Origin of the sequence: Rahnella sp. GSA61A (genome assembly GCF_019969905.1) — a bacterium.
In the GTDB taxonomy this organism is placed as follows: domain Bacteria; phylum Pseudomonadota; class Gammaproteobacteria; order Enterobacterales; family Enterobacteriaceae; genus Rahnella; species Rahnella aceris.
This window is the reverse complement of record NZ_JAHXYO010000003.1, coordinates 1-56,766: the sequence shown is the minus strand read 5'-3', so window position 1 is coordinate 56,766 and position 56,766 is coordinate 1. Positions and strand designations below refer to the sequence as shown.

Annotated in this window: 56 protein-coding genes and 2 pseudogenes (1 of these 58 only partly in view); 27 read left to right on the top strand and 31 right to left on the bottom strand. The window is 51.1% G+C overall.

Annotation, left to right across the window (positions count from 1 at the left end; genetic code table 11):
• On the top strand, positions 1-474 hold the 3' portion of the coding sequence (locus LC431_RS04590) for a LysR family transcriptional regulator (protein ID WP_194286517.1). The gene continues 444 nt to the left of window position 1, outside the view; the window shows 474 of its 918 coding nt (coding positions 445-918); the start codon falls outside the window, past its left edge; it ends in the stop codon at positions 472-474.
• On the opposite strand, the gene LC431_RS04585 is transcribed toward LC431_RS04590, so the two are convergent.
• Positions 471-824, bottom strand: coding sequence for a helix-turn-helix transcriptional regulator (locus tag LC431_RS04585; protein ID WP_013575288.1), 354 nt, complete (start codon positions 822-824; stop codon positions 471-473). The two genes, LC431_RS04590 and LC431_RS04585, sit on opposite strands and share 4 nt — an antisense overlap.
• 237 nt (positions 825-1,061) lie before the next feature.
• Here LC431_RS04585 and fusA point away from each other — a divergent pair, with 237 nt between their 5' ends.
• Positions 1,062-3,167 (top strand): elongation factor G, encoded by a 2,106-nt coding sequence (fusA, locus tag LC431_RS04580; protein WP_013575289.1) that lies wholly within the window; start codon positions 1,062-1,064, stop codon positions 3,165-3,167.
• A 98-nt stretch (positions 3,168-3,265) separates the two neighbouring features.
• Complete coding sequence (locus tag LC431_RS04575; protein ID WP_013575291.1) at positions 3,266-3,454, top strand: plasmid maintenance protein CcdB; 189 nt, start codon at positions 3,266-3,268, stop codon at positions 3,452-3,454.
• 55 nt (positions 3,455-3,509) lie between these two features.
• Here the strand turns inward: LC431_RS04575 and wrbA are convergent, their stop codons facing one another.
• The 3 genes and pseudogenes from wrbA to LC431_RS04560 form a co-directional block, all read right to left on the bottom strand.
• Entirely contained in the window at positions 3,510-4,109 is a 600-nt protein-coding gene (gene wrbA / locus LC431_RS04570; protein ID WP_015689874.1) for an NAD(P)H:quinone oxidoreductase, read from the bottom strand.
• A 216-nt stretch (positions 4,110-4,325) separates the two neighbouring features.
• A pseudogene (locus tag LC431_RS04565) lies at positions 4,326-4,754 on the bottom strand (integrase); the annotation flags it as partial.
• A 19-nt stretch (positions 4,755-4,773) separates the two neighbouring features.
• Positions 4,774-4,833: pseudogene (locus LC431_RS04560) on the bottom strand (hypothetical protein); the annotation flags it as partial.
• 23 nt (positions 4,834-4,856) lie between these two features.
• Here LC431_RS04560 and LC431_RS26280 point away from each other — a divergent pair.
• The 3 genes from LC431_RS26280 (at position 4,857) to LC431_RS04550 (ending at position 5,931) form a co-directional block, all read left to right on the top strand.
• A complete protein-coding gene (locus LC431_RS26280) occupies positions 4,857-4,982 on the top strand; it encodes a hypothetical protein (protein ID WP_255425860.1) in 126 nt (41 codons plus the stop codon).
• Positions 4,983-5,167: 185 nt separating this feature from the next.
• Positions 5,168-5,617 (top strand): STM2901 family protein, encoded by a 450-nt coding sequence (locus tag LC431_RS04555; protein WP_013575294.1) that lies wholly within the window; start codon positions 5,168-5,170, stop codon positions 5,615-5,617.
• Positions 5,617-5,931 carry a DUF1493 family protein gene (locus LC431_RS04550; protein WP_013575295.1) on the top strand — a complete coding sequence of 105 codons (315 nt, stop codon included), beginning with the start codon at positions 5,617-5,619 and terminating at the stop codon, positions 5,929-5,931. Before LC431_RS04555 ends, LC431_RS04550 begins: the two co-directional genes overlap by 1 nt.
• Before the next feature lie 25 nt (positions 5,932-5,956).
• Here LC431_RS04550 and LC431_RS04545 read toward each other — a convergent pair whose 3' ends face one another.
• The 5 genes from LC431_RS04545 to LC431_RS04525 form a co-directional block, all read right to left on the bottom strand.
• Positions 5,957-6,439 (bottom strand): Hcp family type VI secretion system effector, encoded by a 483-nt coding sequence (locus tag LC431_RS04545; protein ID WP_013575296.1) that lies wholly within the window; start codon positions 6,437-6,439, stop codon positions 5,957-5,959.
• 301 nt (positions 6,440-6,740) lie between these two features.
• Positions 6,741-6,893 (bottom strand): hypothetical protein, encoded by a 153-nt coding sequence (locus LC431_RS04540; RefSeq protein WP_223509326.1) that lies wholly within the window; start codon positions 6,891-6,893, stop codon positions 6,741-6,743.
• 207 nt (positions 6,894-7,100) lie between these two features.
• Positions 7,101-7,325 carry a hypothetical protein gene (locus LC431_RS04535; RefSeq protein WP_013575298.1) on the bottom strand — a complete coding sequence of 75 codons (225 nt, stop codon included), beginning with the start codon at positions 7,323-7,325 and terminating at the stop codon, positions 7,101-7,103.
• Positions 7,322-7,738 carry a hypothetical protein gene (locus LC431_RS04530; protein ID WP_013575299.1) on the bottom strand — a complete coding sequence of 139 codons (417 nt, stop codon included), beginning with the start codon at positions 7,736-7,738 and terminating at the stop codon, positions 7,322-7,324. Before LC431_RS04530 ends, LC431_RS04535 begins: the two co-directional genes overlap by 4 nt.
• A 49-nt stretch (positions 7,739-7,787) precedes the next feature.
• A complete protein-coding gene (locus tag LC431_RS04525; protein WP_223509325.1) occupies positions 7,788-9,050 on the bottom strand; it encodes a YadA C-terminal domain-containing protein in 1,263 nt (420 codons plus the stop codon).
• 330 nt (positions 9,051-9,380) lie between these two features.
• Between LC431_RS04525 and LC431_RS04520 the strand changes: the two genes are divergently transcribed.
• The gene (locus LC431_RS04520; protein ID WP_037034705.1) at positions 9,381-9,707 is read left to right on the top strand and encodes a hypothetical protein; all 327 of its coding nucleotides are present in this window, start codon (positions 9,381-9,383) and stop codon (positions 9,705-9,707) included.
• A gap of 101 nt (positions 9,708-9,808) precedes the next feature.
• On the opposite strand, the gene LC431_RS04515 is transcribed toward LC431_RS04520, so the two are convergent.
• Positions 9,809-10,114: an EthD family reductase gene (locus LC431_RS04515; protein ID WP_013575302.1), complete on the bottom strand. Its 306-nt coding sequence runs from the start codon at positions 10,112-10,114 to the stop codon at positions 9,809-9,811.
• A 153-nt stretch (positions 10,115-10,267) separates the two neighbouring features.
• On the opposite strand from LC431_RS04515, the gene LC431_RS04510 reads away from it, so the two are divergent.
• Positions 10,268-11,647 carry a sodium:proton antiporter gene (locus LC431_RS04510; protein WP_223509324.1) on the top strand — a complete coding sequence of 460 codons (1,380 nt, stop codon included), beginning with the start codon at positions 10,268-10,270 and terminating at the stop codon, positions 11,645-11,647.
• Between the two features lie 44 nt (positions 11,648-11,691).
• Here LC431_RS04510 and znuB read toward each other — a convergent pair whose 3' ends face one another.
• Positions 11,692-12,477, bottom strand: a complete 786-nt coding sequence (gene znuB, locus LC431_RS04505) for a zinc ABC transporter permease subunit ZnuB (protein ID WP_013575304.1) — start codon at positions 12,475-12,477, stop codon at positions 11,692-11,694.
• On the bottom strand, positions 12,474-13,232 hold the full coding sequence (gene znuC / locus LC431_RS04500) for a zinc ABC transporter ATP-binding protein ZnuC (protein WP_013575305.1): 759 nt from the start codon (positions 13,230-13,232) through the stop codon (positions 12,474-12,476). The genes znuB and znuC overlap by 4 nt, the downstream gene beginning before the upstream one ends.
• Positions 13,233-13,327: 95 nt before the next feature.
• On the opposite strand from znuC, the gene znuA reads away from it, so the two are divergent.
• The 3 genes from znuA to lpxM all read left to right on the top strand — a co-directional run bounded on the left by znuA (position 13,328) and on the right by lpxM (position 16,701).
• The gene (gene znuA / locus LC431_RS04495) at positions 13,328-14,260 is read left to right on the top strand and encodes a zinc ABC transporter substrate-binding protein ZnuA (RefSeq protein WP_223509496.1); all 933 of its coding nucleotides are present in this window, start codon (positions 13,328-13,330) and stop codon (positions 14,258-14,260) included.
• A 20-nt stretch (positions 14,261-14,280) separates the two neighbouring features.
• Complete coding sequence (mepM, locus tag LC431_RS04490) at positions 14,281-15,615, top strand: murein DD-endopeptidase MepM (RefSeq protein ID WP_013575307.1); 1,335 nt, start codon at positions 14,281-14,283, stop codon at positions 15,613-15,615.
• 105 nt (positions 15,616-15,720) lie between these two features.
• Entirely contained in the window at positions 15,721-16,701 is a 981-nt protein-coding gene (gene lpxM / locus LC431_RS04485; protein WP_037034697.1) for a lauroyl-Kdo(2)-lipid IV(A) myristoyltransferase, read from the top strand.
• Positions 16,702-16,747: 46 nt separating this feature from the next.
• Here the strand turns inward: lpxM and LC431_RS04480 are convergent, their stop codons facing one another.
• The 6 genes from LC431_RS04480 to LC431_RS04455 all read right to left on the bottom strand — a co-directional run bounded on the left by LC431_RS04480 (position 16,748) and on the right by LC431_RS04455 (position 26,538).
• A complete protein-coding gene (locus tag LC431_RS04480) occupies positions 16,748-17,968 on the bottom strand; it encodes an MFS transporter (protein ID WP_013575309.1) in 1,221 nt (406 codons plus the stop codon).
• 98 nt (positions 17,969-18,066) lie between these two features.
• Entirely contained in the window at positions 18,067-20,451 is a 2,385-nt protein-coding gene (locus tag LC431_RS04475; protein WP_223509323.1) for a GNAT family N-acetyltransferase, read from the bottom strand.
• A gap of 14 nt (positions 20,452-20,465) precedes the next feature.
• Entirely contained in the window at positions 20,466-21,776 is a 1,311-nt protein-coding gene (locus LC431_RS04470) for a lysine N(6)-hydroxylase/L-ornithine N(5)-oxygenase family protein (RefSeq protein ID WP_013575311.1), read from the bottom strand.
• Positions 21,777-21,789: 13 nt separating this feature from the next.
• Positions 21,790-23,358 (bottom strand): aspartate aminotransferase family protein, encoded by a 1,569-nt coding sequence (locus LC431_RS04465; protein ID WP_223509322.1) that lies wholly within the window; start codon positions 23,356-23,358, stop codon positions 21,790-21,792.
• Between the two features lie 633 nt (positions 23,359-23,991).
• Entirely contained in the window at positions 23,992-25,434 is a 1,443-nt protein-coding gene (pyk, locus tag LC431_RS04460; RefSeq protein WP_013575313.1) for a pyruvate kinase, read from the bottom strand.
• Between the two features lie 234 nt (positions 25,435-25,668).
• Positions 25,669-26,538: a MurR/RpiR family transcriptional regulator gene (locus LC431_RS04455; protein WP_013575314.1), complete on the bottom strand. Its 870-nt coding sequence runs from the start codon at positions 26,536-26,538 to the stop codon at positions 25,669-25,671.
• Positions 26,539-26,945: 407 nt separating this feature from the next.
• Between LC431_RS04455 and zwf the strand changes: the two genes are divergently transcribed.
• Together zwf and LC431_RS04445 are read left to right on the top strand one after the other, a co-directional pair.
• On the top strand, positions 26,946-28,421 hold the full coding sequence (zwf, locus tag LC431_RS04450) for a glucose-6-phosphate dehydrogenase (RefSeq protein WP_013575315.1): 1,476 nt from the start codon (positions 26,946-26,948) through the stop codon (positions 28,419-28,421).
• Positions 28,422-28,686: 265 nt separating this feature from the next.
• Complete coding sequence (locus tag LC431_RS04445) at positions 28,687-29,328, top strand: bifunctional 4-hydroxy-2-oxoglutarate aldolase/2-dehydro-3-deoxy-phosphogluconate aldolase (RefSeq protein WP_013575316.1); 642 nt, start codon at positions 28,687-28,689, stop codon at positions 29,326-29,328.
• Between the two features lie 65 nt (positions 29,329-29,393).
• Here LC431_RS04445 and LC431_RS04440 read toward each other — a convergent pair whose 3' ends face one another.
• Entirely contained in the window at positions 29,394-29,738 is a 345-nt protein-coding gene (locus LC431_RS04440; protein ID WP_013575317.1) for a RidA family protein, read from the bottom strand.
• Positions 29,739-29,880: 142 nt separating this feature from the next.
• On the opposite strand from LC431_RS04440, the gene LC431_RS04435 reads away from it, so the two are divergent.
• From LC431_RS04435 to rnd, 5 genes are all read left to right on the top strand, one after another.
• The gene (locus LC431_RS04435) at positions 29,881-31,794 is read left to right on the top strand and encodes an ATP-dependent DNA helicase (RefSeq protein ID WP_121019386.1); all 1,914 of its coding nucleotides are present in this window, start codon (positions 29,881-29,883) and stop codon (positions 31,792-31,794) included.
• 129 nt (positions 31,795-31,923) lie between these two features.
• The gene (tsaB, locus tag LC431_RS04430; RefSeq protein ID WP_223509321.1) at positions 31,924-32,625 is read left to right on the top strand and encodes a tRNA (adenosine(37)-N6)-threonylcarbamoyltransferase complex dimerization subunit type 1 TsaB; all 702 of its coding nucleotides are present in this window, start codon (positions 31,924-31,926) and stop codon (positions 32,623-32,625) included.
• A 62-nt stretch (positions 32,626-32,687) separates the two neighbouring features.
• Positions 32,688-33,320, top strand: coding sequence for a Slp family lipoprotein (locus LC431_RS04425; protein WP_015689883.1), 633 nt, complete (start codon positions 32,688-32,690; stop codon positions 33,318-33,320).
• Positions 33,321-33,637: 317 nt separating this feature from the next.
• Positions 33,638-35,335 (top strand): long-chain-fatty-acid--CoA ligase FadD, encoded by a 1,698-nt coding sequence (fadD, locus tag LC431_RS04420; protein WP_013575321.1) that lies wholly within the window; start codon positions 33,638-33,640, stop codon positions 35,333-35,335.
• A gap of 97 nt (positions 35,336-35,432) precedes the next feature.
• On the top strand, positions 35,433-36,554 hold the full coding sequence (gene rnd / locus LC431_RS04415; RefSeq protein ID WP_013575322.1) for a ribonuclease D: 1,122 nt from the start codon (positions 35,433-35,435) through the stop codon (positions 36,552-36,554).
• A 347-nt stretch (positions 36,555-36,901) separates the two neighbouring features.
• Here the strand turns inward: rnd and minE are convergent, their stop codons facing one another.
• From minE to minC, 3 genes are read right to left on the bottom strand one after another with little or no spacing between them, the layout of a single operon-like run.
• Positions 36,902-37,171, bottom strand: coding sequence for a cell division topological specificity factor MinE (gene minE / locus LC431_RS04410; RefSeq protein WP_013575323.1), 270 nt, complete (start codon positions 37,169-37,171; stop codon positions 36,902-36,904).
• 3 nt (positions 37,172-37,174) lie between these two features.
• Positions 37,175-37,987 (bottom strand): septum site-determining protein MinD, encoded by an 813-nt coding sequence (gene minD / locus LC431_RS04405; protein ID WP_013575324.1) that lies wholly within the window; start codon positions 37,985-37,987, stop codon positions 37,175-37,177.
• A 24-nt stretch (positions 37,988-38,011) separates the two neighbouring features.
• Positions 38,012-38,701 carry a septum site-determining protein MinC gene (gene minC, locus LC431_RS04400; RefSeq protein WP_013575325.1) on the bottom strand — a complete coding sequence of 230 codons (690 nt, stop codon included), beginning with the start codon at positions 38,699-38,701 and terminating at the stop codon, positions 38,012-38,014.
• A gap of 136 nt (positions 38,702-38,837) precedes the next feature.
• On the opposite strand from minC, the gene LC431_RS04395 reads away from it, so the two are divergent.
• The 4 genes from LC431_RS04395 to LC431_RS04380 all read left to right on the top strand — a co-directional run bounded on the left by LC431_RS04395 (position 38,838) and on the right by LC431_RS04380 (position 41,648).
• Positions 38,838-39,110: a YcgL domain-containing protein gene (locus LC431_RS04395; protein WP_013575326.1), complete on the top strand. Its 273-nt coding sequence runs from the start codon at positions 38,838-38,840 to the stop codon at positions 39,108-39,110.
• 122 nt (positions 39,111-39,232) lie between these two features.
• A complete protein-coding gene (locus tag LC431_RS04390) occupies positions 39,233-40,408 on the top strand; it encodes a lytic transglycosylase domain-containing protein (protein WP_119261578.1) in 1,176 nt (391 codons plus the stop codon).
• A 26-nt stretch (positions 40,409-40,434) separates the two neighbouring features.
• Positions 40,435-41,091: a fumarylacetoacetate hydrolase family protein gene (locus LC431_RS04385; protein ID WP_013575328.1), complete on the top strand. Its 657-nt coding sequence runs from the start codon at positions 40,435-40,437 to the stop codon at positions 41,089-41,091.
• Positions 41,092-41,198: 107 nt separating this feature from the next.
• Complete coding sequence (locus LC431_RS04380) at positions 41,199-41,648, top strand: YcgN family cysteine cluster protein (RefSeq protein WP_013575329.1); 450 nt, start codon at positions 41,199-41,201, stop codon at positions 41,646-41,648.
• Positions 41,649-41,722: 74 nt separating this feature from the next.
• On the opposite strand, the gene iraP is transcribed toward LC431_RS04380, so the two are convergent.
• The 5 genes from iraP to nhaB form a co-directional block, all read right to left on the bottom strand.
• Complete coding sequence (gene iraP / locus LC431_RS04375; protein WP_013575330.1) at positions 41,723-42,064, bottom strand: anti-adapter protein IraP; 342 nt, start codon at positions 42,062-42,064, stop codon at positions 41,723-41,725.
• A 114-nt stretch (positions 42,065-42,178) separates the two neighbouring features.
• Entirely contained in the window at positions 42,179-43,288 is a 1,110-nt protein-coding gene (locus LC431_RS04370) for an AI-2E family transporter (protein ID WP_013575331.1), read from the bottom strand.
• Between the two features lie 236 nt (positions 43,289-43,524).
• Positions 43,525-43,722 carry a hypothetical protein gene (locus LC431_RS04365; RefSeq protein WP_013575332.1) on the bottom strand — a complete coding sequence of 66 codons (198 nt, stop codon included), beginning with the start codon at positions 43,720-43,722 and terminating at the stop codon, positions 43,525-43,527.
• 65 nt (positions 43,723-43,787) lie between these two features.
• Complete coding sequence (gene dsbB, locus LC431_RS04360; RefSeq protein ID WP_013575333.1) at positions 43,788-44,318, bottom strand: disulfide bond formation protein DsbB; 531 nt, start codon at positions 44,316-44,318, stop codon at positions 43,788-43,790.
• Positions 44,319-44,499: 181 nt separating this feature from the next.
• Entirely contained in the window at positions 44,500-46,077 is a 1,578-nt protein-coding gene (gene nhaB, locus LC431_RS04355) for a sodium/proton antiporter NhaB (RefSeq protein ID WP_013575334.1), read from the bottom strand.
• A gap of 244 nt (positions 46,078-46,321) precedes the next feature.
• Between nhaB and fadR the strand changes: the two genes are divergently transcribed.
• Positions 46,322-47,044 (top strand): fatty acid metabolism transcriptional regulator FadR, encoded by a 723-nt coding sequence (gene fadR / locus LC431_RS04350; RefSeq protein ID WP_013575335.1) that lies wholly within the window; start codon positions 46,322-46,324, stop codon positions 47,042-47,044.
• 121 nt (positions 47,045-47,165) lie between these two features.
• On the opposite strand, the gene LC431_RS04345 is transcribed toward fadR, so the two are convergent.
• The gene (locus LC431_RS04345; RefSeq protein WP_013575336.1) at positions 47,166-48,701 is read right to left on the bottom strand and encodes a SpoVR family protein; all 1,536 of its coding nucleotides are present in this window, start codon (positions 48,699-48,701) and stop codon (positions 47,166-47,168) included.
• Between the two features lie 254 nt (positions 48,702-48,955).
• A complete protein-coding gene (locus LC431_RS04340) occupies positions 48,956-49,786 on the bottom strand; it encodes an alpha/beta fold hydrolase (protein ID WP_013575337.1) in 831 nt (276 codons plus the stop codon).
• A 240-nt stretch (positions 49,787-50,026) separates the two neighbouring features.
• Between LC431_RS04340 and ydfZ the strand changes: the two genes are divergently transcribed.
• The 3 genes from ydfZ to dadX all read left to right on the top strand — a co-directional run bounded on the left by ydfZ (position 50,027) and on the right by dadX (position 53,173).
• The gene (gene ydfZ / locus LC431_RS04335; RefSeq protein WP_013575338.1) at positions 50,027-50,245 is read left to right on the top strand and encodes a putative selenium delivery protein YdfZ; all 219 of its coding nucleotides are present in this window, start codon (positions 50,027-50,029) and stop codon (positions 50,243-50,245) included.
• A gap of 480 nt (positions 50,246-50,725) precedes the next feature.
• Positions 50,726-52,027 carry a D-amino acid dehydrogenase gene (locus LC431_RS04330; RefSeq protein WP_013575340.1) on the top strand — a complete coding sequence of 434 codons (1,302 nt, stop codon included), beginning with the start codon at positions 50,726-50,728 and terminating at the stop codon, positions 52,025-52,027.
• Positions 52,028-52,099: 72 nt separating this feature from the next.
• On the top strand, positions 52,100-53,173 hold the full coding sequence (gene dadX, locus LC431_RS04325; RefSeq protein WP_013575341.1) for a catabolic alanine racemase DadX: 1,074 nt from the start codon (positions 52,100-52,102) through the stop codon (positions 53,171-53,173).
• Positions 53,174-53,181: 8 nt separating this feature from the next.
• Here dadX and LC431_RS04320 read toward each other — a convergent pair whose 3' ends face one another.
• Both LC431_RS04320 and nadE read right to left on the bottom strand, forming a co-directional pair.
• Positions 53,182-54,378, bottom strand: coding sequence for a multidrug effflux MFS transporter (locus LC431_RS04320; protein ID WP_037034912.1), 1,197 nt, complete (start codon positions 54,376-54,378; stop codon positions 53,182-53,184).
• Positions 54,379-54,528: 150 nt separating this feature from the next.
• Positions 54,529-55,359 (bottom strand): ammonia-dependent NAD(+) synthetase, encoded by an 831-nt coding sequence (gene nadE / locus LC431_RS04315; RefSeq protein WP_013575344.1) that lies wholly within the window; start codon positions 55,357-55,359, stop codon positions 54,529-54,531.
• 467 nt (positions 55,360-55,826) lie between these two features.
• Here nadE and LC431_RS04310 point away from each other — a divergent pair, with 467 nt between their 5' ends.
• Complete coding sequence (locus LC431_RS04310; RefSeq protein ID WP_013575345.1) at positions 55,827-56,591, top strand: YdiY family protein; 765 nt, start codon at positions 55,827-55,829, stop codon at positions 56,589-56,591.
• The last annotated feature ends 175 nt before the right edge of the window (positions 56,592-56,766 follow it).

Sequence of the window (56,766 nt, the reverse complement as noted above, 5' to 3'; positions counted from 1 at the left end):
TTTGTGCGCATGCGGGTCAAAGATATGCCGGAATTAGAGATGGAAAAGGTGCTGGAGGAACCGATGTGGGTGGCGGTTCCGGCCGGACACAAACTGGCGTCGCAACCAGCCAGTCAGCCACTCAGACTCGAAGATCTGAATAACGAGCCTTTTGTATTATACCGCCGTCGCGCCGGTCAGGGATTGTACGATGCCATACTGGCGGCGTATGTGCGTGCCGGTTTCAGTCCGCATATCGTGCAGGAAGCGCCACGTTTAACCTCTTGTCTGAGCCTGGTCGGCGCCGGACTGGGGATTTCTATTGTGCCGGAATCCATGACCCGGCTGGGCGGGGACGGGGTGATATTTTTGCCGCTGGACGCCGCGACACAACTCAGCGCACCGTTATATCTCGCGCGGCGCGAAGACAGCCATTCATCGGCTATAATCAATACGTTTTGCGATCTTGTAAAATCGCAACTGACGGCTCATTAAAGGTGCTGCTCGGAAATGTGTTTCTGGGTGGATTCCAGTGTAATGCCGTCGGATTCGATGGCGCTGAGCAGGGAATCGAGCAGGCCGGGGAAGCGGGCATCCAGATCTTCGCGGCGCAGCGAAAGCAAATTGGCACGACCGTCAGGGCGCTGCCAGATAACGCCGCTGTCACGCAATACGCGCCAGTGGTGCGTCAGCGTCGATTTTGACAGGCCCTGTAATAAGGTTCCGCAAGGATGCTCGCCACCTTTTGCCAGGGTGCGCACCACGGCCAGACGTAACGGATTACCCAGCGCAGTCAGAACATTTTCGAGGCGGATCTGCTCGCGCTCAGGATGGTTGGCTATCATATTGTTCCTTTACTTTAACGACGCTCATCGGCGGCCGCGCAATATAGCCTATCCCTCTGCTGCTGTACAACGCGACGGCCTCTGACCAATTTCATCGATAGAATAAATTTATTGTACGAATATACACGTACAATTGTAGTATACTCTCCGCATTAAGAAGTTTAGTACTCATTACTTTGTGACGGGACGTGAAAACCACTCTCCGCCAACTTAGCCATCAACCAGTAAGGACGTTATATGGCTCGCAAAACGCCAATCGAGCGCTACCGCAATATCGGTATCTCAGCACACATCGACGCAGGTAAAACCACCACCACCGAGCGTATTCTTTTCTATACCGGCATGAATCATAAGCTGGGAGAAGTGCATGACGGCGGTGCGACCACAGACTGGATGGCTCAGGAACAGGAACGCGGCATTACCATTACGTCAGCCGCCGTGACCTGTTTCTGGCGCGGGATGGATCACTCCTTCGATGAGCACCGCATTAACATTATTGACACCCCGGGGCACGTGGATTTCACCATTGAGGTGGAGCGTTCCATGCGCGTTCTCGACGGTGCGGTGATGGTGTACGACGCCGTGGGCGGCGTGCAGCCACAGTCTGAAACCGTCTGGCGTCAGGCCAATAAATACAAAGTGCCGCGTCTGGCGTTCGTCAACAAAATGGACCGTCAGGGCGCAGATTTCTTCCGTGTCCGCCAGATGATGGTGGACCGGCTGAAAGCCAATCCGGTGCCGATTGTCATTCCGATCGGTAAAGAAGAGCATTTCACCGGCGTGGTGGATTTGCGCAAAATGCGCGCCATTTTATGGGATGACGCGACACAAGGTATGACCTTTACCTATGAAGCGATCCCGGCAGAATTGCAGGCTCTGGCAGAAGAATGGCGCGAGAAAATGGTGTCGGCAGCCGCCGAAGCTAATGACGCGCTGATGGATAAATATCTCGAAGAAGGCACGCTGACTGAGGATGAAATTACCGAAGGTTTGCGTCTGCGCACTATCGCCGGTGAAATCCAGCCGATGCTGTGCGGCAGTGCGTTCAAGAATAAAGGCGTGCAGCGTATGCTCGATGCCGTGATCGAACTGATGCCTTCTCCGCTGGATATTCCACCGGTGGCGGGCACAGACGAAGACGGTAACGACGTTTTCCGTCACTCTGATGACAACGAGAAGTTTTCGGCGCTGGCATTCAAACTGATGACTGACCCGTATGTCGGCCAGCTGACGTTTGTCCGTGTTTATTCCGGCGTGCTAAAAAAAGGCGACAGCGTGTATAACCCGGTGCGCGGCAAGAAGGAACGTATTGGCCGTATCGTGCAGATGCATGCCAATGACCGTATCGAGATTGACGAAATTCGTGCTGGTGATATCGCCGCCTGTGTGGGGCTGAAAGATGTGACGACCGGTGAAACACTGTGTGATCCTTCGGACATCATTACGCTGGTGCGCATGGAGTTCCCGGATCCGGTGATTTCGCAGGCCATCGAGCCGAAGACTAAAGCCGATCAGGAGAAAATGGGCATCGCGCTGTCACGGCTGGCGTCAGAAGACCCGTCGTTCCGTATCCGCACCGATGAGGAATCCGGCCAGACGATCATTTCCGGTATGGGCGAATTGCATCTGGAAATCATCGTCGACCGTATGAAACGGGAGTTCGGCGTGGAAGCCAACATCGGTAAACCGCAGGTAACGTACCGTGAAACGGTGCGCAAAACGGTGACTGATGTCGAAGGGAAATTTGTGCGTCAGTCCGGTGGTAAAGGTCAGTACGGCCACGTGGTCTTCACGCTCGAACCATTGCCGGCAGGCACAGGTTTTGAGTTTGTGGATGCGACCAAAGGTGGCGTGGTGCCGCGCGACTATATCCCTGCGGTTGAAAAAGGGGTCACGGAAGCGCTGAACAACGGCATTCTGGCCGGTTATCCGGTGGTCGATGTGAAAGTGACGCTGACCTTTGGTTCCTATCACGAGGTCGATTCCTCGGAAATGGCGTTCAAAATGGCGGCGATCTTTGGTTTCAAAGAAGCGGCGAAACGTGCCGATCCGGTGATTCTGGAACCGATGATGAAAGTGGAAGTGGAAACGCCGGAAGAGTATGCCGGTGGCGTGATGGGCGATTTATCGTCGCGTCGCGGTACGGTGCAGGGCATGGAAGAAATCGCGGGCGGTGGCGGTAAAATTATCAAAGCCGAAGTGCCGCTGTCTGAAATGTTCGGTTATTCCACCGTTTTGCGGTCGATGTCGCAAGGTCGTGCAACCTACAGCATGGAGTTCAATCACTATGCCGAGGCACCGCGCAATGTGGCCGAAAACATTATTGCGTCGCGTGGTAAATAAGCAAAACCGGCGTAATCTCCGTCAGAGACAAAACGGTCCGCAAGGGCCGTTTTTTTTGGTCGTAGAAAAGACAGCTGAAATTACTAAAGGAACTTGTGATGACGTGCTTAGTAAAAGGAATTAAAGAAAACCCGGCGATTTTTGTAAAAGACGCTAACAGTTTAGAAACAAACCAAAGTCTCCAAACTGATTCCTGGGAACAATCAGAAAACGCAGAAGCTATTGATACATGTAATGAATTTACAAGTAGAGCAGGGCTGTTTTCAGAGGGGCGTGGCGTGCTTTAACAGGCCTGTAAGGAATTTAAGGCGCAGAATTCTGCGCCTTATTTTACGCGGTTATTTAGCTGACCAGTTTACTGACGATGGTCGCCACATGTTTGCCCTGATGTACGGCAATCCGTAGTTCTTCTGCGCTCGGCTGGCGCGAGCCGTCGCCACCGGCGATGGTGGTGGCACCATAAGGTGTACCGCCGCGAACCTGAGAAATATCGAACAGTTCAGGTGTGGTGTAACCGATTGGAACGATAATCATGCCGTGGTGGGCGAGGGTGGTCCAGGTTGACGTAATGGTCATTTCCTGACCGCCGCCGGTGCCGGTTGAGCTGAATACACTGGCGACTTTGCCTGCCAGTGCGCCTTTGGCCCACAGGCCGCCGGTCTGATCAAGGAAAGTGCGCATCTGGCCAGTCATGTTACCGAATCGGGTCGGTGTGCCGAAGATGATGGCATCGTAATCGCCGAGTTCTGCGGGGGAAGCGACTTCTGCCGTCTGACCGGTTTTACCACCGGCAGCCTTAAAGGCTTCTTCCGGCATGGTTTCAGGGACGCGTTTTATTGTGACTTCAACACCTGGAACGCTGCGTGCGCCTTCTGCAACACTCTGCGCCATCGTTTCAATATGACCATACATGGAATGATAGAGAACCAGTACTTTTGCCATCTTTAACTCCTGTTGAGGTGATGTTTTTACCGTATCCTGCCCGGTTTTAGAGCCGGTAATACGGGCGAAAAATTCGCTTAAAAATCCCACGTTTACTCCTGCGCCTGTAAGGCGTTAGTCATGAGCAAGAGAGTCCATCGTCCGCGCATAAGGCGTGAGTTACAAACGCAAATTTTTGAACAGACTCATCAATTAATTAGGGCAATTAAGCTTATTTTATACAGCCCCTTTTACTCCATGGGGCATGCATGGGACATAACTGCTTAGCTTCTGGTTTAGCATCGTCACCTGATCAGCGCTGCTTTCCGGCATCCAACTGCCATAAACGTTAAACACCATCTGGGCGCTCGAATGTCCCATCTGTGATGCGATGAATGACGGATTTGCACCCGCAGAAAGCGACCAGCACGCATAGGTGTAACGAGACTGATAGGCCTTGCGATATTTTAAACCTGCGCGTTTCAGTGCCGTTTCCCAGATTGCGCTGAGGGAACCCACTGCATAATGATAGCCGGAGTTTTCATTGTGGCGCATTACTCTTGGGCTGAAAACGAAAGTACAGGCATGGGATACTGAACGGCCATATTCCCGCAATTGAACATCTATTCGATGCTGCTTTGTCCCCCTGGTTAATCGTGCCTGACTTCAACCTGGTTAGCGCGATCAATAAATCTTCTGTTACCCAGTCATTAGGCTCTAACTGAATGATGTTGTGTGTGCTCATTTCAAACAGCTCCAATGATCTTTATGAAGATGACCGGCCAGCAGAATAGGGCTGAAGGTAAAAAAACGGAAGCGGGCGAAGAAATGCTTGCCGCTCCGAAATACATCAAAGAGCAATGGGTTCTATCCGGCATCCCTCGATCAGCCTGAAATAGAAACGCTTATTGTGGGGGGGGATCTTGAAGGAGAGGCGACGATAATTTTCGGCGTCGTTACGCATATCATCAATGATGCGACGACCGATGAGTTTGATGATATTCCGTGTATTTGATTTAATTGCCTGCTGAAGACGCAGGGTTTATTCTAAAACCCTTCAAATCAAAAGGATATTGAGAATGGATACAACTGAAACGCTAAACGGAACATACTTCTATCACGGTCATGCCAACGTAACGAAAGAAGAGCTGTTCTGGCTTATCTTCATCGAATCTTTCGCAGACCATAGTGGAATGGCTGTTGAAACTGCCGCAACCATTATTGCAGGTCAGCCAATTTTACCTAAGCGCAAGGTACTGGGGGCTAAAGGCAACAAAACCAGCATAGCGTCGAAGATGGCAAGACGCATTTTTAATAATGCAAGATTCCCTGACGGAATGCGTATTGAATCATTGGTACTGGGCGAGGTACGCCATACGAACAAAGTCGGTGCTGTCGTCGGCCGCGCAGTTCCTTATCTTGGTTACGCTCAGGCAGTAGTAATGGTTGCTCTTGTGGCAAGGGATACTCGTAAAAAATACAACCTCATTGCGTATCCTCAAGACCGTGTGGCGTGGACGTACTTCTGATGGCAATTGATGAAAGTGAGATTCTTCAATACATCACTGAAAATTACAGTGAACGGAAGAAACCGGTCAGCAAAGACTGGACTTTTAGAGAACATTTTTACTTTGTACCGGAAGAACTGGAAGAAATGCTTTTAGATTTATTCACTCGGTATAACATCAAACACGACAACTTCAACATTGATGATTATTTTCAACCCGAATTACCGTGGTGGTGGTTTAGGCTGCGGCGGGAGTACAAAGAAAAGTCGTACAAGACTCTTACTGTTGAAATGATTATTGAGTCTGCAAAGGCTGGTAAGTGGCTTTACGATTAAGGGGCATAGCGCCCCTTTTTTCACATTAAGCCGTCTGGCGGTCGTTCCAGGAGTCGGCAAAAATAATGTTGCCGTCGTTATGCTTCCACGTAATTTTCTCGTAGCGTAACTCTACTGTTTCAAGATGGTTGTCCTGAGTATTATCACCAGTTGCCATAGCTGGAGAGATGGACACTATCCGAACTTTTTCGAGCAACATGTTGAAATACTCAACTTCCTGGCCTGCGTCGTTAATCCGGTACCATTTAATCTCGGCAGATTCGAGACTCTGGCCTGTTGCCACCGCTTTATAAATATAAGGGCTTGAACAGTCGAAGTCCTTCACGATCAGTAAAGGGGAGTGCATGCGGGTCCCCGTTACTTTACCCGTCGCGTTATCCGTAGGGATCATCAGGTTGTGATGGAATCCCTTAACCTCGATGCTGTATTCCCGACCGTTAACATCCACACCGCCTTTGATCAGCGCGCCGCCGTCATCCTTCAACCATAAATATGCTGGTATAGCCATTATTCAAATATCCATATAAAAAGGGTGGGCAATGTTAAAACAACCTGAACGGTATTTGCACGGTTAATTTGACTTAAGTTCGCCCTGATGTGAGCGCAGTGATATGAAGAAAAAACTGGGAGCTGCTGCTGTGTAGTTTAAAAGGTATTCTGATTCTGTATGAGCAGGGGGCGAGCAATGGGGCACCTGTGGGGCAAAAAAAATAGTCAAATATCGCATAAGTTTGTCGTTGGCGATTTTGGCTGATTCTAACCAACTGTTATTTAATGCGCTTTTGGGCGAACTTTACCGATTTTTATTATCATCCAATCACAGTTTCAATATGACCATACATGGAATGATAGAGAACCAGTACTTTTGCCATCTTTAACTCCTCATGAGGTGATGTTTTTTCCGTATCTTGCGCGGGTTTCTGACCTGCAATACGGGCGAAAAACCCGCTTAAAAATCCCACGTTTACTCCTGCGCCTGTAAGGCGTTAGTCATGAGCAAGAGAGTCCATCGTCCGCGCATAAGGCGTGAGTTACAAACGCAAATTTTTGAACAGACTCATCAATTAATTAGGGCAAAGGTGCAGAGAAGGTGGGTTTCGCACCTCTATATATTAGAACAGAAGTGCGGGACTGGCGGGCAGGAGATATAAAAACGTAGTCAGAGTGCATTATTCTCTTTCTTTTTCCCAACTGACCAGAATTGAGATTTCATCAGGTTGCGCGATGAATTTACTGAGTGTGGCGGTATGACCGTCTTTCATCATGACCGATACAGCGACGCCGGTCACCCCGTCGGTCAGCGGGGTTTCCTCAACGCGCTGTAACATTTTCAGGCAGGTATATTGCTGCCCCGGTGGCAGATGTCTGAACTGATCGGTGTGGTGCTTTTTCATATCGGCGTCCTTCCATAAATTTGCCCGTCACGCATCAGAACCAGCTTGTGCGTGCGCTTGTAATAAATCGCTGTGAAAACGCCTTTGCGATAGACCTGAGCATCTGCGTTATCTTCATCAAGATATGCGGCGGTCCCTTCGATATATCCCTGTTTATCCGCAGGAAAGATTTTGACGTCGATACCTTTAATGCGCGCATGCACGATCTTTTTAGCGGCCTGGGCATATTGCGTGGAGGCATTTTCCATTGCCTGCTTAAGGGCAACACTCTGAATGGCGGTCTGACGATTTTGTTCAGCCATATAACAGGTATCTTTGGAGACGCCCTGTGACTGGCAGTCAGCCATTCTTGAAGCCTGAGTAGAGCAACCGGAAAGCAGGATAATGGCTGCAAAAACGATAAATTTTTTCATTGAGATTTACCTGAAAGGGAAGAACGGGGGACGGAGCCCCCGGAACGATTTACCAGCCAACGCTCACGCCAGCGCCATAACCAAAGTTACTTTGCGTGTCGTCGGAGACTGACATTTTGACAATGGTGGATCTGCTGGCATGGAATGAAGCGCCAACGGACAGAGCGTTTTGCGCATCATAACCGCCGACACCGGCACCCACCGCGAACTGTTGGGATTCCTGCACCTGAGGGATATTGGCCTGCGCCATAGCGGAAGCCGATCCGGCAGCGGCTTCTTTTTTGTTGTCATCAACCTCAGATTTTAACGCGGAGAATTTTGAGTTGGTGTAGTCCTGAGACTTCTGCAACACCTGAGCATCTGCGGCAGCACGGCTGTGAGATTCAGAGAGAATTTCGGCGTGATTTTGTTCAGCTTCGGCATTCAGGGCAGTGATCTGTTGGTCGTAATAGCTTGAACGAACCCTTATATCTTGTGAATAGGGGGAGGAGCCGGGCTGCGATGTAATCCCCTGTTTTTTGGGAATAACAGGATTCTGCTGCTCTGTCGTGTTAACACTAACGGGATTCCCGGTAGGGTCATTTTTGGCCGGAGTGATCAGCACAGGGTTCCCGGTAGGGTCATTTTTAGGCGGAGTGATCAGCACAGGATTCCCGGTAGGGTCATTTTTGGCCGGAGTGATCAGTACAGGATTCCCGGTAGGGTCATTTTTGGCCGGAGTGTTCAGTACAGGGTTCCCGGTAGGGTCATTTTTAAGCGGAGTGATCAGCACAGGATTCCCGGTAGGGTCATTTTTAGGCGGAGTGATCAGTACAGGATTCCCGGTAGGGTCATTTTTGACCGGAGTGATCAGCACAGGGTTCCCGGTAGGGTCATTTATAACAACGCCATCTTTAGCGGGTTCTGCGGGGGTTAAAGTAATTAACGGCACGGTTTCTGTTTTTATTGGCTCAGCCATCGAAATTTGGTCTACCGGAACTGTCGAGGTTCCGTTGTAGTAAGTATTGTTCAACAGGTAGTCGTGTACCTGCTGGAAACTGGTGGCGCTTTCAATTCCCTGTTTTATGTAATTTGGGTAACTCTGATGTGCGGAAAGATACTGATTAACTGCATCCGTTTCTTGCGATGTGAAGGCCGCACTGGCTGATTGTATGAAAGTTACAGAACTAACCATCAGTAACGACCCTGCAAGCATCCTGCAAAACGTAGCAGCAGAGATTCCAAATGGCTTCGTGAGGATCTTATTCTCGCGATTAACTTTGCGATTTGCAGCGGCGCTATGTTGAATTCGTTCTGAAACTTGTGCAGTCATTTGTTTTTTCCGATATTGAAATAAGTATCTGTTAGCGACAAATAAGAAGCATTATCAGAACGCTCTTTCTGTCTCTTTACGAAAATCATACATGCGGTGAATGTGACTTGCTTCACGCATTCAACGAACGTTTGACTTATGTCAAGAAACGTAAAGTTATAGCGCTACATGAATTTCTTTCACTTAGCTTGTTTGTTTGTAGCTAGCAGACACTAATTTTTGTGTCAGTGACACTGAAAACCAGTAATTTTCGTAGCGAATAGCGACGGGATGGAATCTCTATGAGATTCCTGTACAATGAGCAGGGTTATATAAATTGGAGATAAGTTTATGGCAGATAACGCAAATGAGTTCCTGGACTATGTCCGGAGGCTGGATATCGACCAGCCCGCGTTGTGTATCCTGTTGGGACTGCCTCGCAGCACGCTAAATAAGTGGATCAACGGCACTGTGACGCAGATCCCACAAGTGGCAGTAACGGCAGTCAGAATGCTGTGGTTTATGCGTAAGAGTGATGAAGCACTGTTTGAAAAGTGGGCAATGGTGCAGGATTTTGGCGTCACCGCCGATTATGCGGTCAATGATAAGGCGCAGGAGTTTTTGCATACCATCAGGCGCGAGCCGAGTGCGCCAATCAAAAAGTTACTGATGAAATAATGGCGCTGGCAGGGTTTTATACAGCGTCCACACGACAATAAAAAAGGCGGCTAACCTGACGGGTTAATCGCCTTTTTTACCTTCAGGGCAGGGTGAATGGCTCAGACAACGACGTCGAAAATCATCTTCACGGGTTCGATATTGGTGAAGTTTGCCACGTCAGCGACAAAATCTGCCGCATTGTCTTTCATGCCTTTTTCAAAATCTTCCATTGAGTTGCAATAGATATGGCAGGCGGCGATGAATGGCGACTCAGCCGGAGCGCCCTCAGGCATTTTATCAATAGCGTAAGAATGGCAAAACTCGCCCATGCGGCGTTTGATCAGCGGTAAATGCACATCACGATAATAATCATGATCAAAGGTTCCGTTTTCGATATTTGGATACAGCACACTGTATTTAATCATTTTATGACTCGTCTTTTCCCGGATAAAAATCAATTTTAGCCTACCGGCTAAGAATACACCGCGCCATTTGTGCCTGATGTTATTTATCTGAAAAATCATTCATCTGCATACATGTACTATGCTTAATAGATTGATATTTAGTATGGGATAGACATGGGATTTTTAGGTTGGACAGCGGCGGTCGGAGGACTGCTATTGATTATGTCACTCGCATCGGGGTGGATTTCCCGCGGTCCGGTGACGACGTTTGGTTTATATCTGGCCGCAGGGATCGTCTGCGGTCCCTGGGTTTTGGATTTACTGCATATCGATCTGGTGGCATATTCCACCCTCACCGCACATTTCACTGAAATCGCCATGGCGGCGTCATTATTTATTACCGGACTGAAACTCCGGTTGCCCTTTCGCGCACAAAGCTGGCGCGTCGGTGTGTTACTGGCTTTTCCTGCCATGTTACTGACCGTCCTGTGCGTCGCGGCTATTGCCCATTACATTACAGGTATTTCATGGCCACTGGCTCTTGCGTTGGGTGCCATCATTGCGCCGACGGATCCGGTGCTGGCCAGCATGATTGCAGTGAATGATGCCAATGATGATGACGGACTCAGGGTTGCGCTTTCCAGCGAGGCGGGGATGAATGATGGTTCCGCGCTGCCCATCCTGATGCTGGCGCTGATGTTGTTTACCGCGCATGAAGGATTATCTTCACAAGAATTGTGGCACTGGGCATGGCGCGATGTGATCTGGGCATTGCTCGGCGGGCTGGCAATTGGCTTCGCGATGGGGAAACTGGTCGGGCTAAGTGCGACGCGTTTTCACAGCCGTCAGCGTACGGTCGCACCGAGTGATTTTCTGGCGTTGTCACTGATTGCGCTCAGTTACGCGGCCGCACAATCTTTTGATGCTTCCGGTTTCCTTGCGGCCTTTGCCGCCGGTGTCGGGTTGCGCAGCGCGGAAGTGCGCGTGGTCTCTTTGCATCCGCCGGAGGATCTGACGGACGGGTCGCGTCCGCCACCCGCTGAAGGCATGGTCAATCCACACCAGCGTCATTCGATGCAAGCTGAAATGCCGCGCAATTCGATCGGACTGATGGTGGGTGATGCACTGTCATTTGGCGATACCATTGAGCGGATTTTTGCCGCCGGGATTGTCATGGTGCTCGGGATAACGCTGGCGGAACACTGGGAGCCGATGGGGCTGTTGATCGCTGCGCTGCTGTTTATAGTCATCCGTCCTCTGGCTGTTTATATCACGACAATAGGCGTACACGTGCCCAAGGGCAGGCGGCTGATGATTGGCTGGTTTGGTATTCGCGGTATCGGCAGTATGAACTATATCGCTTACGCCTGGACGCACGGATTGCATGGCGCGGACGCCAACTATATGACCAACATCGCGTTCACGGTGATTGTCACCAGCGTGGTGATCCACGGCATAACCGTATCACCGGTGCTGCACTGGCGGCAGGCAAGGCAGGAAGCAGCGCAGGAAGAGCGGGAGGCACGGGAGAAAAGCCAGGAAGAAAAGGCATAAAAAACGGACGCTCAGGGCGTCCGTTTCTGTTTCTGGCGTTGCGGTCAGGCAATCTGTTTTTTACTGAGGCTGAGCATAAACAGCACCGCAGCGCACAGCACGACAGAAGGGCCAGCAGGCGTATCATAGAATGCAGAGAACGTCAGGCCGCCGGTCACCGCAATGATGCCAACCGCTACCGCGACGCAGGCCATTTGCTCAGGCGTTTTAGCGAAGCGTCGCGCTGTCGCGGCGGGGATAATCAGCAACGAGGTGATGATCAGCGCGCCGACGAACTTCATCGCCAGACCGATCGTCAGCGCTGTTACCAGCATCAGGACGATACGTGTGCGTTGCAGTTTTACGCCATCAACATGAGCAAGTTCCGGGCTGATGGTCATGGAAAGCAATGCCCGCCATTGCCAGCACAGCACCGCAATCACCACCGTTACGCCAGCACCAATCATCCAGATGTCGCTGTAGGTCACTGACAGCAAATCACCAAACAAATACGCCATCAGATCCACACGTACGCCGGACATCAGGCTGACCACCACCAGACCGAGTGACAGGGCGCTGTGCGCCATAATTCCGAGCAGGGTATCGACGGCCAGATGCGGTTTACGCTCGAGCACCACCAGTAACACGGCCAGCAATAACGTGACGGCGATAACGGTATAGAAAGGATTTACATTAAGCAGCAAGCCAAACGCTACGCCGAGCAGAGAGGCGTGGGCCAGCGTATCGCCAAAATAGGACATGCGGCGCCAGACGACAAACGAGCCCAGCGGGCCAGCGGCAATCGCCAGCAATACCCCCGCCAGCCAGCCGGGTAATAACAGCGCGATCATGCGTCACGACCTCCGGTGTTGCGCAAAATTATCTTTCCCTTTAAATCATGACGATGGTTGTGGTTGTGACGGTAAATCGCCAGTTGCTCGGCGCCACGGTTACCGAACATCGCAATAAATTCCGGATGCGTAGAGACCACTTCCGGCGAGCCGGAACAGCAGATGTGCTGGTTCAGGCACAGCACTTCGTCCGTTTTCGCCATCACCAGATGCAAGTCATGCGACACCATCAGCACCGCGCACCCCAATTCGCAGCGCAGGCTGTCGATCAGGTTGTACAGCGCCAGTTGTCCGTTGACGTCAACACCTTGCGTCGGTTCATCGAGCACCAGTAACTGCGGGCTGTTCATTAACGCACGCGCCAGTAAAACACGCTGATTTTCGCCGCCGGAGAGTTTTTGCATCGGTTGATCCAGCAGGTGCGCAGCCTGTACGCGTTTGAGCGCGGGCAGAATATCGCTTTTCTTCACACCGGGTTTCAGTCGCATAAAGCGGCTGACGGTCAGAGGCATGGTGGGATCAAGATGAATTTTTTGCGGAACATAGCCGATACGTAAACCGGGTTCGCAAGTCATCGTGCCTTCTGTCGGCGCAATCAGGCCAAGCACAACGCGCACTAATGTGGATTTCCCTGCGCCATTCGGGCCGAGAAGGGTCAGAATTTTCCCCGGTTGCAGGCTTAGCGAGATGTTGGACAACACGCGTCGCGAACCGAAAGTCACTGAAATATTTTGGAGCGTAGCTAATGTGGGCATGTCATAGGGTCTTGCAGAACAAATCGGATGTTATAATATTGCGTTTCGCTAAAAATAACCAGTTTTCCCCCAACCCGAAGATGAGTTCACTCAGCATGATACAGAAAAAAAGCGTTAAACGGATGTTTCTGGCAGCCGCAATATTGAGTTCAGGCGCGGTTTTCAGCACGCAGGCCGTGGTTCTGGCTTCCGTACGCCCGCTGGGTTTTATCGCATCAGCCATTGCCGATGGTGTTATGCCGACGGAAGTGTTGCTGCCGGACGGCACATCTCCACATGATTTCGCCTTACGCCCTTCGGATATTGCACGCATGCGTAGCGCCGATCTGGTGGTGTGGGTGGGGCCGGAAATGGAAGCTTTCATGACCAAATCTGCGGCGCAGTTGTCGCCGAACCGTCAGGTGGCCATCGCGACGTTACCGGCAGTGAAACCGCTGCTGATTAAGGGCAGTGATGATGACGAACATGAGGCTGATCATGACCATGATCACGATGACGCTGATCATCATCATGGCGAATACAATATGCATGTCTGGCTGTCGCCGGAAATTGCCCGCGAGGCTGCTATTGTGATCCATAACAAGCTCGTAGCGCTGGTTCCGCAAAAAAAGCAACAATTAGATGCAAATTTATCTCATTTTGAAGACACCTTGACAAAAGCTGACAAAAACCTTGGTAGTATTCTGCAACCTGTTCAGGGTAAGGGATATTTTGTTTTTCACGATGCCTATGGCTACTTTGAAAAACACTTCGGCCTTTCGCCACTTGGTCGCTTTACGATCAATCCCGAAATTCAACCCGGTGCACAGCGATTACATCTCATTCGAACACAGTTGGTTGAGCAAAAAGCGACCTGCGTTTTTGCTGAGCCACAATTCAGGCCGGCCGTCATAACGGCTGTTGCCCAGGGAACAAAAGTGCGTATGGGCACATTGGATCCTCTGGGGAGCAGCATCGCACTGGGTGCGGACAGCTATGTGAACTTTTTGTCACAGCTGACGAACCAGTACCTGAGCTGCCTGAAGTAAGCTAAAAGGACAGAATTTAAGTGCAGCTGATAGCCCGATCTATCGCTCTGGCGTATAGCAACCTTCCACGGCCCCATCGCATTATGCTGGGGTCTCTTACCGTCGTCACACTGGCTGTGGCCGTATGGAAACCGTTAGCTTACCACCCGGACAATGACCTTTCTGATACCCGACCGCTGGTTAAAAATATCACACTTGATAATCAGCAACTGCGTTCACTGCTTCCCGAAGCCAGCGAACCTATCGACCAGTCTCCCCCCGCTGATGATGACATTCCGCAAGATGATCTTGACGATAAAACTGTCAATGAAGCGGGCGTGCATGAGTATGTGGTTTCTACCGGTGATACCCTCAGCAGCATTCTGAATCAGTACGGCATTGATATGTCGGAAATTGCTGCGCTTTCTGACGCCAACCGTGATTTACGTAACCTGAAAATCGGCCAGCAGATTTCCTGGACACTTAACGATGCCGGGGATTTACAGCGTCTGACGTGGGAAAAATCACGTCGCGAAACCTATACCTTTGACCGTTCCGGCAATACCTTCAAATCGTCTCTGGAAACCCTGAAAGGGGAATGGAAAGACTCCGTATTGAAAGGGACGCTGAACGGCAGTTTTGTCACCAGTGCCAAAGCGGCAGGGCTGAGCAGCGCTGAAGTCAGTGCTGTCATTAAGGCGCTGCAATGGCAACTCGATTTCCGTAAATTGAAGAAAGGCGACGACTTTGCGGTACTGATGTCCAACGAGGTGCTGGACGGTAAGAACGAGCAAAGTGAATTGCAGGCAGTGCGTATGCGCACTGGCGGTAAAGACTACTACGCCGTGCGCGCCGAAGACGGTAAGTTCTATGACCGTACCGGCAGCGGGCTGGCGAAAGGTTTCCTGCGCTTCCCGACGGGCAAACAGTACCGCGTTTCGTCTAACTTCAATCCGCGTCGTCTGAACCCGGTGACCGGGCGTATTGCGCCGCACCGTGGCGTCGATTTCGCCGTACCTGTCGGTACGCCTGTTCTGGCGGTGGGTGATGGCGAAGTGGTTGTTGCCAAGAACGGCGGCGCTGCGGGTAACTATGTGGCCATTCGTCATGGTCGTCAGTACATGACCCGTTATATGCATCTACGTAAACTGTTGGTGAAACCCGGTCAGAAAGTGAAACGGGGGGATCGCATCGCGCTTTCCGGCAATACTGGTCGCTCAACCGGCCCGCATCTGCACTTTGAAATGTGGATTAACCAGCTGGCTGTGAATCCGCTGACGGCTAAACTGCCGCGCACCGAAGGGCTGACAGGTAAAGATCGCAGTACTTACCTGGCCACCGTTCGTCAGGTTGTTCCTCAACTGAAGCTGGACTGACCGTTCAGGATCCCCTTTTGCGCTTAATGTTGTGAGGCAGTGATTTATTGCAAAATAAATCACTGCACTTATCATTAAGGCAGAATTTGTCATAAGAGCCTGAGCATGCAGCCAGAAAAAGAAAAACGATCTACCGTAGAATTTATTCCGCAGTTTCAGAAAGCCTTCTATTATCCGCGTTACTGGGGCGTCTGGCTGGGCGTCGGAGCGATGGCCGCAATGGCGTATCTGCCCGCAAAGGTTCGTGACCCTATATTAGGCAGTCTTGGCCGTCTGGCCGGAAAGTTTGCGAAAGGCGCACGTCGTCGTGCGCAAATTAATCTGCTGTACTGCCTGCCGGAAACCTCTGAAGCGGAGCGTGAACATATCATCGATGAAATGTTTGCCACCGCGCCACAATCCATGGTGATGATGGCTGAGCTGGCGATCCGTGACCCCAAAAAAGTCATGCAGCGCGTTCACTGGCACGGCAAGGAAATTGTCGATCAGATGCATGCCGAAGGTAAAAATGTGATTTTTCTGGTGCCACATGGATGGGCTGTGGATATTCCGGCGATGCTGATGGCCGCTGACGGACATCCGATGGCCGCCATGTTCCATAATCAGAAAAACCCGCTGACCGATTATCTGTGGAATACCGTTCGCCGTCGTTTTGGTGGCCGGATGCATGCGCGTAATGATGGCATCAAGCCGTTTATCAGTTCGGTGCGTCAGGGATACTGGGGCTACTATCTGCCGGATCAGGATCACGGTGCTGAGCACAGCGAGTTCGTCGATTTCTTCGCGACCTACAAGGCGACATTGCCTGCGGTAGGACGCCTGATGAAAGTGTGCCGTGCGTCGATCATACCGTTGTTTCCGGTGTATAACGGCCACGAACAACGTCTCGATATTTATGTGCGCCCGCCAATGGATGATCTGGCAACTGCCGATGATAACCGCATTGCGCGCCGGATGAATGAGGAAGTGGAAGTGCTGGTCGGGCCGAATCCGGAACAGTACACCTGGATCCTCAAGTTGCTTAAAACCCGCAAACCGGGTGAGCCTGAGCCCTATTCACGCAAAGAGCTTTATCCCAAAAAGTAACGGTAAAAAGATTTGAAAAAGCTGAGGCTCGCACCTCAGCTTTTTTTTATGCTTTTTCAGGGATACGTTTGAGAAACACTGCAATCAGCAATGTGCCGGTGACACCGGAAATCATGCCTGCCAGCATAAAAATGCCGTTGCCCAGTGCGAAATATAACTGCTTTGCCACTTCTATACCCGCCGCAAAAACCACAATGGTGAGCAGCCCAAGTGCAGCGGCGACCGTGCCTTTACCGGTCGGGCTGGAAAACAGCGTCAGGCGGTAAAGCCCGGCATTTACCAGTCCCGAGCCCAGCGCATAGAGGCTCAGCCCGCCAATCATCCAGCCCCAGGCATGTACCATAAACAGCGCGGCATAAGCACTGACTGCCAGACCGAGAACTATCGGCGCGAGACCGAGCCAGACAGGCGTGCGGATATTCACTTTGCCACTGAGTTTGCTGAGCGTGATGTTACCGATAATCAATCCGGTAAATACCGGCACTTGCCACCATCCGTACTGTAGCGGCGTCATTCCGCCATCCTGAATCAGTAATACCGGCGACTGCGCCACCCATGCCAGCAACGGCAGGGTGATTAACCCGATAGACAGCGAACCGAGCACCACGCCTTTGTTGGTGAAGACTTCGCGGTAATCGGTCAGTAGCCTGCGCATTGAAAAACGCTCCCCGCGACCGCTGGCGGTTTCCGGCATACTGCGCCACAGACCCCAGAATGAGAATGCAGAGACCAGTGAGAACAACGCAAACATGGCTTTCCATGGTGCGTAATGAATAAACGCCGCGCCAGCCAGCGGCCCGAGCAGGGGAGCGATCAACGTGATGTTCGCCATCAGCGCCATCAGTTTAACGCTCATTGTTTCACTGAACGCTTCCTGAATGGCGGCATAACCTACCGCGCCGATAAAGCACAGGCTCATCCCCTGTAAAAAACGCATCAGAATGAACTGTTCAATGTTTCGGGTGAAAACCGTCAGCAGACAGGTGACGGTGAAAAAGGCCACGCCTGTCAGCAGCACCGGCCTGCGGCCAAGGCGGTCGGAAAGCGGCCCGAGCAACCATTGCAGCAAAATACCGCCGCACAAATAAGCGGTTAGCGAGGTTGAAACCCAGTCGGCACTTGCGCTGAAATCACTGATCACCTGCAGCATACCCGGCTGGATCATATCGTGGGCAATATAGGTGGCGAACTCGAATAGCACCAGTGACAGCGGGAACAGCCACTGGCGGAAATTCAGCCGCGAAGCGGGTTCGGAAACGGACGACATAACCTTAATTCTCCGGGTCTTAAAATCGAAAAAGCGCGGCCTGTGAAAGCCGCGCTACTATTCATGGCATTAAAGCTTCATCAGATTAAACCGGGTTTTCAGTAGCGGTTAGCATAGGCCGCAATCGGGTTTTCCAGCGTGCCGGCGAATTTCAGGTTCTGCGCCGGATCTGACAGGTTGATCATCTGCTGATTATTCGCCAGTTGCAGACGGTTCAGGCATGAGTGCGTAAACTCGGCGCCAAACATGTCATAACGGGCAAATTTCTCCGACAGTTCCGGATACTGAATCTGATAGTCGCGTACCACTTCGGCTACCACCTGCCAGAACTGCCCGGCAGGATAATTGCCATGTTCTTCCAGAATACGGGCGATAAAGCGGAATACCCCGGCAAAGACGTCAGTGAAAATCGACAAAATTTTAAGATTTTCCGGTACGTCCACCGCCAGACGTTTGGCTTTTTCCGGCAGGCTGGCGTCGGGGTTCATCACCGCAATTTCCTCGGCGATATCCTTCATGAAAGCATTCACCGGAATATTGTTTTCGAACCGCAGGATCAGGTTTTCACCATGCGGCATAAACACCAGGTCGTACTGATAAAAGCAGTGCAGCAGCGGGCTGAGATAGGCGTGCATGTAGCGTTTAAGCCAGTCGCCGGTGGCCAGACCGGATGATTTGATCATCTCGACAATCAGCGCATCGCCGTGTTTATCGGTGTGCAGCAGGGCGGCCATGGTCATCAGACGCTGATTTGGCTGCAACAAAGCGACCGGATTTTCGCGCCACAACGCCGCAAACATTTTCTTGTACGCGCTGTCGCCTTTGATGGCTTGCTCGAAATAGTGATTGTGGTAACCGAGTGACGCCACTTCCTGCAAAATGCTGAAACCGGTGGATTGCAGATACGCATCGTTTTCGACCAGATCCGCCAGCCATTCATTAATGCCCGGAGTGGTCGCCATATAGTAAGGTGAAAGCCCGCGCATAAAGCCCATGTTCAGGATCGACAGCGCCGTTTTAACGTAACGTCCTTTCGGACGGCTGGCATTGTAGAAGGTGCGGATTGACTGTTGTGCCAGATAGTTATCATCACCTTCACCGAGATAAATCAGAAACTGACGGGCGATATCCGGTGCGAAGACGGTCAGTAATTTGTTCTGCCACTGCCACGGATGTACCGGCATGAAGTAGTAATTTTTCGGGTCGACACCTTTATCAACCAGCTTTTGCGTGAAAGCACAAATCTGCGCTTCACCCAGTTCTTCCGCGATCAGTTTTTCATACGGTAAACCTTCGACACTGGCGAAATGTGCTTTGTCATGATGAACCGCCACCCAGACCAGTTGCAGTGGATTGGCCGCTTCCGGCGCGTAACGGACATAATCACCGGCATCAAAACCGATACGGCCGTTGTTGGCGATAAAGCTCGGATGGCCTTCGGTCATGCTGGTTTCGACGGTCTGGAAATCGGCCTGCGACAGTTGTTTTGCTGTGGTGTGATTGTTTGCCAATTTGTAGGCACTGCTGTAAAGCGTGCTGCTGATTTCTTCCAGATAGGTCGACAGCATGGCCTGGGAAATACCAATTTGCTCCGCGAATTCAATGATAAATTTAACCGCGTCCAGCGGCTGCGGGATAAAATTATCCAGGCGCTGAATGCTGTCGAGATCAATCATCCAGTCATTCAGAGGCAACTGGCGGGCACGGAAACGATATTCTATTTCCGAGGCCGGTACTGCCAGCTGATAGTCAGTCCAGGTGCCGGTCGTTTTCAACGCCTGCGGCGCGAGCAGACGTTCATGTGTCAGTTCCGCCAGGCATTTACGCAGCAGCAGGGCATTCGCTTTTGCCCAGAGTTCCGGTTGCAGGTGCTCACCGGTTTGCAGAGTTGCAGGAGTCATGGTGTGTTTTTCCTTCTGGCTTGCCTGAAAAAAATCTTCACGCTGGCAAAATGCCAGCCATGCAGTTTTGTGTGTCAGTTGAATTTGTTTCTGATAGCGGAAACCGGCGCGCTTATTCAGCTTGTGAATCTTTTCGTTACGAACATCCGGCTCGACCACTATGCGGCGGACTTCGGGCTGGCTGAACAGGTATTCCATCACGGCCGAGAACACCTGCCAGCTGAAGCCTGACACCGGTTTTTCGGCCGGAGAGAGCAGAATATGCATGCCCATATCGCCGGGCCGGACGTCGTAATGTTCATGCAACGGGTCATCCTGAACCGGATAGCATTCGATGAGAAATTGCGGCTGACCGTCTATTTCGCCCATCAACGCCGCCAGCGGTTTACCGTGAGTCAGGTTGCGATAGAAGCTGTCGACTTCTGCGAGGGTACTGTTCTGCATTCCCCAGAAATGTGCGTAGGGCTGCGTCATCCAGTCATGTAAAACGGCGGCATCTTTCTCCAGCGCCAGCGGGCGTAAAGACAGTTTTCCTGCGTCGCGCTGGCAGGAGAATACGGCGGTTGAAATGGCATCAGACATGGGTAAATTCTCCGTTAGTTTGCGCCAGGGAAGCGGGACCCAAAGGTCTGGAAGGCGATGGATTTCTCCAGCGGATACACTTCAGTGCCGAGCATCTCGCGGATTATGGTGCTGTTGCGGTAGCACGCCATGCCCAGATCCGGAGTGACGAAGCCGTGCGTGTGCAGCTCGGCGTTTTGTACGAAAATCTGGTTATGCGCATCGATGCTGTAATTGCGCCTGACGGCGTAACGGCCCGAGTCATCCCACTGAATACGGTTGTAAATGCCTTCAACAAACTGCGGTGGCTGATAGCCGTAACCCGTTGCGAGGATCACGGATTCCGTGCGGTGTTGGTATTCCTGTTGTTGTTCGTGGTGGAGCAGGGTCATTTCCAGTTCGCCGCTGCGGCTGCGGGTCAGTGCTTTCAGTTCCGAATGTGTATACAAATTGACATTCAGCGGGCCGTCGAGACGTTTGACGTACATCAGATCATAAATGTCGTTGATCAGACTGATGTTAATGCCCTTATACAGGCATTTTTGTTCACGATTGAGCTGATCGCGCTTGCTCATTGGCAGCGCGTGGAAATAATCGATGTATTCCGGTGAGGTCATTTCCAGCGTCAGTTTGCTGTATTCCAGCGGGTAGAAACGCGGAGCGCGGGTCACCCAGGTCAGGTGGTAATCGTGCTTATCGATATCAGAGAGCAGGTCATAGTAAATTTCTGCGGCACTCTGGCCGCTGCCGACCACGGTAATGGATTTCGAATTCTGTACCTGCTCTTTGTTCGGCAAATAGGCCGAGGAATGATGCACGTTCCTGCCGGCATCCCGCGCACAGGCGGGTATCCACGGCGACGGTCCTGTACCGAGAACCAGCCTTTTGGTGCGGTAAATCTGCTTTTCGCCGCTTTTGGTTGAGCGCGTTTCAACCAGATAGCATTCCTGCACGGCATCCCAGGTGACCAGTTCCACGCGCGTGGAGAATTGCAGGCTGGTCAGTTGGCTGCATGCCCACTGGCAATACTGATTGAACTCTTTACGCATCATGAAGAAGTCTTCACGGATGTAGAACGAGTAAAGTTTCCCCTGTAATTTCAGGTAATTCAGGAAGCTGTAAGGGCTGGTCGGATCGGCGAGAGTCACCAGATCTGCCATGAACGGCGTCTGTAAATGCGCGCTTTCCAGCATCATACCGGTGTGCCAGTCGAAGCTGTCATTCTGGTCTAAAAACAGACCGTTCAGCTCTTTCACCGGTTCAGTCAGACAGGCCAGCCCGAGGTTAAACGGGCCGATGCCCACGGCGATGAAATCATACGTTTGGTCGTTTGAATGGATATTCATGGTGCGGCTCCTTTTACCGGTTTTTCGCGGCGCTCAGCGCGCTGGCAGTCAGTTCTTTGCCGTAATGCGTGATCAGGCTGAGCACATCGGCAACGTCTTCCCTGGTGGTGGTGGGGTTCAGTAAGGTGAATTTCAGATACTGACGCTGATGCACTTTGGTACCGGCGATAACGGCGCTGCCGTCGCGGAAAATGGCCTTGCGGATCCCGGCATTGATTTCGTCAATCTGTTCATGACTCATGGAGATACGCGGCACAAAACGGAATACCAGCGTGCTCAGTTCCGGTTTATGCAGCACTTCGATATTCGGATTTTGTTCCATCATCTGATGCGTTTCTGTTGCGCGTGCCAGCAGCACATCGAACGATTCTCCCAGTGCTTGTTGACCCATAATGCGCAACGTCAGCCACATTTTGAGGGCATCAAAACGTTTGGTGGTCTGGATACTTTTGTTCACCAGATTTGGCGTGCCTTCCAGTTTCGCACTCAGCGGATTCAGGTATTCAGCGTGGTGCGTGACGTGCTCCAGATGGCTGTGATCGTTAACCAGGAATGCGCTGCAGCTCACCGGCTGGAAGAAGGATTTGTGATAATCCACGGTAACGGAATCGGCCAGATGGATCCCTTCAATGCGCTGGCGATGCTGAGGTGAAACCAGCAAACCGCAGCCGTACGCGGCATCAGCATGCATCCAGATTTTTTCCTGGCGGCAGATTTCAGCGATCTCATTCAGCGGGTCAATGCTGCCAAAGTCGGTCGTACCGGCGGTTGCCACGACCGCAATTGGAATCAACCCTTCAGTGTGGCAGCGCTCAATTTCCTGACGGAGCGCGGCAATATCCATACGGAAAGCGCTGTCGCAGGCGACTGGCACCACGGCATCATAACCCAGGCCGAGCAGGGCAGCGGATTTCTGAATACTGAAATGGCTGACCTGTGAACTGAAAATACGCCAGCGGTTGGCTTCCGGCGGCAGCCCCTGGTACTTGATGCTGTGCTGCGGGCGGGTGCGTTTGCAATGACTGTCTCGTGCCAGCAGCATTGCCATCAGATTAGACTGCGTACCGCCGCTGGTGAAAATACCATCTGACTGTGCGCCAAAACCGATCCGGGCGAGTGTCCAGTCAATAACTTTTTGCTCGATGAGTGTGCCGCCTGCGCTCTGATCCCAGGTATCCACCGAGGAGTTGATGGCGCTGATAAACAGTTCCGCCAGTTGGGAAGGTACTACGGTCGGACAGTTGAGATGCGCGAGGTATTTCGGATGGTGGAAATAGACCGCGTGCTGAAGATATAAATCATCCAGTTCTTCCAGCGCCAGCCGCGTTCCGTCTAAAGGTTTGGTCAGGTCAATATGGCGAAATTGCTCGGCTAATTCAGCCGGAGAAACGCCGGAAAAAGGTTTCTCAGTATGGTTAATATGGGATTTAATTAATTCGAGGCCTTGCTCAATCAGTGTCTGCCATTCAGAAGTGCTGTTCTGGTTAAAAATATAACCTTTATTTTTGCTTATATTCGCCTGAGTGATTGTCAGGTCTTGAGTGGCGGATTGCATTAATTCCCAGTTATTTATCTGGCTCATTCTGGATCCTTTTGGTTAGTCCTTTTCATCCTCAGCAGGCGTGGGGCGGCCACCCGGATAAAGTCAGGATTTAGCAGTGAACGTAAGCATCAGCAGGCAGGGCTGATGGCCATGCCTGTAAAGTGTATGGTTAAATATTTTATGTTATAAAAAATAAGCAGTGATATGTCTTGTTTGGATTCCTTAGTGCGGACTTATACAAGGTTTTAACGATTGAGAATCATTATAAATGCAAATCATTATCATTCAACAACGACATTGAACATTTGCCCATAACAGAACTTTTTGATTGTTTAATGTGATGTGTGTCACATAAATTTCTGAAGGATAAGTTCGGAGTACACATTCCTATGAGATGAATCTGTATTTGTTATACGTTTGCTGACTTAAAAGAAGGGTTGTCTTGCGATAAAAAGTTATATTTAAGCGCAATGTTTGTAGGTGTAATGAATTTTCATCACGCAATGATTTATGCAGTGAACCTGATTATTTCAAACGAATGGCAAAATAATGATCAAATTAAGACTGTTCACTGACCAGCAGGAGGGAGTAATAGATTCAGGGGCAGGACGAAAATAAAAAAGGCCGATCACGATGATCGGCCATATGTTTATATCTTATTACATTTAACTATTATTCAACACGCAGTATACGGCTGGTATTGGTGGTACCGACGGTGCTCATGACATCACCCTGGGTGATGATCACCAGATCGCCTGACAAAAGGTAACCTTTATCACGCAGTAAGTTCACGGCATCCTGTGCGCCCGCTACGCCGTCATTTGCGCTGTCGAAGAAGACAGGGGTAACGCCGCGGTAAATCGCGGTCAGATTCAGTGTGTGTTCGTGGCGCGACATGGCAAAGATCGGCAGGCCGGAGCTGATACGTGACAACATCAGCGCGGTACGCCCGGACTCGGTCATGGAAATGATCGCCGTGACCCCTTTCAGGTGGTTTGCCGCGTACATAGCGGACATTGCAATGGCTTCTTCGATGTTATCGAATTCCACGTCCAGGCGGTGTTTGGAAACGTTAATGCTTGGGATTTTTTCTGCGCCCAGACATACGCGCGCCATGGCTGCCACAGTTTCAGCAGGATATTGACCGGCAGCCGTTTCCGCTGACAGCATGACCGCATCTGTGCCATCGAGCACGGCGTTCGCTACGTCCATCACTTCTGCACGGGTTGGCATCGGGTTAGTGATCATCGATTCCATCATCTGGGTCGCAGTGATCACCGCGCGGTTCAACTGACGTGCACGACGGATCAGTTTTTTCTGGATACCCACCAGCTCAGGGTCGCCGATTTCAACACCCAGGTCACCGCGGGCCACCATCACGACATCGGATGCCAGAATGATGTCATCCATTGCTTCATCTGACGCCACCGCTTCAGCGCGTTCGACTTTAGACACGATTTGCGCATTACAGCCTGCATCGCGTGCCAGACGGCGCGCGTAGTTAAGATCTTCGCCGGTGCGTGGGAATGAAACTGCCAGATAATCTACGTCCATTTTGGCCGCAGTAATAATGTCTGCTTTATCTTTCTCAGTCAGCGCTTCGGCAGAAAGACCTCCGCCCAGCTTATTGATGCCTTTATTGTTAGACAGCGGGCCGCCCACGGTCACTTCCGTGAACACTTTCATGCCCTGAACTTCGAGTACTTTTAGCTGCACACGGCCGTCATCAAGTAACAGAATATCACCCGGCACCACATCAGCTGGGAGACCTTTATAGTCGATGCCGACTTTTTCTTTATCGCCTTCACCCTTGCTCATGTTGGCATCGAGCAGGAATTTGTCACCGATATTGAGGAAAACTTTACCTTCCTTGAAGGTCGATACACGGATTTTCGGACCTTGCAGATCGCCAAGAATCGCGACGTGGCGGCCGAGACGCGCGGCTATTTCACGCACTTTGTTAGCGCGAAGAATGTGATCTTCAGCGGTTCCGTGGGAGAAATTCATACGCACAACGTTCGCACCAGCAGCAATGATCTTCTCAAGATTATTGTCGCGGTCAGTTGCAGGGCCGAGCGTGGTAACAATCTTCGTTCTTCTGAGCCTTCTGGACATGCCTAACTCCGTTAACTGATGAAACATGGTAATGCAAAAAAACAGCGAGCCCACATTGGGTTTAGGTGTAATTGTAATACAAAAGGGTTTCACCTGTGTGACCCGCTGACCTCATGTCTGACATTTACCCTGCGCACTTTGCGCGTAGATTTCCCGCCAGACTCCCTATTAAATCAATGATGATTTGTTCATATATTCTATGAATGATTTGATGTGCCGACTCGCATGACGAGCTTACTCCGGCAGGTTAGGGACAACCATTCCCTTATCAAAGCGCGATTCTTTCAACGCTTCTTTGACCCGCTTCAGGTTATCTCTGAATTTTGCACCACGACGCAGCGTAAACCCGGTAGCCAGCACATCAATCAACGTCAACTGAGCGATTCGAGAAACCATCGGCATATAAACGTCGGTATCTTCCGGAACATCCAGTAACAGAGCCAGCGTGGCCTCATGCGCCAGTGGCGTATTAAAGGACGTGATGGCAATGACCGTAGCGTCGTTTTCGCGGGCAAGTTGCGCCAGCTCGACCAGGTTTTTGGTACGGCCGGTGTGGGAAATCAACACCACCACATCGCCTTCGCTGGAATTCATGCAACTCATGCGCTGCATGACGATGTCATCGAAATACACCACGGGAATGTTAAAGCGGAAGAATTTGTTCATGGCATCATGCGCCACTGCGGCCGATGCGCCCAGCCCAAAGAAAGAAATCTTTTTCGCCTGGGTGAGTAAATCGACTGCGCGGTTGATGGCAGCGATATCGAGAGTATTTTTCACCTGATCGAGGCTGGCCATAGCGGATTCGAAAATTTTGCTGGTGTAAGCGCTGACGCTGTCGCTTTCATCCACGTTACGGTTCACATAAGGTGTGCCGTTTGCCAGACTTTGTGCCAGATGTAATTTAAAATCTGGAAACCCTTTTGTGTCGAGGCGACGGCAAAAACGGTTTACAGTAGGTTCACTGACGTCCGCCATGCGGGCGAGAGTGGCAATACTGGAGTGGATTGCAATGTGTGGGGATGCCAGGATCACTTCGGCGACTTTGCGTTCTGACTTGCTCAGAATGTCAAGGTGGGTCTGGATTTTTTCCAACGTATTCATAAGCATGACACTCATAGGTTTCAACGATTTCTTTGAAAAGAGGAAATCGTGTTGATTTGATGAAAATATACTACGCGCTTAATGCTGTTGGCAGCGTCAGTCAGGCGAAAAAACGCTTTTTTTGTCAGAGTTTGACCGGGATCTAACTTTCAGTATGGTAAATTCTGTTCAGTTTTGTCATAAAATTACAGAATGTGGTGGGTTTTACTATCCGCTGAGACATTTATGATAAAAACAAGCTTTTCCGCAGAGTTATCCCCCTGTCAGAACATGGTTTACGGCTCACGGGCAATCAGAGTACATTGTTGCTGAAATAAAATTACAATATGTACCCGAGATAATTCGAGTTGCGGCTCACGCACAGCAACCAGAAATATGTTAGGTATTCCTGCATTGAGGAGAAGAACATGGCGGTAACTCAGACAGCCCAGGCGTGTGATCTGGTAATTTTCGGTGCAAAGGGCGATCTTGCGCGCCGTAAGCTGTTGCCTTCCCTGTATCAGTTAGAGAAAGCGGGTCACATTCACCCGGACACCCGCATCATCGGTGTCGGACGTGCGGAATGGGACAAAGCGGCCTATACCGAAGTGGTCAAAGAAGCACTGACCACCTTCATGAAAGAAAAAATTGATCCGGAACTGTGGGATAAGCTCAGCGCCCGTCTTGATTTCTGTAACCTTGATGTCAACGATGTGAAGCATTTCAAAGTGCTGGGCAAAATGCTTGACCAGCAAAATCGCGCCACCATTAACTACTTTGCGATTGCGCCAGGCCACTTCGGTGCGATTTGCCGCGGTCTGGGCGAAGCAGGGCTGAACAAAGAACCTGCGCGCGTCGTGATGGAGAAACCACTGGGACACTCTCTGGAGTCTTCTCAGGTTATCAACGATCAAGTCGCAGAATACTTCGCTGAGTCCCAGGTTTACCGTATCGACCACTATCTGGGTAAAGAAACGGTACTGAATCTCCTGGCACTGCGTTTCGCTAACAATCTGTTTGCCAGCAACTGGGATAACCGCACCATTGATCATGTGCAGATCACGGTCGCTGAAGAAGTCGGTATCGAAGGCCGCTGGGGTTACTTTGATGACGCGGGTCAGATGCGCGACATGATCCAGAACCACTTGCTGCAAATTCTGACCATGATCGCCATGTCACCTCCGGCTGATCTGAGCACCGACCGTATCCGTGACGAAAAAGTGAAAGTGCTGCGCTCACTGCGTCGTATCGACCAGTCAAACGTGCGTGAAAACACCGTGCGCGGCCAGTACACAGCCGGCTTCGTGCAGGGCAAAAAAGTCCCTGGCTATCTGGAAGAAGAAGGTGCGAAAAAAACCAGCAGCACCGAAACTTTCGTGTCTATTCGCGTGGATATCGACAACTGGCAGTGGGCGGGCGTGCCATTCTACCTGCGCACCGGTAAGCGTCTGCCGAGCAAATGTTCTGAGGTCGTGGTGTATTTCAAAAACCCGGCATTGAACCTGTTCCGTGATTCCTACCAGCAGTTGCCGCAGAACAAACTGACTATTCGTCTGCAACCGGACGAAGGTATCGAGATCGAAGTGCTGAACAAAGTGCCGGGTCTTGAGCACAAACACCGTCTGCAAACCACCAAGCTGGATCTGAGCTTTACTGAAACCTTCAATGAACAGCATATTGCTGATGCTTACGAGCGTCTGCTGCTGGAAACCATGCGTGGAATTCAGGCGCTGTTCGTCCGTCGTGACGAAGTGGAAGAAGCCTGGAAATGGGTCGATTCCATCATGAACGCATGGGCTGCGGAAAGCGAAGCACCAAAACCGTATCAGTCCGGGACATGGGGGCCGGTGGCTTCCGTGGCGATGATCACCCGCGACGGCCGTTCCTGGAACGAGTTCGAGTAACGAATAATTTATTGAGTCATTACTCCCCAAAATAATTGGAGTTGCAGCAAGGCGGCAAGTGTGTGAGTCCCGATGAGCTGACATGAGTCAGTGATTCGGGTGAACAAGCGCAATCAACGCCGCTGCGGCTTCAAGTATGACGGGGAGAGTAGTATCGTCCAATCGGGTGTGGTCGGTTACTGGCAGGGTTTAAATTCTGCTGGTCCCTGTGGCAGGGGCGCGCCATCAATCACAACGGTGCCTGCGGGCATGAATGGAGAACAAGATGAAAAACTGGAAAACAAGCGCGGAACAAATTCTGACCTCAGGGCCGGTTGTTCCTGTGATTGTTATCAACAAACTGGAGCATGCGGTTCCGCTGGCTAAAGCGCTGGTTGCGGGTGGCGTCCGTGTGCTGGAAGTGACGTTGCGCACCCCATGCGCGATGGATGCGATCCGTGCCATTGCTCAAGAAGTGCCGGACGCTATCATTGGCGCAGGTACGGTACTCAATCCAGAGCAACTGGCTGAAGTGACCGAGGCGGGTGCCCAGTTTGCGATTAGCCCTGGCCTGACTGATGCTTTGCTGAAAGCAGCCAATGCCGGTTCTATTCCTTTAATCCCGGGGATTTGTACTGTATCCGAACTGATGATGGGTCTGGATGCTGGTCTGCGTGAATTTAAGTTCTTCCCGGCTGAGGCCAATGGCGGCGTGAAAGCGTTGCAGGCGATTGCCGGTCCGTTCCCGCAGGTGCGTTTCTGCCCGACTGGCGGAATTTCGCCAGCGAACTACCGTGATTACCTGGCGCTGAAAAGCGTGCTGTGTATCGGTGGTTCATGGCTGGTGCCAGCCGATGCGCTGGAAAGCGGTGATTACGCACGCATTACTGAGCTGGCGAAAGAAGCGGTCGCCGGTGCAAAGATCTAAAACAGCGACGTGCTGAAAATGAAAAACCTCCCGCGGGAGGTTTTTTTATGTCTGCTGATCAGTGCTTAGCGTGCGGCAATGATCTTGATTTCAATTTTATATTTCGGATTCATCAGGTTAGCCTGAACCGTGCAGCGTACCGGTGCATTGCCCGGTGATACCCAGGCATCCCAGGCTTCATTCATCGCCGGGAAATCTTCTTTATTGACCAGAAACAGTGTGGCATCGAGAATTTTGCTCTTATCCGAGCCCGCTTCCGTCAGCGCAGCATCGATAATGGCCAGCGTTTCTGCGGTCTGGTCTTTTGCATTCGCGTCCAGATTTTCCGGCACTGCCGTGTAATAAATGGTGTTGTTATGGATAACGATGTCGGACATCCGTGGCTCAGGTCGGATACGCTCGATGGTCATATTATGGCTCCAGTTAGTCACTTTTTTATGATGCCGCTAAGGGTATCACAAAGGATGAATACGTTGGATTGGCAGATGGCGGTGGTAGTCGGGGCGAGGGATTGGCATAATCACTGCTGATCCGTACAGGTAGAGAGACAGAGTGACAGACGATTTCGCAACAGACGGCGCACTGGCGCAGAAAATTGAAGGTTTTAAACCCCGTGAACCTCAGCGTCTGATGGCGCAGGCTGTCAGCAAAGCCATCAGCGGTAAGCAAGGGCTGGTGGTGGAAGCCGGTACTGGTACCGGTAAAACCTACGCGTATCTGGCACCGGCATTGCGCTCCGGCAAAAAAGTCATTATCTCCACCGGTTCGAAAAACTTACAGGATCAGCTTTATTCCCGCGATTTGCCCAAAGTTGCCAGCGCGCTGAATTTCAAGGGCCGTCTGGCGCTGCTGAAAGGGCGCTCAAACTATTTATGTCTGGAACGTCTGGAGCAGCAATCGCTCTCCGGCGGCGATCTTGCCAGCCAGGCGCTCAGCGAACTGGCGCATCTGCGTCACTGGTCGAGCAGCACGGAAGAGGGCGATATCAGCACCTGCACCGTGGTACCTGAAGACAGCTTTGTCTGGCCGCTGGTGACCAGTACCAACGACAACTGTCTGGGGAGTGACTGCCCGCTTTACAAAGAATGCTTCGTGGTAAAAGCCCGCCGTAAGGCGATGGACGCCGATGTGGTGGTGGTGAACCATCATCTGTTTATGGCGGACATGGTGGTGAAGGAGAGCGGCTTTGGTGAGCTGATCCCCGAAGCTGACGTGATGATTTTCGACGAAGCCCATCAGATCCCTGACATCGCCAGCCAGTATTTTGGCCAGCAGGTCACCAGCCGCCAGCTGCTTGATATGGCAAAAGACATTACTATTGCTTACCGCACGGAAGTCCGTGACTCTGTGCAGTTGCAGAAAAGCGCTGACCGGCTTAGCCAGAGCACGATGGATTTCCGTCTGGCGCTCGGCGAGCCCGGTTTTCGCGGCAATCTTCGCGATGTTCTCAGTCAACCCGCCATTCAGCGTGCCTTACTGTTGCTCGATGACGCGCTGGAACTTTGCTACGACGTGGTTAAATTGTCCCTCGGCCGTTCTGCGTTGCTGGATGCGGCTTTCGAGCGCGCCACGCTTTACCGCAACCGTCTCAAACGCCTGAAAGATGTGTCGATCCCCGGTTACAGTTACTGGTACGAATGTAATTCACGCCATTTCGTCCTGGCGCTGACTCCCTTGTCGGTGACCGACAAATTCAGCGAGATGATGAAAGAAAAACCGGGGGCGTGGATTTTCACCTCGGCAACGCTTTCGGTGAACGATCAGCTGCATCATTTTACTGAGCGTCTGGGGCTGGATGAGGCAGAAACGTTGCTGCTGCCGAGCCCGTTCGATTACGCCAAACAGGCGCTGTTGTGCGTTCCGCGCTTTCTGCCTGAATCAAATGTGCAGGGCAGTTCGAAACAGCTGGCGCGGATGTTGCGCCCGCTTATCGAAGCTAATAAAGGCCGCTGTTTTTTCCTGTGTACGTCTCACAAAATGATGCGTGAACTGGCGGAAGAATTCAGGGCCAGCCTGACGCTGCCGGTTTTGTTGCAGGGCGAAACCAGCAAGGGCCAGTTGCTGGCGCAGTTTGTCGAAGCCGGTAACGCATTACTGGTCGCCACCAGCAGTTTCTGGGAAGGGGTGGACGTGCGCGGTGACGCGCTGTCGTGCGTAATTATCGACAAACTGCCATTCACGTCGCCTGACGATCCATTGCTCAAAGCCCGTATTGAGGATTGCCGTCTGCGCGGCGGAGATCCGTTCAATGACGTACAATTACCGGATGCTGTCATTACGCTTAAACAGGGTGTCGGACGTTTGATCCGTGATACGGATGATCGCGGGGTGATGGTGATTTGCGATAACAGGCTGGTAATGCGTCCGTATGGTGAAGTTTTCCTCAACAGTTTGCCGCCGACACCGCGCACCCGTGATCTGGCACAAGCGATCCGCTTTTTACAGAACGCTGAAGAGCAGAATTAGCCCTTTGTTTATGCTAAGATGCCGCCCCGAAAAAGGTTCTTATACCCGTCATATTTCACGTTGCAGATGCGTTGACTGCGCGCGAGGTATTGAGGGTATAACTTATTAATTTCCCGCCTGAGGTTTGGCATGTCCACGCGAATTTTAGCAATTGATACGGCGACAGAAGCCTGTTCGGTTGCGCTTTACGATCAGGGCGAAACGCTCGCTCATTTTGAACTTTGCGCCCGCGAACATACGCAGCGCATTCTGCCACTGGTGCAGCAGACCCTCGCCGAAGCGGGGCTTTCCCTGAAACAACTCGACGCACTGGCCTTCGGCCGGGGACCGGGTAGTTTTACCGGTGTGCGCATCGGCATAGGTATCGCGCAAGGCTTATCGCTCGGCGCAGAACTGCCTTTGTTGCCCGTCTCCACCTTACTCACCATGGCGCAGGGTGCTTACCGCCAGACCGGCGCGGAACAGGTGCTGGCAGCCATTGATGCCCGCATGGGCGAAGTGTACTGGGGTGAATTTACCCGCAATACACAAGGTGTCTGGAGCGGTGAAAATACCGAGACGGTCATCAAACCTGAACAACTGCTGGCGCGTACCGTTGAGCGAAACGGGCGCTTTGCCACCGTGGGTACGGGCTGGGAAGCCTATCCGCATTTACTGGGTGAATCCCCGGCGGCGGATTTATTTGATGGAAAAATGTTACTGCCGCAGGCGGAAGATATGTTGCTGCTGGCGCTGCAGCTCTGGGAAAACGGTATTCGCGTTAATCCGGAAGATGCTGAACCGACTTACCTGCGTAATGAAGTTACGTGGAAAAAGCTGCCAGGCCGATAAGTCATGGCAACTTGTGCATCAAAAGACGGTCAAAATGAAGAGTTTGCACAGGAGTCATCGTAATGCGTAAGTGGTCTGTTGTTCAGCAGTTATCAGGTGTAACGGGTAAGAAAATGGTGCGGAGTGCTGTTGCACTCAGCGTGTTGGTATTATCAGGGTGTGTCACCGTGCCCGATGAAATTCGTGGGACCACGGCTACGCCGCAAATGAATTTACAGGCCGTGCAGGGCGCGCCGAATTTGTACGTCGGGCAGGAGTCGCGTTTTGGCGGCAAAGTGATTGCCGTAACCAACCTGCAAAACAAGACGCGTCTGGAAATCGCAACTGTTCCGCTGGATGAGGGCGCTCGCCCGATTTTAGGGGCAGCATCACGCGGACGCATCATGGCTTACATTAACGGTTTTGTGGATCCGGTGGATTACCGCAATCAGTTAGTGACCGTCGTCGGGCCAATTACCGGCGTGGAAAAGGGCACCATCGGCCAGACGTCTTATGATTTCGTTACCGTTAATGTCAACAGCTACAAACGCTGGCGGATACAGCAACAGGTCGTCATGCCTCCGCAACCTATCGGCCCATGGGGCTATGGTTTTGGCGGGCCGTATGATTCCTGGGGGCGGGGGTTTGGGCCCGGTTGGGGTCCCGGCTGGTATAATACAGCACCGGCCCGGGTCGAAAGCGTCGTCACCGAATAGACCGCCGCCGCCGCGTGGAGCTCCGCCTTCTCATGGCGCGCTTCCCCCGGCAACAGTAAAACCGGCAGCGACGCATTCTGTTGTGCCGCTGCCCGGGAAATGACCTGAAGAGAAGCGTTGTTAAGGCGGCTTAATTGCCGCCTTTTTATTTTCTGCCATGGACGGTTGACAAAGTAAGGGCACAGAAAAAGTGACCCGCCTCTCAACCTCGACATTGTTTGAAACGCAACTGGTAAGCTGAGTTAAAATATTGTTAAAGACGTGATAAAACTCGTCGAATAGAGACGGCAACAGAACATGATTTCAGGAGTGATACCTTGGAAAAGGTTTGGCTAAAACGATATCCGGCAGATGTTCCTGAGAACATCGACCCTGACCGCTACAGTTCGCTGGTCGAGATGTTTGAAAATGCTACGTTGCGTTACGCTGACAATGCGGCATTTATCAACATGGGCGAGGTGATGACTTACCGCAAGCTCGAAGAGCGCAGCCGTGCTTTCGCTGCCTATTTGCAAAATGAGCTTGGGCTCAGGAAGGGCGACCGCGTTGCCCTGATGATGCCGAATCTGCTGCAATACCCGATTGCCCTGTTTGGCGTATTGCGCGCCGGCATGGTGGTAGTCAACGTCAATCCTCTGTATACGCCGCGTGAACTCGAGCATCAGCTCAACGACAGCGGTGCCAGTGCCATTGTGATTGTTTCAAACTTTGCACATACCCTGGAAAAAGTGGTGTACAAAACTCAGGTTAAGCATGTGATCCTGACCCGAATGGGCGATCAGCTTTCTGCGGCGAAGGGGACGCTGGTTAACTTTGTGGTGAAATATATCAAACGGCTGGTGCCTAAATACCACTTGCCGAACGCGATTTCCTTCCGCACCGCCTTACAGCGCGGACGTCGTCTGCAATACATCAAGCCCGATATCATTAATAATGATCTGGCGTTCCTGCAATATACCGGCGGAACGACGGGCGTGGCGAAAGGGGCGATGCTGACCCACCGCAACATGCAGGCGAATCTCGAGCAGGCGAAAGCGGCCTACGCGCCGTTGTTACAGCCGGGACATGAACTGGTGGTAACCGCACTTCCGCTGTATCACATTTTCGCACTGACAGTGAATTGCCTGCTGTTCCTTGAACTGGGCGGTAAAAGCCTGCTCATCACCAATCCGCGCGACGTGCCGGGGATGGTCAAAGAACTCGGGAAATATCCTTTCACGGCTATCAGCGGCGTGAATACATTGTTCAATGCGTTGCTCAATAATGAAGATTTCCGTGAGCTTGACTTCTCCTCGTTGCGTCTTTCTGTCGGCGGCGGAATGTCGGTGCAGAAATCAGTGGCAGAGAAGTGGGAAAAACTGACCGGTAAACATCTGCTGGAGGGTTACGGACTGACAGAATGTTCACCGCTGGTGGCGGGTAACCCGTATGATTTGAAACATTACAGTGGCAGTATCGGTCTGCCAGTGCCATCCACGGAAGTCCGTCTCGTGGATGATAACGGCCAGGATGTCGGGCCTGGCCAGCCTGGCGAGCTGTGGGTTAAAGGCCCGCAGGTTATGCTGGGTTACTGGCAACGGCCTTCCGCCACCGATGAGGTGCTAAAAGATGGCTGGTTATCGACGGGCGATATCGTTACAGTGGACGAGCAGGGCTTCTTACGGATTGTTGACCGTAAAAAAGACATGATTCTGGTTTCCGGTTTCAACGTTTACCCTAACGAAATTGAAGAGGTGGTTTCACAGCATGACAAGGTACTCGAAGTTGCCGCCATTGGCGTGCCGGATGAGTCGTCGGGTGAAATCGTCAAAATTTGCGTGGTGAAGAAAGACCCATCACTGACCAGCGAAGAGCTTCTCGCACATTGTCGTCGGTTATTAACCGGTTACAAAGTACCGAAGATTGTCGAGTTCCGCGACGAGTTGCCGAAGTCAAATGTCGGTAAAATTCTCAGAAGGGAACTTCGTGATGAGCAGCTGAAACCGAAAGCCACTCCGAAGCAGGATGCGGCATAGCGGATTGCCTGTTCAGTCAGAAAGAGTCAGATTCTTAACGCCGGCGATGTCCGGCGTTATCACGTTATAACGCAGTAATGATTAAGAGAATGATGTTTTGAATTATGAGTTGATCACCACCAATGACGCGCTGGAGCAAGTTTGTCTTCAGGCCAAAGCGCACAGTAAAATTGCGCTGGATACCGAATTTGTCCGTACCCGCACGTATTATCCGCAACTGGGGCTCATACAGTTATTCGATGGCGAAAGGCTGACGCTGATCGACCCATTGCCAATCACCGCCTGGCAACCCTTCATTGATTTGCTGGTTGATCCTGATGTCATCAAATTCCTGCATGCCGGCAGCGAAGATCTGGAAGTTTTCCTGAATGCCTTTGGGGTGATGCCTTCACCGCTGATTGATACGCAGATCCTCGCTGCTTTCAGCGGACGCCCGTTGTCCTGTGGTTTTGCACGTCTGGTGGCTGAAACCACCGGCGTTGAGCTGGATAAAAGCGAATCGCGCACTGACTGGATAGCCCGTCCGCTGAGCGAAAAGCAATGCGTCTATGCTGCGGCTGACGTGTGGTATCTGCTGCCGCTGGCCGATCAACTGATGCGTGAAACACAAGACGCAGGGTGGATGGATGCCGCGCTGGATGAATGCCTTGCTCTGTGCCGCCGCCGTAAGGAAGTGCTGCAACCGGAACTGGCTTATCTGGAAATCAGTAACGCTTTTCAGTTGCGTCCACGCCAGTTGGGATGCCTGAAGTTGTTAGCCGCGTGGCGCCTGAACCAGGCCCGTCAGCGTGATCTGGCCGTTAATTTTGTAGTACGTGAGGAAAACCTCTGGCAGGTGGCGCGCTATCAGCCAACGTCGCTGGGCGAGCTGGAAGCGCTTGGTCTGAGTGGCCCGGAGATTCGCTATCACGGGCGTACGTTGCTGGCGCTGGTGGAGGAATCGAATGCACTGGATGAAGCTGAACTGCCCGCACCGATTTTGAACCTGATTGATCAGCCGGGTTACCGCAAAGTCTTTAAGGATATTAAGGCACTTATTCAGACTGTCAGTGAAGAGAGTAAACTGAGCGTTGAAATGCTGGCATCACGTCGCCAGATTAATCAGTTACTGACGCATCACTGGAAGTTAAAAGATAAAGAATCACAACCTGAATTAATCAGTGGCTGGCGCGGGAAGTTGTTAGCTGAAAGACTGAATGAAATTTTGAGCAATTATTGATTCCTTCTTTTAAGAAGGAAAGTGAATATGCGTTAAAAAGAGCGGGCAATTGTCCCGCTCTTTTTATTTTATATTTCCCGATAACGCTTAATCCTAAAATAGCGGCAATCAGGCCAGTCTGGGGATATTAAATTCCAGCTAAAATGAGAGAAGTCTTAATCAAGAATTATCAGGAATAAGCACAAACAGACGGAAAAAGAACCTGTTTAATGGGGTTATATACAGTGGTTATTTCGGGGCGGGAAGAGAATAGCGGAAGGGAACGAGATAAAAAGCAGTAGCCCCCTGAAAAAACAGGGGGCGCTATGCTGAAAAAAACACCTGCGAACAAAGCAAACAGACTGCTGTCATTTAGGCGTTTCTTCCGATTCTGGCAGGGTGACGTTAAGTTCCAGTACGGAAATATCGTCACCTTTTTGCTCGAACTGAACCTGCAACATTTCTGGGTCAATCTTAATGTACTTACAGATGACCGCCAGAATGTCACGTTTCAGTTCAGGCAGATAGGATGGTTCACTATCCCCTCGACGCCGTTCGGCTACGATGATCTGTAGCCGTTCCTTGGCTATATTGGCTGTCGATTTTTTGCGGGACAGAAAGAAATCTAACAATGCCATGGTTTATCCCCCAAAAAGGCGTTTCAGGAAACTCTTCTTCTCTTCCTCAATGAAACGGAATGCACGTTCTTCCCCAAGCAGACGGCTGACAGTATCGTCATACGCTTTCCCTGCATCGGATTCCTGATCCAGAATGACCGGCTCGCCCTGGTTGGACGCACGCAGTACAGACTGATCTTCCGGGATAACCCCGATCAGAGGAATACGCAGGATTTCCAGCACATCTTCCATGCTCAGCATGTCGCCACGGCTGACACGGCCCGGGTTGTAACGGGTAAGAAGCAGATGTTCTTTGATAGGCTCTAAGCCTTGTTCCGCACGGCGAGATTTTGAAGACAAAATGCCCAGGATGCGGTCGGAGTCACGAACGGAAGAGACTTCTGGGTTGGTGGTGATCACGGCTTCATCGGCGAAATACAACGCCATCAGTGCGCCGGTTTCGATGCCCGCAGGGGAATCGCACACCACGAAATCAAATTCCATTTCGGCTAAATCGTTCAGGATCTTCTCAACGCCTTCGCGGGTCAGTGCGTCTTTATCACGTGTTTGCGAAGCCGGAAGAATAAACAGGTTTTCGGTGCGTTTATCTTTGATAAGCGCCTGATTCAGCGTGGCATCACCCTGGATCACGTTAACGAAATCATAAACCACCCGGCGCTCACAGCCCATAATCAGGTCGAGATTACGCAGACCGATATCGAAATCGATAACTACAGTCTTTTTGCCTTTTTGAGCTAAACCGGTAGCAATGGCCGCGCTTGAAGTGGTCTTGCCAACGCCCCCTTTACCCGATGTAACAACTATGATGCGTGCCATGAATGGATTCCTTGTCAAAAGGGCTTAGTTTAAAGGTTGTATGGTTAACACATTATTTAACAGGCTGAGGCGCGCTGCCTGACCGAGATAATCGGCCGGGATTTGATCACTCAACCAGTATTGCCCTGCGATAGAGACTAGTTCAGCGCCTAACTGCGTGCAAAAAATCTGACAATTTGCATCGCCTGCTGCGCCAGCCAGCGCTCTGCCTCGCATCATGCCGTAGATGTGGATATTGCCATCGGCAATCAGTTCCGCACCTGCGCTGACACTGTTGGTCACGATGAGGTCGCTGTTACGGGCATAAATTTGTTGGCCGGATCTGACCGGAGTACTGACAATGCGGGTTTTAGCCGGTGCATTGTCGGGCACGACAGGAACCGGTGGTTCTGCAGCGATACGCTGTGCGCGGCCTTCACTCAGCAGCGGTAAACCGGTGCGGGAAAGTGCGCGTTTTTGCGCCTCATCTTTGCAACCACTGATGCCAACAATGCGAAAGCCTGCAGAAGCGACAGCCTGTTGAATGTCTTTCCAGTTTGCTTCACCGGTCAGTGAGGCAACGTTGATAACAACAGGGGCATTTTTCAAAAAGGCTGGAGCTTGCTCCACTTTTTCCTGTAATGCCTGGTAAATAACCTCAGGTTGTGAACTATGTAAATGAACAACCGATAAGGTAAAACTGCTGCCTTTTAGTTCTATTGGCGATTGTGACATCTATCCTGACTCAGTCTCAGCAACTCTAAATCCCCGGAATACCACTCGGGGGGCGATATTCCGATGTACGATAAGCATGTTATAGTTACAGTTATATCTAGGCAAGCCACCGTTTCAATAAAATAGAGTTAAAAAAATGCTTTGTGTGATCTATAGAAGTACTAAACGCGACCAGACTTATCTGTATGTCGAAAAAAAAGACGATTTTTCCCGTGTGCCTGAAGAATTACTCAAAGGTTTTGGCGTGCCTCAGTTCTCAATGATGCTAAACCTGGCAAACCGTGAAAAACTTGCCACAGCAGATATTGCTAAAGTGCGTCAGTCGCTGGAAGAGCAGGGTTATTATCTGCAGGTTCCACCGCCGGTAGAAAGTTTATTGAATATTCATCTGAACGACGCCAGTAAATAACGCATTCCTGACATTTGTCTCGGCACTCCTCGAACTTTCAGACGGCATGACTTGCATTCATCTTGGTCGTGCTCAAAGCTTATAGCGATGAATCACTTGCAGAAGTCAAAAGGAAGAAATTGATGAAATTGTCGGCACTGGCCGTGTTAACACCGCTGATCATCCTCAGTGGTTGTGCAGCACAGAAAGCTACCTCAGGGCAACCCTCTACACCATCCACTGCGGCAACACAGCCTGCTGCTGCCGCACCGGCAGCGCCTTCTGGCAAAACGTCTCTGGCTGAACAGGGGCGGGACCCCGCGGAATTCCCGGCTTATGTCGAACAACTCAAAGCACAGGCGCTCTCACAAGGGATCCGCCAGCAGACCATCGACAGCACCTTCGCCAACATTCATTTTGTTGACCGCGTGATCAATTCAGATCGCAATCAGCTCGAAAAGAAAATTACCCTCGACGATTATCTGACACGCGTTCTGCCTGAATGGAAGATTAAACAGGGGCAGGAACAGCTTCAGAGTAATTTGCCTGCGCTGACAAAAGCCAGCGAACGTTATGGGGTTCAGCCGCAGTACATTGTGGCGTTATGGGCGATGGAAAGCAGCTTCGGCAAAATTCAGGGTAAAGAGGATGTATTCTCTGCGCTGGCCACACTGGCCTTCGAAGGACGTCGTGAAGCCTTCTTCACCAAAGAATTTATGTCGGCGCTTAAAATTGTCGATTCCGGTAAAGCCACCAGCGACATGATGAAAGGTTCCTGGGCGGGTGCGATGGGGCAGTCGCAGTTTATGCCAAGTTCTTATCTGACTTACGGCGCTGACGGTAACGGCGACGGCAAGATAGACATCTGGGCAAACACCGATGATGTTTTTGCTTCCACGGCCAATTATTTGGCGAAAGAAGGCTGGAAAGGCGATCAGGGCTGGGGCCAGGAAGTGAAATTACCGGCTAACTTTGATGGCGCTCTGTCGGGGCTGAAAAATAACCAGATGCATCCGGCCAGCTACTGGCAGCAGCGCGGCGTGACGCAAGTTGACGGCAGCCCGCTAATGTCGACAGCGACCCGTTCATGGATTATCACACCGGATGACACGCAGGGGCGCGCGTTCCTGGTTTACGATAACTTCCGTACGATCATGCACTGGAACCGTTCAACCTATTTCGCGCTGAGTATCGGCATGATGGCGGATGGTATTATGGGCTCGCAGTCACCGGTGGTTTCCGGCGATTTAGCACCGGCGACAACTCCGGCGCCTTCTGCACCGTTAGCGCCAGCACCGCATAATCCGTTCAGCGGCTGAAATTCCTAACTTCAAGGAGTAGCTGTATGTACCAACACAGAGACTGGCACGGCGCATTACTGGATTTTCCGGTCAACAAAGTCGTGTGTGTCGGCAGTAACTACGCCGATCATATTAAAGAGATGGGCGGGCAGAAAGCGGCGGAACCGGTGTTATTTATCAAGCCGGAAACCGCTTTGTGCGATTTCCGCCAACCCATCGTCATCCCGAAGGATCTCGGTGCGGTACATCATGAAGTCGAACTGGCGGTACTTATCGGCACACCACTGAAGCAGGCGACGGAAGATCGCGTCGCCAATGCTATCGCTGGTTACGGGCTGGCACTTGACCTGACGCTGCGGGATTTGCAGTCGACGTTCAAACAAGCCGGACAACCCTGGGAAAAAGCCAAAGGGTTTGACGGTTCCTGCCCGATGAGCGGATTTATTCCGGTAAGTGAATTTGGTGATGCACAACAGGCTGAACTGCGGTTAGAGATCAATGGAGAAGTGCGTCAGAGCGGGAATACCCGCGATATGCTGACGCCGCTTCTGCCGCTGATTGCCTATATGAGCCGCTTCTTCACGCTGCGCGCGGGCGATATCATTCTGACCGGTACACCACACGGCGTCGGCCCGCTAAAAGCGGGTGATGAAATTGTGGCTACACTTAATGGTAAACAGGTAAGTTCCCGCGTGATCTGACGGCGTTTTTCCTCTCCGCCGGAACCCATTTCCGGCGGCTTTACTTGCATCTGCAGGCTAAAGCGTCTATATAAGCACCCTCATTTTCTTTATACCGGATGCACATTATGACTGAACCCGCTTTTTGGCAGCACAAAACGCTGTCTGAAATGACCGACGAAGAATGGGAAGCATTGTGCGACGGCTGCGGACAATGCTGCCTGCATAAGCTGATCGACGAAGACACCGATGAAATCTATTTCACCAACGTCGCCTGTAACCAGCTCAACATCAAGTCTTGCCAGTGTCGTAACTATGAACGTCGTTTCACGCTGGAAGAAGATTGCATTAAACTGACCCGCGAAAACCTGACAACCTTCGACTGGCTGCCGCCAACCTGCGCCTATCGCCTGATCGGCGAAGGACGCCCGCTGCTTCCCTGGCATCCGCTGCTGAACAAAGCATCGAAATCGGCCATGCATACAGCGCAGATCTCCGTACGCTACATCGCCGTGCGCGAAGACGACGTTGAAGACTGGCAGGATCACATCCTGAATAAGCCAAGCTGGGCCAGATAACCGATTTTGCCCGCAATCAGAAAACAAAAAGCCCCGGCAATCATTGCCGGGGCTTTTTATTACGAATTTTTACACTAAATCTCAGAGTCGGGTCTGACACCGTTCATGGCGCTGAGTGCTTCGGCATCCAGTTCAGGATCTTCTTTATCAATCAGTCGGGTCAGTTCAATGAGTGCCTGGAATTGCTCGAACAAAATCTTAGCGTCTGATTTAAGCATCTCATCAGCAGAGTCCAGCACTGAGTTGATGGCTTTGTTCACGCTTTCGATAATTTCCTGGGGGCCGCCATTTTTGCCGACAGTTAAAAATATAGCACTCAGCAAAAGGGACTGAGCCTCAACCTGTGCGGTAAGTTGCTTGGAATCCGCTTCCATGTGGGAGATTTTTGCGACCATACTTAAGATGATATTTTTCATTCATTGCCCCTTCAGACAAAGAGTATCTATTGCTTCTTATTTCTACGCCAGGTTATGAAAACTTCATAATCATATTTGGTAAAACTCGGTGGATTGTCGCAGTTGCTGAGAGCCTCAGGCATCTGGATGGTTTTTCCCTTCTTCGATAAAGTCTTCATTAATCTCATCGGTATTGTTCTGATGATCCCGGCCGGAAAGAATGTTCCAGCAGGCGATGAATAACGCGGCAATCAGCGGGCCAATCACGAAGCCATTGATGCCATACACTTCCATACCGCCAAGTGTGGTGACCAGGATAAGATAATCCGGCATTTTGGTGTCTTTGCCGACCAGCAGCGGACGTAACACGTTATCCACGATGCCGATGACCACCACGAAGAAGGCCACAATAAAGATCCCCTGCCACAGCATCCCGGAGGCGAAGAAATAAATCGCCGCAGGCACCCAGATAATGGCTGAACCCACTGCCGGAATGATCGACAGGAACGCCATCAGAGCACCCCAAAGCAGGCTTCCGTCCAGACCGGCGATGTAAAACGCAATACCGCCCAGCGCGCCCTGTACAACCGCCACCACAACGGTGCCTTTTACTGTCGCGCGAGAAACTGCTGCAAACTTCATAAACAGATGATGCTTTACATACCGTGACAACGGCAGGGTGGCGAGTGTCAGATTGACCAGGTAAGCGCCATCCTTGATCAGGAAGAACAGGATATACAGCATGATGCCGAAACCCACGACAAAGCCGAATGTGCTCTTACCTATTACGAAAACGCTGCCAGCCAGATACTGACTACCTTGCAGTGCCACATCAGAAAGTTTTTTCTGAATCTCAGCGGTGCTGTCGAGATCATGGTCTGACAGGAAGTGCCGTGCCCATCGTGGTAAATGATGGATGAAATCCGCCAGGATCACGGGCAGCTGTGTCTGATTTCCCTGCAGTTTGGTATAAACCGCATTGAATTCAAGTGCCAGCGACGAGGTTATAATCGCCAGAGGGGTGAAGACAATCAGACAAATAATCAAAACGGTCAGCAGAGAGACCACACCGTTGCGATCACCGACAACCTGTTTCAGCCGATTTTTTAACGGATTGAAGATGACGGCGAGAATAATGGCCCATAGTACGGAAGAGTAGTAAGGCCTTAATACATCGAAAAAAGCCAAAGTTACGATAAAAAGAATTGCGATGAAAAAGCCTTTTGAAAAACCTTTAATGAACATTTTTGTTCCTCTGATAAATCTTTTAGCCCTCGTAGCATAGAATGCATTGACGAATTTACAAACGTAGGTCTTTTTTTGTGCAGTGTGTTGTGTGCAGAAGGGGGAAGGGGGGAATCTTACCTCTGATCAAAAGCAACGCCGGGATTAATGGAACTCCGCCATTGCACCCGCGTTAATACCTGTCATTCCATTTCCGTTAAACGTCACTGTCGATTTCTATCCCTGATGTTTAAATTTTATTTAAACAGACCGTATAACACGAAACCAGCGACGACCCAGAAGGCGACGCAGGCTCCAACACAAATGATCCAAATGGCCCAGACGGGAAGATTTTTCATTGCACGTTCCAATAATGGTAATAAAAAGCACAGAGGCAGAAAGCCCGTGTTGACCGGGCGCTGCAGATAATACATCACGTCTGTTTTGGAAAACATCTTCTCCTCCACAGACATAAAAAAAGCGCCATCAGAGGCGCTTTTCCGTGTCAGCAAGGACTGAATTAACGACCAAATAAATCGCGACGTTTTGGTTTAACGAACTGAGCCAGCAGCACCAGAACAGCAATCACCATAAACACGCTGAAAATCACGACCAGCCACTGTGGCATGCCCAGTGACAGGAATTCCCACTGTTTTTCTGCACAATCACCGCTGGCGATAAACATCCACGGGAACCATTTGTCCAGTGGCAACCAGCTTGGGAAACGCGCGGCAAAATCACAGGTGGCGAACGGAGAAGGGTGCAACTGAATCATGGTGTGTTCCCATGACAGGCGGATACCTTCGTAAGCACTGTAGAGCCAGATGAGGATCCCGGCATAGCGTAACCATGTGGAAGGTGCGATAGCACCGACGAGGCCAGCCAGCAGAATACCCATCAGAGCACAACGTTCATAAATACACATGACACAGGGCTTAAGTAACATCACGTGTTGGAAATACAATGCAACCAGCTCAAGTGCCAGTGCAGTCAGAGCCATCAGAAGCCATGCACCGCGACCTTGTGAACAGCGGTTAAGATATTGCAACATAGAAAATTTTTCCCTGCAGTTAGCTACTGACACGCAGTGTAAACCAATTGCTTGCTGCTGCCAGCCTGTCCGAATCAATATTCGGTAAATAATTAATATAAATCGGACAATTCGACTTTAAATTCTGTAATTTCCTGAGTGAAGGTGCTTACAGGAGATTACTGACTCAATCTTTCCTTCATCAATGCACCGGCATGATCTCAGTTACCGGGGGCAAACTCAGCCATCCCATGTCGCTGTACCACTGGGTCATATCGGGCAACAGATACTGAACACACAACAGGCCGACGAGTGTCATGACCACAGTGTACGGCAATGCCATCCAGACCATCCTTCCGTAAGAAAGCCGGATCAGCGGTGCAAGGGCAGAAGTCAGCAGGAACAGGAAGGCTGCCTGACCATTGGGTGTCGCCACTGAAGGCAGGTTGGTGCCGGTATTAATGGCCACGGCCAGCATCTCAAATTGTTTCAGATCGATAATGCCATTTTCCAGCGCCGATTTGGCTTCATTGATGTAGACCGTACCGACGAAAACGTTATCTGAAACCGATGAGAGCAAACCGTTGAACAGGTAAAAGAGTGAAAGCTGGTTGGACGGTGCAGCCTGAAGCACAAAATGAATGATCGGGCTGAACAGATGCTGTTCGACGATCACGGCAACAATGGCAAAAAATACCGTCAGCAGGGCAGTGAACGGCAGTGAATCCTGGAATGCCTTGCCGATGGCATGTTCATCCGTCACGCCACATAACGCGGTTGCAAAGATAATCACCGTCAGGCCGATCAGGCCAACCTCAGCGAGATGGAATGCCAGCGCAACAATCAGCCACACACCAATCACCGCCTGCACAGCCAGTTTTATACGCTCCTGCTTCGTGTTGTTCTCGCTGTTCTTTTGATCAAACTTTTTAAGCACTTCATACACCGGATGTGGCAGTTGCGCACCATAACCAAACCAGCGGAAGCGTTCTACCAGCGCACATACGATAAATCCGCAGAAAAAGACCGGCACGCTGACCGGTGACATACGGATCAGAAAATCGATGAATTGCCAGCCTGCGCTTTTCGCGATGATCAGGTTTTGCGGTTCGCCAACCATCGTCATCACGCCACCCAGCGCGGTACCGACACCAGCGTGCATCATCAGGCTGCGTAAAAATGCGCGGAATTGTTCAAGCACAGCCTGATGCTGCTGATTGCCGGTAAAAGAGCTGTCGTCATTGACCTCAGTATTTTCATTCTGATTTGAAGCAACGTTGTGATAAATGGAATAAAAGCCCACTGAAACGCTGATCACCACGGCAATAACGGTCAGTGCGTCCAGGAATGCGGAAAGAAAGGCGGCAGCAAAACAAAACGCCAGTGAAAGGGCAATTTTATTGCGCAGATTCAACAACAATTTGGTGAACACGGTTAACAGCAACTGCTTCATGAAATAGATGCCAGCGACCATGAAAATCAGCAGCAAGATGACTTCCAGATTAGCAGACACTTCTTCGCGGATCCGTCCTGCGCTGGTCATGCCGATCATGACGGCTTCGATGGCGAGCAATCCACCCGGCTGAAGCGGGTAGCATTTAAGCGCCATACCTAATGTGAAAATGAACTCAATCACCAGCAACCAGCCCGCGATAAAGGGACTGATGAGGAAGAAAATCAGCGGGTTAACAATCAGAAAAACCAGAATTGCTATTTTGTACCAGTTTGGTGACTGGCCAAGAAAATTCTTTATGAATGCGCGGCTGTAGGTTGTTTCCATATTGCCCAAAGGTCCTTTATATATATTTTATTAATGTTTCAAAAAGATAGGTAAGTTTAATCGTCTGACTGGATTTTTCAATAATAAAGGGCGATGCAATAAATCCATGAAAAATGTGAAATTCTGTCAGCCCACCCACAGTTTCAACATTACTTCCGTCGGGACGCTATAACAGGGCATTTTCATCTGGTATGATGAGATGAACTATATCCCTAATAAAAGCCCCACACGGAACGACAAACACATGGTTATTAAGGCACAAAGTCCTGCCGGTTTTGCCGAAGAGTATATCATCGAAAGTATCTGGAATAGCCGCTTCCCTCCGGGTTCAATTTTGCCTGCTGAAAGAGAGCTTTCAGAACTCATTGGTGTAACCCGAACCACATTGCGTGAAGTGTTACAGCGGCTTGCCCGCGATGGATGGTTAACCATTCAGCACGGTAAACCGACGAAAGTGAATAATTTCTGGGAAACATCCGGCCTGAATATTCTTGAAACGCTGGCGCGTCTGGATCATGACAGCGTACCGCAGCTGATTGATAATTTGCTGTCTGTGCGTACCAACATCGCGACGATCTTTATCCGCAAGGCGATGCGTACCAACCCGGAAGAAACCCAACAGGTTCTCGCGAAAGCGACTCAGGTTGAAGATCATGCCGAAGCCTTTACGGCGCTCGATTACGGCATTTTCCGTGGTCTGGCATTCGCCTCTGGCAACCCGATTTATGGTTTGATCATCAACGGACTGCGCGGTCTTTATACGCGCGTCGGACGCTATTACTTCTCCAATCCTGAAGCGCGCAAACTGGCGATCACTTTCTATAAAAAGTTGTCTGATATCTGCCACGAGAAAAGCTATGAGCAGATTGTGGATTGTGTGCGAAATTATGGCCGTCAGAGCGGTGAAATCTGGCACAGCATGCAGGGTGCTATGCCGGGTGACCTGGCCGAACAAAAACATCGTTAATTCCCTTTATCCTTCAAACAGTCTCATCGTTGGCTGCCTCGATATAATTTGAAGGATTGAGGGAGCCAGTAATAACAAAAGGGCGCTTAGCGCCCTTTTTTAATGCCTGAAAATGGAAATTTTACAGCGGTGTCGGACGTGGCGGGCAACGTTCGAGTAACTCGACGCTGCCGTCTTCATTGAGTTGCTCGATAAAGACATCGAAGCCCCACAGGCGGTGGACGTGTTTCATCACTTCACGGCGGCTTTTATCAAGCGGTGCCCGGTCCTGCGGAATGTAGCGTAATGTCAGCGAGCGGTCTCCGCGCAAATCCACATTCCAGACCTGAATATTCGGTTCGTGATTACTCAGATTATACTGCGCCGACAACTCCTGACGGATTGCACGGTAGCCCTCCTCATTGTGGATCGCGGCGATTTCCAGATAATTATTGTGATCGTCATCGAGCACCGTAAACAGACGGAAATCACGCATCACTTTCGGTGACAGGAACTGGCTGATGAAGCTCTCGTCTTTAAAGTCACGCATCGCAAAATGCAGCGTGTCGAGCCAGTCTGAACCGGCGATATCCGGGAACCAGTAACGGTCTTCCTCCGTCGGCTCCTGACAGATACGCTTGATATCCTGCATCATCGCGAAACCCAGAGCATACGGGTTGATACCACTGTAATACGGGCTGTTATAAGGCGGCTGATACACCACATTCGTGTGACTGTGCAGGAACTCCAGGATGAAACGGTCGGAGACTTTTCCTTCGTCATACAGATGATTCAGGATGGTGTAATGCCAGAATGTCGCCCAGCCTTCGTTCATGACCTGAGTTTGTTTCTGCGGATAAAAATACTGGCTGATTTTACGCACAATGCGCAAAATTTCTCTCTGCCAGGATTCCAGCAGAGGTGCATTTTTTTCCATAAAATACAACAGGTTTTCCTGCGGTTCCGGCGGGAAACGTCGCGCCTGTTCTGGTGCGTCTACACTGTCTTTGCGTGGCAGCGTTTTCCACAGAGAATTCACCTGACTTTGCAGGTATTCCTCACGGCTTTTTTGCCGCGCCAGTTCTTCCTGCAGGGAGATTTTTTGCGGACGTTTATAGCGGTCAACGCCGTAATTCATCAGCGCGTGACAGGAATCCAGCAACCGTTCAACTTCATCGACACCATAGCGTTCCTCGCATTCACTGATATAACGCTTGGCGAACAGCAGGTAATCGACGATGGAACTGGCATCGGTCCAGCTTCTGAACAGATAGTTATTTTTGAAGAAAGAGTTATGCCCGTAGCAGGCATGGGCCATCACCAGCGCCTGCATGGTGATCGTATTTTCTTCCATCAGATAAGCGATACACGGGTTGGAGTTAATGACGATTTCGTACGCCAGACCTTGTTGTCCGTGCTTATACAGCTGTTCGGTTTCGATGAATTTCTTCCCGAACGACCAGTGAGTGTAATTGATCGGCATGCCAATGCTGGAATAGGCATCCATCATTTGTTCGGAAGTGATGATCTCGATTTGATGCGGATAAGTTTCAAGCCGGTAGGACTTCGCCACCCGGTCAATCTCTTCGAGATAGGTTTGCAATAACTCAAACGTCCAGTCCGGTCCATCGCTAAGACGTTTGTCCTCAGTTTTTTGCTTTTGGGTCACTGTCGTCATAAGCCGCACCCTCATTCAGTTATGGACGCTACAGAGTGTTTGATTCACAACCTTTTCTTAAGATTTCGCACGTCCATTGATAATCGTAGCTCAATCTGAGTGTGTCGTTAGATAAACACCATGAATCCATTCCTCAACAAATCTATATCCTTAAGGCCGGAGACTGTCAATCGGCGGGCAATAAAGAGCCCAAAGCCGCGTACAGTCTGGCTTTGGGCGAACAATATCAGGAGACAGGCGCAAACAGAGGGGGATTAACTGCGGATAAATTCTAACAAATCCTGATTTATCTGATTCTTGTGTGTGCTGCACAGACCATGAGATGCGCCCGCATAAACCTTACCTTTGCCATTTGGCAACAACTTAAGCGCAGCTTCGCTGGAGGAAGCGGGTGGCACAATCTGGTCATCATCACCGTAAATCACCAGCGTCGGGATCGTCATCTTCTTCAGGTCTTCGCGCTGATCGGTTTCAGAAAACGCTTTAACACAATCATAAAGTGCTTTTATTGAACCCTGCATACCCTGGAGCCAGAAACTTTGGCGTAAACCTTCTGACACCTCAGCACCGGGGCGGTTGAAACCATAAAATGCGTCGGGCAAGTCCAGGAAAAATTGGGAACGATCTTTCGTCACACCGCCACGGATACCATCGAAAACAGAAAGAGGTAATCCTCCGGGATTGAAATCTGTTTTGATCATAATCGGTGGCACTGCACCAATTAATACCGCTTTTGCCACCCGCGAGGTGCCGTGCCTGCCAATATAACGGGCAACTTCGCCGCCGCCGGTAGAGTGCCCGACGTGTATCGCGTCTTTGAGATCCAGATAAGCCGTCAGTTCGGCCATGTCATCTCCGTACTGGTCCATATTATTGCCTTCCCATGACTGAGAAGAACGCCCGTGTCCGCGGCGGTCGTGGGCAATAACGCGATAACCATGTTCTGCCAGAAACAGCATCTGATCTTCAAAAGCATCCGACGACAGGGGCCAGCCGTGACTAAAAACCACCGGCTGTCCGCTGCCCCAATCCTTATAAAAAAGTTGTGTACCATCTTTAAGCTTCAGAAAGTTTGAGTTATTCACAATCGACTCCTTATTGCTGAAAATTGCTGAAATGAACGGTGCAAAACAGAAACCGATTGAAGTGTAGGTCAGTAATTGCGTCGTTGCGATATGAGTCACATTTTTAAAATGGCAACGTGGCGGGACAGGGTATGAAATTTAACCTGATACTTAGCAGGGTTTATATATTGAAACTTAATTTTTACGGGTATAGCATTAACCCGCTATTGTTTGTTATTGATGCTTTAGGAGGTCAAGAAAATGGTAAATACCTTTACTTATGATAGATATAGAAATCGTATCGGCCAGGGCGTTCGTGTAATGGATGCCGAAACGGGCGTTACCGGCAAAATTACCGCGTTCAGGGTGAAATCGAGTTCACCGGAAGAAATTCGCCGCGAAAGTTGTGTGCAACTGGAAGGGCAGACGGGCCTGTTTAAACCTGTCTCTCTGATGAGACTGGAAACGACGTCTGCCTGATTTTTTCTGTTACGCCGGTAAATTCCCGCAATATAAGGCCACTATGAATAGTGGCCTTAATGTTTTACGCAGCCACTTCGGCTTTGCCTCGTTTTATAAATCCCCGTTCAACCTGAACGTCAATTCTCCGCGCAGCGTGAGGGAATATCACATGCCTGTTTTTTTGTGGTGTTTTATTCCGACAATTGGCTTGTATACAAGAATAAAAACCTGCAGCAAAACTGCCCCTGATGCGTCGGGAGTCTTGTGACATCAATGCAATCAATGCTGTCATTACGCCATAAATTTCTTGCCGCATGGCCGGAATGTTGCGGAATATCGTTATTTATTTCTGGCTATTGAAATAAATGCTGTCATGAACGATAAATAAATGTGAAAGACCTCACGGTTGTGAGTGCCTGTGTTGGTGATTTTTCTTAGTCAGGTTAATTTCCTGTCATCAGAATATTATGCTTTGTTTTGTCGTGGAGTGGAGTCGATATGCGTGTGGTGATTTTAGGCAGTGGTGTGGTCGGTGTCGCCAGTGCATGGTATCTGGCTAAAGCGGGTCATCAGGTGACGGTTATTGACCGCCAGTCCGGCCCGGCAGAAGAAACCAGTGCGGGTAATGCAGGACAGATCTCACCGGGCTATGCTGCGCCGTGGGCGGCTCCGGGGGTTCCGGTCAAAGCCGTCAAATGGATGTTCCAGAAGCACGCGCCTCTGGCGATTCGCCTCGACGGAACACAGTTCCAGCTTAAATGGATGTGGCAAATGTTGCGTAACTGCAACATGGACCACTATCAGACCAACAAAAGCCGCATGGTGCGTCTGGCGGAATACAGCCGTGACTGCATGAAAGCGTTACGCGAAGATACCGGCATTCAGTACGAGGGTCGGCAGGGCGGCACGTTGCAGCTTTTCCGCACCGCGCAGCAGTTTGAAAGCGCAGCCAAAGACATTGCGGTGCTGGAAGACGCCGGTGTGCCGTATCAGTTGCTCGAATCCAGCCAGCTGGCGACTGCAGAACCGGCGCTGGCTCAGGTTGCGCACAAACTGACCGGCGGCCTGCGTTTACCCAATGATGAAACCGGCGACTGCCAGATGTTTACCCGCAAGCTGGCAGACATGGCGCGTCAGGCGGGAGTTATCTTCGAATTTAACCGCACGGTGGATAAGCTGCATATTGAAAATGGCGAAATCACTGGCGTGCAGTGTGGCAATGAGTTCGTCAGGGCGGATGCATACGTGGTGGCATTCGGATCGTATTCCACCGCGTTGCTGCGTGATCTGGTCTCTATTCCGGTTTATCCGCTGAAAGGCTATTCCCTGACGATTCCGATTACTGATCCGGCTTCTGCGCCGGTGTCTACCGTACTTGATGAAACCTATAAAATTGCTATCACCCGTTTTGATGACCGCATCCGCGTCGGCGGTATGGCGGAGATTGTCGGCTTCAACCTGAAGCTGGCGCAGGCGCGCCGCGAAACGCTGGAGATGGTGGTCAAAGATCTCTATCCGAACGGCGGCAACGTCGAACAGGCCACGTTCTGGACGGGGTTGCGTCCGATGACGCCGGATGGCACGCCGATTGTCGGGCGTACGCGCATTAAGAATTTGTATCTCAATACCGGCCACGGCACGCTGGGCTGGACGATGGCCTGCGGCTCCGGGCAGTTGCTCTCGGACATTATGTCCGGCGTGACGCCTGCGATCCCATCCGATGATCTCTCGGTTGAGCGTTACAGCCCGGATTTCATTGCCCGTCCGGCTGGCCCGCACAAAATGCATCCGGTAGGCTGAACCTGCTGTAATCCGATCCCATGCGGGGTTTGATACCGCATGGTTTTTACTTTGCTTATTGCCGGAGCTGGTATGCCTCGCCCGATTTCAGCCACATTGTCTCAGTCTGCGTTAACTCAAAACCTGAACATCATTCGCGGTTTTGCCCCCAACAGTAAAGTCTGGACGGTGGTGAAAGCCAACGGCTACGGCCACGGTATATCCCGTATCTGGCGCAGTTTATCCGCCACTGACGGTTTCGCTTTACTCGATTTCAATGAGGCGATTTTACTGCGTGAGTCCGGCTGGCAGGGACCGATATTACTGCTTGAAGGTTTTTTTACCGCAGAGGATCTGGCTATTGTTGATAAATATCGCCTGACCACGGCCGTACACAGCGAATGGCAGATAAAAGCCCTTGCGCAGGCCAGCATCAGCCTGCCGGTCAGTATCTACCTGAAAGTAAACAGTGGCATGAACCGCCTGGGTTTTGCGCCTGAGCGCGCCGGTGCTGTCTGGCAGCAGTTACGTGAGCTGAAGCAGGTGGGGGAAATCACGCTGATGAGCCATTTCGCCACCGCTGACAGTGTGGAAGGTGTCGATGCGCAGATGAGTGTGATTAACCTCGCCGGGCAAAACATTCGCGGCCCGCGATGTCTGGCCAATTCCGCTGCGACGCTGTGGCATCCGCATACACATCATGACTGGATCCGTCCGGGAATTATTATCTATGGCGCGTCGCCAAGCGGTGAGTGGAAAGATATTGCGCATACCGGTCTGCAACCGGTAATGACGCTTAAAAGTGAGCTGATTGCCGTACAGGAACTTAACGCCGGTGCGCGCGTGGGTTACGGCGGGCGTTACAGTGTAACTCGTCCTCAGCGTATCGGCGTGGTGGCCTGTGGCTATGCGGACGGATATCCGCGCCATGCGCCTTCCGGTACACCGGTTTGGGTAGACGGCGTGCGAACGACGACGACGGGCACGGTTTCAATGGATATGCTGGCTGTGGATTTAACGCCATGCCCGCAGGCGCAGATGGGTGCGCCGGTTGAGTTGTGGGGGAATAATTTACCGGTGGATGACGTGGCAACAGCGGCCGGTACGCTGGGTTACGAACTGCTGAGTGCGCTGGCACCCCGCGTACCGGTGTCGACAATCGGTTAAAAAACGTATTACTGTCCCAGGCGGGTCAGCTGGCCCGTCGATTTTTTGCTGGCGCGTCGAGCCAGCATCGCCAGACATCCTCCTGCCAGCATCACCAGCGACAGACTCAGCTTAGGCTGCAACGGTAATGCCATCGCGATAAAACCAAGTAGTGCACCGCCCGCCATTTGCACCGAACCTGCCAGTGCCGAAGCCACGCCTGCTTCACCGGAGAACGGTTCCAGCGCATAACTGGTGGCCGGGCCCATAAGGAAAGCCAGACCGGCACAGGCGCTGGCGACTGGCACCATATACAGCCAGGTTGCTGTTTGTTCCGCAGGCGGAACCAGCGTGATCCCAGCGATTAGCCCGAGACAGCCAATAAACATCAGGATGCCGCCTGTTTTCAGACATACCGGACGCCCCACTTTGCGGATAATCCGGTTGGCGATAAAGCTCATCCCCATGATCCAGAATCCGTTTGCGCCGAATACCAGTGAAAACTGCAGTGGCGTCAGCCCGGCAGTGTTCATCAAAACGGTCGGCGCCAGTGAGACATACGTCAGCGCCATACCCATTGCACCTGCATTCACCAGAGCAAAAGTAATGAAACGCGCATTGAATAAAATGCGGGCGTACTGACGGAATGGCAGGCCGGTGTTGGTCTGCGTATCAGCAGGGCGAGTCTCAGGCAGTTTGAATATAACCAGCAGTAAGACAGCCAGTGTATAACCGGTTAATGCCCAGAACGGCGCACGCCAGCCATAATATTGCGCAATCAGGCCACCGATCAGCGGTGCCAGTGCCGGAATGATATTCAGCGTGCCATTGAGGAAACCATATGCACGGGCGGCATCGTTGCCACTCATCCGGTCGCGTACGCCGCTGAAAATCACCACGGAAGTGCAGCACACTGCCAGTCCCTGAATGACGCGGGATAATAAAAACATCCACGGTGTTACGGAGGTCGCGGCAACTATCGCCCCTGCCAGATACACCATGACGCCGATAATGGCGATCGGGCGACGACCAAATTTATCCACCAGCGGACCGGCCACCAGTTGTCCCAGCCCCATCACCAGAATAAATAATGAAATCGAGGACTGAATGACCGCCTCGGTGCTCTGTAAACCGAGCGCGATGGCGGGAATGGCGGGCAGGTACAAATCAATACCTAAAGGGCCAAGCAGCACCATGCTCAGCAGCAGGAAAAGGAATTTTTGCATTGAAAACATCACTGTCAGTCATCCGAAAGGAGGCTAAGGGTAATGATTTCGTTAATGAATGGAAAGAAGCTTGTGATAATCAGACCGGCGGGCGCTGTGAATAAAAACGGACACCCGCAGGTGTCCGTGATCTAAGCGGTGACGAAAGACTTATTTTTTCTTCCAGAAATCATCAAACACCGTGACCGGCGGCTGACGTTTATGTTCAGTGCGCAGGTACCAGCCCTCAATGATGGTGGCATATTTATCGTCGATTTTCTTGCCTTCCAGATAGTCGTCGATCAGTTCGTAAGTTACGCCGAGTGCGGCTTCATCTGGCAAGGCAGGGCGGTTATCTTCAAGGTCAGCGGTCGGGGCTTTCGTATAGAGATGTTCCGGGCAACCCAATTCTTTGAGCAGGGCTTTTCCCTGACGCTTGTTCAGACGGAAAATCGGGTTAATGTCCGTGCCGCCATCACCGTATTTAGTGAAGAAACCGGTCACGGCTTCGGCAGCATGATCAGTCCCGACCACCACGCCTTTTTTCATCCCGGCGATGCTGTACTGCGCTTTCATGCGCTCGCGGGCCTTTTCGTTGCCTTTAATGAAATCGCTCAGTTCGATACCGATTTCACGTAAGGTCGCTTCGCTTGCCAGGACGGCATTCTTGATATTAACGGTCAGAACCTGATCTGGCTGGATGAACGCAATGGCATCCTGGCAGTCCGATTCATCAGCTTGCACGCCATATGGCAAGCGCACCGCAATGAACTGGTAAGCGCTATCATTTGTTTGTGCGCGTAATTCGCTAATTGCTGTTTGGCAAAGTTTGCCGGTAAGAGTAGAATCTTGCCCGCCGCTGATACCCAGAACCAGTGTCTTGATGAACGGGTGGGCCAGCAGATAACTTTTGAGAAAATCGACGCTGACACGAACTTCCTGTGCGGCATCGATGTGGGGTTTGACGTGCAGAGCCTGAATAATCTCTTGTTGTAAAGCCATGACCACTCCTCCTGAAGGCTGCCTTCGAGGAACCCGAGGCAAAAATAAGACGTTATCAGCACAAAACTACCCCGCATCGCTCAAAAGGACAAGATTCAGCGACGAGTTAGGCGGAAATCTGTACGCTGCCGGCTCGCAATATTTCGAACCAAAGTGGCGGGAAGACGTAAAGTGTGGCGCGTAATGAACCATTTCCATTCCTCATTGAAATAAGAAATCAATGCAAGAAAGGGTAATGATTTTGTATGTTTCTATTGCCGGAAATATATGTCACTCGGAACTATCCAAAAAAGCCGCTTTATTAAGATATTCCGGGCTGAGTGCGTTATATTTGTTGCGGTAGAAATATTTGTATGCATATGCCATCGAAATGGAGTTGCCAGGCTTGATTAACGGATCCTAATTAATGGCATAAATCGTGTGGTTCCAGTCTCGTTATTTGCCTTAAGTCTTATTGGGGAAACAAAATGTTTTTTCGGGTTGTACGTCGTTTACCAGCTTGTGCCGTAGTCTGCGGTGCAGCGCTGTTCAGTATTTCAAGCCTTGCAGACACCACCATCTTCACCGCGTTAGATGATCCGGCTCAGGCGAAAAAGCCGTTCGAGGGCAATATTCAGGCGGGTTACAGTGCGCAAACCGGTAACACCAGCAACTCCACGCTGAATGCTGATACCACCATGACCTGGTTTGATACCAACACGGCTAACAGCCTGTGGGGTTCTGCGCGTAACACCTCTTCTTCCGGTGTGCGTTCATCCGAGAAGTATCAGGCCGGTGCCCGTACGCGTTATAACCTTGACAACGCGAACTATATTTTCGGTCAGGGGAGCTGGCTGAGCGACCGTTATAACGGTTACCGTTCGCGGACTGTGGGCGCTGTCGGTTATGGTCGTCAGATCTGGAGCGGCCCGGTTCATACGCTGAACCTGGAAGCAGGTCCTGGTGTTCGTCATGATGAATTCGAACAGGGCGGTAACACCACTCGTGCGCTGGCTTACGCTTCAGGCACTTACGGTTACCAGATCAGCGACACTGCGCGCTTCACGCAGGGTGTTTCTGTATTAGCGAACGACGAAACTACGCTGAACTCAGAAACCGCGCTGACCGTTGCGATCAACTCCCACTTCTCGTTGAAAGTGGCGTATGACGTAACCTATAACACCAAACCACCAGCCAGTGCGCCGGATAAAACCGACACCGTGACGTCTGTAAACCTGGTGTACGGTCTGTAATTTCCCCCGGGGAATTATGCAGAAAAGCCGGAGGAGAAATCCTCTGGCTTAATAAGATGGTCACCCCCACCCTGTGAGCGGTACGCTGACAGGGTGTTTTTCTTTCTGAAGGGGATCATCATGCAAAACGTTACGCTCATCGGTATTGACCTCGGCAAGCATTCGTTCCATGTCC

What these genes read in the sequence shown, in the direction of transcription:
- iraP (WP_013575330.1), bottom strand. Translation starts at nt 42,064, where the DNA reads ATGAAAAATATCATCTTAAGTATGGTCGCAAAAATCTCCCACATGGAA.
- minE (WP_013575323.1), bottom strand. Translation starts at nt 37,171, where the DNA reads ATGGCATTGTTAGATTTCTTTCTGTCCCGCAAAAAATCGACAGCCAAT.
- LC431_RS04550 (WP_013575295.1), top strand. Translation starts at nt 5,617, where the DNA reads ATGGCAATTGATGAAAGTGAGATTCTTCAATACATCACTGAAAATTAC.
- minD (WP_013575324.1), bottom strand. Translation starts at nt 37,987, where the DNA reads ATGGCACGCATCATAGTTGTTACATCGGGTAAAGGGGGCGTTGGCAAG.
- fadR (WP_013575335.1), top strand. Translation starts at nt 46,322, where the DNA reads ATGGTTATTAAGGCACAAAGTCCTGCCGGTTTTGCCGAAGAGTATATC.
- LC431_RS04380 (WP_013575329.1), top strand. Translation starts at nt 41,199, where the DNA reads ATGACTGAACCCGCTTTTTGGCAGCACAAAACGCTGTCTGAAATGACC.
- nhaB (WP_013575334.1), bottom strand. Translation starts at nt 46,077, where the DNA reads ATGGAAACAACCTACAGCCGCGCATTCATAAAGAATTTTCTTGGCCAG.
- ydfZ (WP_013575338.1), top strand. Translation starts at nt 50,027, where the DNA reads ATGGTAAATACCTTTACTTATGATAGATATAGAAATCGTATCGGCCAG.
- LC431_RS04330 (WP_013575340.1), top strand. Translation starts at nt 50,726, where the DNA reads ATGCGTGTGGTGATTTTAGGCAGTGGTGTGGTCGGTGTCGCCAGTGCA.
- LC431_RS04385 (WP_013575328.1), top strand. Translation starts at nt 40,435, where the DNA reads ATGTACCAACACAGAGACTGGCACGGCGCATTACTGGATTTTCCGGTC.
- LC431_RS04465 (WP_223509322.1), bottom strand. Translation starts at nt 23,358, where the DNA reads ATGAGCCAGATAAATAACTGGGAATTAATGCAATCCGCCACTCAAGAC.
- LC431_RS04520 (WP_037034705.1), top strand. Translation starts at nt 9,381, where the DNA reads ATGGCAGATAACGCAAATGAGTTCCTGGACTATGTCCGGAGGCTGGAT.
- minC (WP_013575325.1), bottom strand. Translation starts at nt 38,701, where the DNA reads ATGTCACAATCGCCAATAGAACTAAAAGGCAGCAGTTTTACCTTATCG.
- nadE (WP_013575344.1), bottom strand. Translation starts at nt 55,359, where the DNA reads ATGGCTTTACAACAAGAGATTATTCAGGCTCTGCACGTCAAACCCCAC.
- znuA (WP_223509496.1), top strand. Translation starts at nt 13,328, where the DNA reads ATGATACAGAAAAAAAGCGTTAAACGGATGTTTCTGGCAGCCGCAATA.
- LC431_RS04345 (WP_013575336.1), bottom strand. Translation starts at nt 48,701, where the DNA reads ATGACGACAGTGACCCAAAAGCAAAAAACTGAGGACAAACGTCTTAGC.
- LC431_RS04475 (WP_223509323.1), bottom strand. Translation starts at nt 20,451, where the DNA reads ATGTCTGATGCCATTTCAACCGCCGTATTCTCCTGCCAGCGCGACGCA.
- LC431_RS04390 (WP_119261578.1), top strand. Translation starts at nt 39,233, where the DNA reads ATGAAATTGTCGGCACTGGCCGTGTTAACACCGCTGATCATCCTCAGT.
- tsaB (WP_223509321.1), top strand. Translation starts at nt 31,924, where the DNA reads ATGTCCACGCGAATTTTAGCAATTGATACGGCGACAGAAGCCTGTTCG.
- LC431_RS04480 (WP_013575309.1), bottom strand. Translation starts at nt 17,968, where the DNA reads ATGTCGTCCGTTTCCGAACCCGCTTCGCGGCTGAATTTCCGCCAGTGG.
- dadX (WP_013575341.1), top strand. Translation starts at nt 52,100, where the DNA reads ATGCCTCGCCCGATTTCAGCCACATTGTCTCAGTCTGCGTTAACTCAA.
- wrbA (WP_015689874.1), bottom strand. Translation starts at nt 4,109, where the DNA reads ATGGCAAAAGTACTGGTTCTCTATCATTCCATGTATGGTCATATTGAA.
- LC431_RS04310 (WP_013575345.1), top strand. Translation starts at nt 55,827, where the DNA reads ATGTTTTTTCGGGTTGTACGTCGTTTACCAGCTTGTGCCGTAGTCTGC.
- LC431_RS04575 (WP_013575291.1), top strand. Translation starts at nt 3,266, where the DNA reads ATGACGTGCTTAGTAAAAGGAATTAAAGAAAACCCGGCGATTTTTGTA.
- fusA (WP_013575289.1), top strand. Translation starts at nt 1,062, where the DNA reads ATGGCTCGCAAAACGCCAATCGAGCGCTACCGCAATATCGGTATCTCA.
- pyk (WP_013575313.1), bottom strand. Translation starts at nt 25,434, where the DNA reads ATGTCCAGAAGGCTCAGAAGAACGAAGATTGTTACCACGCTCGGCCCT.
- LC431_RS04440 (WP_013575317.1), bottom strand. Translation starts at nt 29,738, where the DNA reads ATGACCATCGAGCGTATCCGACCTGAGCCACGGATGTCCGACATCGTT.
- znuB (WP_013575304.1), bottom strand. Translation starts at nt 12,477, where the DNA reads ATGATCGCGCTGTTATTACCCGGCTGGCTGGCGGGGGTATTGCTGGCG.
- LC431_RS04585 (WP_013575288.1), bottom strand. Translation starts at nt 824, where the DNA reads ATGATAGCCAACCATCCTGAGCGCGAGCAGATCCGCCTCGAAAATGTT.
- LC431_RS04510 (WP_223509324.1), top strand. Translation starts at nt 10,268, where the DNA reads ATGGGATTTTTAGGTTGGACAGCGGCGGTCGGAGGACTGCTATTGATT.
- lpxM (WP_037034697.1), top strand. Translation starts at nt 15,721, where the DNA reads ATGCAGCCAGAAAAAGAAAAACGATCTACCGTAGAATTTATTCCGCAG.
- LC431_RS04425 (WP_015689883.1), top strand. Translation starts at nt 32,688, where the DNA reads ATGCGTAAGTGGTCTGTTGTTCAGCAGTTATCAGGTGTAACGGGTAAG.
- LC431_RS04515 (WP_013575302.1), bottom strand. Translation starts at nt 10,114, where the DNA reads ATGATTAAATACAGTGTGCTGTATCCAAATATCGAAAACGGAACCTTT.
- LC431_RS26280 (WP_255425860.1), top strand. Translation starts at nt 4,857, where the DNA reads ATGAAGATGACCGGCCAGCAGAATAGGGCTGAAGGTAAAAAAACGGAA.
- LC431_RS04470 (WP_013575311.1), bottom strand. Translation starts at nt 21,776, where the DNA reads ATGAATATCCATTCAAACGACCAAACGTATGATTTCATCGCCGTGGGC.
- zwf (WP_013575315.1), top strand. Translation starts at nt 26,946, where the DNA reads ATGGCGGTAACTCAGACAGCCCAGGCGTGTGATCTGGTAATTTTCGGT.
- LC431_RS04395 (WP_013575326.1), top strand. Translation starts at nt 38,838, where the DNA reads ATGCTTTGTGTGATCTATAGAAGTACTAAACGCGACCAGACTTATCTG.
- LC431_RS04445 (WP_013575316.1), top strand. Translation starts at nt 28,687, where the DNA reads ATGAAAAACTGGAAAACAAGCGCGGAACAAATTCTGACCTCAGGGCCG.
- LC431_RS04555 (WP_013575294.1), top strand. Translation starts at nt 5,168, where the DNA reads ATGGATACAACTGAAACGCTAAACGGAACATACTTCTATCACGGTCAT.
- dsbB (WP_013575333.1), bottom strand. Translation starts at nt 44,318, where the DNA reads ATGTTGCAATATCTTAACCGCTGTTCACAAGGTCGCGGTGCATGGCTT.
- znuC (WP_013575305.1), bottom strand. Translation starts at nt 13,232, where the DNA reads ATGCCCACATTAGCTACGCTCCAAAATATTTCAGTGACTTTCGGTTCG.
- LC431_RS04455 (WP_013575314.1), bottom strand. Translation starts at nt 26,538, where the DNA reads ATGAATACGTTGGAAAAAATCCAGACCCACCTTGACATTCTGAGCAAG.
- LC431_RS04365 (WP_013575332.1), bottom strand. Translation starts at nt 43,722, where the DNA reads ATGTTTTCCAAAACAGACGTGATGTATTATCTGCAGCGCCCGGTCAAC.
- LC431_RS04525 (WP_223509325.1), bottom strand. Translation starts at nt 9,050, where the DNA reads ATGACTGCACAAGTTTCAGAACGAATTCAACATAGCGCCGCTGCAAAT.
- LC431_RS04545 (WP_013575296.1), bottom strand. Translation starts at nt 6,439, where the DNA reads ATGGCTATACCAGCATATTTATGGTTGAAGGATGACGGCGGCGCGCTG.
- LC431_RS04320 (WP_037034912.1), bottom strand. Translation starts at nt 54,378, where the DNA reads ATGCAAAAATTCCTTTTCCTGCTGCTGAGCATGGTGCTGCTTGGCCCT.
- LC431_RS04535 (WP_013575298.1), bottom strand. Translation starts at nt 7,325, where the DNA reads ATGAAAAAGCACCACACCGATCAGTTCAGACATCTGCCACCGGGGCAG.
- LC431_RS04530 (WP_013575299.1), bottom strand. Translation starts at nt 7,738, where the DNA reads ATGAAAAAATTTATCGTTTTTGCAGCCATTATCCTGCTTTCCGGTTGC.
- LC431_RS04370 (WP_013575331.1), bottom strand. Translation starts at nt 43,288, where the DNA reads ATGTTCATTAAAGGTTTTTCAAAAGGCTTTTTCATCGCAATTCTTTTT.